The sequence below is a fragment of the Caldanaerobacter sp. genome (genome assembly GCF_049701115.1).
Classification (GTDB): domain Bacteria; phylum Bacillota; class Thermoanaerobacteria; order Thermoanaerobacterales; family Thermoanaerobacteraceae; genus Thermoanaerobacter.
This window is the reverse complement of record NZ_JBNATX010000005.1, coordinates 1-57,671: the sequence shown is the minus strand read 5'-3', so window position 1 is coordinate 57,671 and position 57,671 is coordinate 1. Positions and strand designations below refer to the sequence as shown.

The 57,671-nt window shown below is 37.6% G+C and carries 52 protein-coding genes, 1 tRNA gene and 1 riboswitch; of the genes, 51 read left to right on the top strand and 2 right to left on the bottom strand.

Annotated features, from left to right (window positions below; genetic code table 11):
- Positions 1-370 precede the first annotated feature (370 nt).
- From ACPLVE_RS03365 to ACPLVE_RS03285, 17 genes are all read left to right on the top strand, one after another.
- Positions 371-1,153 carry a short-chain-enoyl-CoA hydratase gene (locus ACPLVE_RS03365; RefSeq protein WP_424609838.1) on the top strand — a complete coding sequence of 261 codons (783 nt, stop codon included), beginning with the start codon at positions 371-373 and terminating at the stop codon, positions 1,151-1,153.
- Between the two features lie 60 nt (positions 1,154-1,213).
- Positions 1,214-2,356 (top strand): acyl-CoA dehydrogenase, encoded by a 1,143-nt coding sequence (locus tag ACPLVE_RS03360; RefSeq protein WP_424609813.1) that lies wholly within the window; start codon positions 1,214-1,216, stop codon positions 2,354-2,356.
- A 13-nt stretch (positions 2,357-2,369) separates the two neighbouring features.
- The gene (locus tag ACPLVE_RS03355) at positions 2,370-3,152 is read left to right on the top strand and encodes an electron transfer flavoprotein subunit beta (protein ID WP_424609811.1); all 783 of its coding nucleotides are present in this window, start codon (positions 2,370-2,372) and stop codon (positions 3,150-3,152) included.
- A gap of 13 nt (positions 3,153-3,165) precedes the next feature.
- Complete coding sequence (locus tag ACPLVE_RS03350; protein WP_424609809.1) at positions 3,166-4,173, top strand: electron transfer flavoprotein subunit alpha/FixB family protein; 1,008 nt, start codon at positions 3,166-3,168, stop codon at positions 4,171-4,173.
- A gap of 124 nt (positions 4,174-4,297) precedes the next feature.
- Positions 4,298-5,143 carry a 3-hydroxybutyryl-CoA dehydrogenase gene (locus ACPLVE_RS03345; RefSeq protein WP_424609808.1) on the top strand — a complete coding sequence of 282 codons (846 nt, stop codon included), beginning with the start codon at positions 4,298-4,300 and terminating at the stop codon, positions 5,141-5,143.
- Positions 5,144-5,164: 21 nt separating this feature from the next.
- A complete protein-coding gene (locus tag ACPLVE_RS03340; RefSeq protein ID WP_424609806.1) occupies positions 5,165-6,349 on the top strand; it encodes an acetyl-CoA C-acetyltransferase in 1,185 nt (394 codons plus the stop codon).
- A 104-nt stretch (positions 6,350-6,453) separates the two neighbouring features.
- Positions 6,454-6,912, top strand: coding sequence for a hypothetical protein (locus tag ACPLVE_RS03335; RefSeq protein ID WP_424609804.1), 459 nt, complete (start codon positions 6,454-6,456; stop codon positions 6,910-6,912).
- Between the two features lie 20 nt (positions 6,913-6,932).
- Positions 6,933-7,643, top strand: a complete 711-nt coding sequence (locus tag ACPLVE_RS03330; RefSeq protein ID WP_424609802.1) for a LytR/AlgR family response regulator transcription factor — start codon at positions 6,933-6,935, stop codon at positions 7,641-7,643.
- A gap of 16 nt (positions 7,644-7,659) precedes the next feature.
- A complete protein-coding gene (locus tag ACPLVE_RS03325) occupies positions 7,660-8,529 on the top strand; it encodes a sensor histidine kinase (protein ID WP_424609801.1) in 870 nt (289 codons plus the stop codon).
- A gap of 25 nt (positions 8,530-8,554) precedes the next feature.
- Positions 8,555-9,088 (top strand): accessory gene regulator AgrB, encoded by a 534-nt coding sequence (locus tag ACPLVE_RS03320; RefSeq protein ID WP_424609799.1) that lies wholly within the window; start codon positions 8,555-8,557, stop codon positions 9,086-9,088.
- Between the two features lie 253 nt (positions 9,089-9,341).
- Positions 9,342-9,473 (top strand): cyclic lactone autoinducer peptide, encoded by a 132-nt coding sequence (locus ACPLVE_RS03315; protein ID WP_022588134.1) that lies wholly within the window; start codon positions 9,342-9,344, stop codon positions 9,471-9,473.
- Between the two features lie 287 nt (positions 9,474-9,760).
- The gene (locus ACPLVE_RS03310) at positions 9,761-10,573 is read left to right on the top strand and encodes an Asp23/Gls24 family envelope stress response protein (protein WP_424609798.1); all 813 of its coding nucleotides are present in this window, start codon (positions 9,761-9,763) and stop codon (positions 10,571-10,573) included.
- 17 nt (positions 10,574-10,590) lie between these two features.
- Positions 10,591-11,442 (top strand): sulfide/dihydroorotate dehydrogenase-like FAD/NAD-binding protein, encoded by an 852-nt coding sequence (locus ACPLVE_RS03305; protein WP_424609796.1) that lies wholly within the window; start codon positions 10,591-10,593, stop codon positions 11,440-11,442.
- Positions 11,432-12,826, top strand: a complete 1,395-nt coding sequence (gltA, locus tag ACPLVE_RS03300) for an NADPH-dependent glutamate synthase (RefSeq protein WP_424609794.1) — start codon at positions 11,432-11,434, stop codon at positions 12,824-12,826. The genes ACPLVE_RS03305 and gltA overlap by 11 nt, the downstream gene beginning before the upstream one ends.
- Positions 12,827-12,968: 142 nt before the next feature.
- Positions 12,969-14,219, top strand: coding sequence for a Glu/Leu/Phe/Val family dehydrogenase (locus ACPLVE_RS03295; RefSeq protein ID WP_424609793.1), 1,251 nt, complete (start codon positions 12,969-12,971; stop codon positions 14,217-14,219).
- Positions 14,220-14,336: 117 nt separating this feature from the next.
- Entirely contained in the window at positions 14,337-15,230 is an 894-nt protein-coding gene (locus ACPLVE_RS03290; protein WP_424609791.1) for a DNA-3-methyladenine glycosylase family protein, read from the top strand.
- Positions 15,231-15,923: a DUF554 domain-containing protein gene (locus ACPLVE_RS03285; RefSeq protein WP_424609790.1), complete on the top strand. Its 693-nt coding sequence runs from the start codon at positions 15,231-15,233 to the stop codon at positions 15,921-15,923.
- Positions 15,924-15,939: 16 nt separating this feature from the next.
- On the opposite strand, the gene ACPLVE_RS03280 is transcribed toward ACPLVE_RS03285, so the two are convergent.
- The gene (locus ACPLVE_RS03280) at positions 15,940-17,157 is read right to left on the bottom strand and encodes a S8 family peptidase (protein WP_424609836.1); all 1,218 of its coding nucleotides are present in this window, start codon (positions 17,155-17,157) and stop codon (positions 15,940-15,942) included.
- A 329-nt stretch (positions 17,158-17,486) separates the two neighbouring features.
- On the opposite strand from ACPLVE_RS03280, the gene ACPLVE_RS03275 reads away from it, so the two are divergent.
- The 6 genes from ACPLVE_RS03275 (at position 17,487) to ACPLVE_RS03250 (ending at position 21,421) form a co-directional block, all read left to right on the top strand.
- Positions 17,487-17,672, top strand: a complete 186-nt coding sequence (locus ACPLVE_RS03275; protein ID WP_424609789.1) for a hypothetical protein — start codon at positions 17,487-17,489, stop codon at positions 17,670-17,672.
- A gap of 60 nt (positions 17,673-17,732) precedes the next feature.
- Entirely contained in the window at positions 17,733-17,909 is a 177-nt protein-coding gene (locus ACPLVE_RS03270) for a hypothetical protein (RefSeq protein WP_424609787.1), read from the top strand.
- Between the two features lie 214 nt (positions 17,910-18,123).
- Complete coding sequence (locus tag ACPLVE_RS03265) at positions 18,124-19,110, top strand: hypothetical protein (protein WP_424609785.1); 987 nt, start codon at positions 18,124-18,126, stop codon at positions 19,108-19,110.
- 232 nt (positions 19,111-19,342) lie between these two features.
- Positions 19,343-19,627, top strand: coding sequence for a co-chaperone GroES (gene groES, locus ACPLVE_RS03260; RefSeq protein WP_424609783.1), 285 nt, complete (start codon positions 19,343-19,345; stop codon positions 19,625-19,627).
- Between the two features lie 13 nt (positions 19,628-19,640).
- Positions 19,641-21,260 carry a chaperonin GroEL gene (groL, locus tag ACPLVE_RS03255; RefSeq protein ID WP_424609781.1) on the top strand — a complete coding sequence of 540 codons (1,620 nt, stop codon included), beginning with the start codon at positions 19,641-19,643 and terminating at the stop codon, positions 21,258-21,260.
- 84 nt (positions 21,261-21,344) lie between these two features.
- A tRNA-Arg gene (locus ACPLVE_RS03250) sits at positions 21,345-21,421 on the top strand.
- A 149-nt stretch (positions 21,422-21,570) separates the two neighbouring features.
- Here ACPLVE_RS03250 and ACPLVE_RS03245 read toward each other — a convergent pair.
- A complete protein-coding gene (locus tag ACPLVE_RS03245; protein WP_424609780.1) occupies positions 21,571-22,173 on the bottom strand; it encodes a GNAT family N-acetyltransferase in 603 nt (200 codons plus the stop codon).
- Positions 22,174-22,528: 355 nt separating this feature from the next.
- Here ACPLVE_RS03245 and guaB point away from each other — a divergent pair, with 355 nt between their 5' ends.
- The 28 genes from guaB (at position 22,529) to ACPLVE_RS03105 (ending at position 57,587) form a co-directional block, all read left to right on the top strand.
- Positions 22,529-23,983 (top strand): IMP dehydrogenase, encoded by a 1,455-nt coding sequence (guaB, locus tag ACPLVE_RS03240; RefSeq protein WP_424609834.1) that lies wholly within the window; start codon positions 22,529-22,531, stop codon positions 23,981-23,983.
- 15 nt (positions 23,984-23,998) lie between these two features.
- Positions 23,999-25,537 (top strand): glutamine-hydrolyzing GMP synthase, encoded by a 1,539-nt coding sequence (gene guaA, locus ACPLVE_RS03235; RefSeq protein ID WP_424609778.1) that lies wholly within the window; start codon positions 23,999-24,001, stop codon positions 25,535-25,537.
- Positions 25,538-25,617: 80 nt separating this feature from the next.
- Positions 25,618-25,719: riboswitch (purine riboswitch) on the top strand.
- A 153-nt stretch (positions 25,720-25,872) separates the two neighbouring features.
- Positions 25,873-27,207, top strand: coding sequence for an NCS2 family permease (locus ACPLVE_RS03230; RefSeq protein ID WP_424609776.1), 1,335 nt, complete (start codon positions 25,873-25,875; stop codon positions 27,205-27,207).
- A gap of 48 nt (positions 27,208-27,255) precedes the next feature.
- Entirely contained in the window at positions 27,256-27,723 is a 468-nt protein-coding gene (gene purE / locus ACPLVE_RS03225; protein WP_424609775.1) for a 5-(carboxyamino)imidazole ribonucleotide mutase, read from the top strand.
- Between the two features lie 72 nt (positions 27,724-27,795).
- A complete protein-coding gene (purC, locus tag ACPLVE_RS03220; RefSeq protein WP_424609773.1) occupies positions 27,796-28,500 on the top strand; it encodes a phosphoribosylaminoimidazolesuccinocarboxamide synthase in 705 nt (234 codons plus the stop codon).
- A gap of 38 nt (positions 28,501-28,538) precedes the next feature.
- Entirely contained in the window at positions 28,539-30,728 is a 2,190-nt protein-coding gene (gene purL / locus ACPLVE_RS03215) for a phosphoribosylformylglycinamidine synthase subunit PurL (protein ID WP_424609771.1), read from the top strand.
- On the top strand, positions 30,707-32,098 hold the full coding sequence (gene purF / locus ACPLVE_RS03210) for an amidophosphoribosyltransferase (protein WP_424609769.1): 1,392 nt from the start codon (positions 30,707-30,709) through the stop codon (positions 32,096-32,098). The genes purL and purF overlap by 22 nt, the downstream gene beginning before the upstream one ends.
- A complete protein-coding gene (gene purM, locus ACPLVE_RS03205; RefSeq protein ID WP_424609767.1) occupies positions 32,088-33,098 on the top strand; it encodes a phosphoribosylformylglycinamidine cyclo-ligase in 1,011 nt (336 codons plus the stop codon). The genes purF and purM overlap by 11 nt, the downstream gene beginning before the upstream one ends.
- The gene (purN, locus tag ACPLVE_RS03200; RefSeq protein ID WP_424609766.1) at positions 33,095-33,721 is read left to right on the top strand and encodes a phosphoribosylglycinamide formyltransferase; all 627 of its coding nucleotides are present in this window, start codon (positions 33,095-33,097) and stop codon (positions 33,719-33,721) included. Before purM ends, purN begins: the two co-directional genes overlap by 4 nt.
- Positions 33,718-35,244: a bifunctional phosphoribosylaminoimidazolecarboxamide formyltransferase/IMP cyclohydrolase gene (gene purH, locus ACPLVE_RS03195; protein ID WP_424609764.1), complete on the top strand. Its 1,527-nt coding sequence runs from the start codon at positions 33,718-33,720 to the stop codon at positions 35,242-35,244. Before purN ends, purH begins: the two co-directional genes overlap by 4 nt.
- 14 nt (positions 35,245-35,258) lie before the next feature.
- Positions 35,259-36,512 carry a phosphoribosylamine--glycine ligase gene (gene purD / locus ACPLVE_RS03190; protein ID WP_424609762.1) on the top strand — a complete coding sequence of 418 codons (1,254 nt, stop codon included), beginning with the start codon at positions 35,259-35,261 and terminating at the stop codon, positions 36,510-36,512.
- Between the two features lie 54 nt (positions 36,513-36,566).
- Positions 36,567-37,175 carry a class I SAM-dependent methyltransferase gene (locus ACPLVE_RS03185; RefSeq protein ID WP_424609760.1) on the top strand — a complete coding sequence of 203 codons (609 nt, stop codon included), beginning with the start codon at positions 36,567-36,569 and terminating at the stop codon, positions 37,173-37,175.
- 11 nt (positions 37,176-37,186) lie between these two features.
- Complete coding sequence (gene murI / locus ACPLVE_RS03180; RefSeq protein WP_424609759.1) at positions 37,187-37,978, top strand: glutamate racemase; 792 nt, start codon at positions 37,187-37,189, stop codon at positions 37,976-37,978.
- Positions 37,979-37,991: 13 nt separating this feature from the next.
- Positions 37,992-39,158: a M20 metallopeptidase family protein gene (locus ACPLVE_RS03175; protein WP_424609757.1), complete on the top strand. Its 1,167-nt coding sequence runs from the start codon at positions 37,992-37,994 to the stop codon at positions 39,156-39,158.
- A 370-nt stretch (positions 39,159-39,528) separates the two neighbouring features.
- Positions 39,529-41,085: a stage V sporulation protein B gene (gene spoVB, locus ACPLVE_RS03170; RefSeq protein WP_424609755.1), complete on the top strand. Its 1,557-nt coding sequence runs from the start codon at positions 39,529-39,531 to the stop codon at positions 41,083-41,085.
- A gap of 455 nt (positions 41,086-41,540) precedes the next feature.
- The gene (locus ACPLVE_RS03165) at positions 41,541-42,296 is read left to right on the top strand and encodes a DeoR/GlpR family DNA-binding transcription regulator (RefSeq protein ID WP_424609753.1); all 756 of its coding nucleotides are present in this window, start codon (positions 41,541-41,543) and stop codon (positions 42,294-42,296) included.
- A gap of 23 nt (positions 42,297-42,319) precedes the next feature.
- Positions 42,320-43,771: a tagaturonate epimerase family protein gene (locus ACPLVE_RS03160; RefSeq protein WP_424609751.1), complete on the top strand. Its 1,452-nt coding sequence runs from the start codon at positions 42,320-42,322 to the stop codon at positions 43,769-43,771.
- A 16-nt stretch (positions 43,772-43,787) separates the two neighbouring features.
- Positions 43,788-44,798 (top strand): D-isomer specific 2-hydroxyacid dehydrogenase family protein, encoded by a 1,011-nt coding sequence (locus ACPLVE_RS03155; protein ID WP_424609749.1) that lies wholly within the window; start codon positions 43,788-43,790, stop codon positions 44,796-44,798.
- Positions 44,783-46,267: a gluconokinase gene (locus tag ACPLVE_RS03150; protein WP_424609747.1), complete on the top strand. Its 1,485-nt coding sequence runs from the start codon at positions 44,783-44,785 to the stop codon at positions 46,265-46,267. The genes ACPLVE_RS03155 and ACPLVE_RS03150 overlap by 16 nt, the downstream gene beginning before the upstream one ends.
- Positions 46,268-46,285: 18 nt before the next feature.
- Entirely contained in the window at positions 46,286-47,695 is a 1,410-nt protein-coding gene (gene gndA, locus ACPLVE_RS03145) for an NADP-dependent phosphogluconate dehydrogenase (protein WP_424609745.1), read from the top strand.
- A gap of 198 nt (positions 47,696-47,893) precedes the next feature.
- A complete protein-coding gene (locus ACPLVE_RS03140) occupies positions 47,894-49,507 on the top strand; it encodes a mannitol dehydrogenase family protein (RefSeq protein ID WP_424609744.1) in 1,614 nt (537 codons plus the stop codon).
- 151 nt (positions 49,508-49,658) lie between these two features.
- Entirely contained in the window at positions 49,659-50,672 is a 1,014-nt protein-coding gene (locus ACPLVE_RS03135) for a sugar ABC transporter substrate-binding protein (RefSeq protein ID WP_170271408.1), read from the top strand.
- A gap of 66 nt (positions 50,673-50,738) precedes the next feature.
- On the top strand, positions 50,739-52,241 hold the full coding sequence (locus tag ACPLVE_RS03130) for a sugar ABC transporter ATP-binding protein (RefSeq protein WP_424609741.1): 1,503 nt from the start codon (positions 50,739-50,741) through the stop codon (positions 52,239-52,241).
- A 17-nt stretch (positions 52,242-52,258) separates the two neighbouring features.
- The gene (locus ACPLVE_RS03125) at positions 52,259-53,254 is read left to right on the top strand and encodes an ABC transporter permease (protein WP_424609832.1); all 996 of its coding nucleotides are present in this window, start codon (positions 52,259-52,261) and stop codon (positions 53,252-53,254) included.
- Positions 53,255-53,305: 51 nt separating this feature from the next.
- Positions 53,306-54,490: a scyllo-inosose 3-dehydrogenase gene (iolM, locus tag ACPLVE_RS03120; RefSeq protein ID WP_424609830.1), complete on the top strand. Its 1,185-nt coding sequence runs from the start codon at positions 53,306-53,308 to the stop codon at positions 54,488-54,490.
- 24 nt (positions 54,491-54,514) lie between these two features.
- Positions 54,515-55,636: a 3-dehydro-scyllo-inosose hydrolase gene (gene iolN, locus ACPLVE_RS03115; protein WP_022588477.1), complete on the top strand. Its 1,122-nt coding sequence runs from the start codon at positions 54,515-54,517 to the stop codon at positions 55,634-55,636.
- A 113-nt stretch (positions 55,637-55,749) separates the two neighbouring features.
- Positions 55,750-56,763, top strand: coding sequence for an inositol 2-dehydrogenase (iolG, locus tag ACPLVE_RS03110; protein WP_022588476.1), 1,014 nt, complete (start codon positions 55,750-55,752; stop codon positions 56,761-56,763).
- Between the two features lie 14 nt (positions 56,764-56,777).
- Positions 56,778-57,587, top strand: a complete 810-nt coding sequence (locus ACPLVE_RS03105; protein ID WP_424609739.1) for a TIM barrel protein — start codon at positions 56,778-56,780, stop codon at positions 57,585-57,587.
- Positions 57,588-57,671: the final 84 nt, after the last annotated feature.

Genomic DNA, 57,671 nt, shown 5'->3' with positions numbered 1-57,671 from the left:
AGATGGATTCTGTCCATCTACTTTCAGACTGTTGACAAAATAAAGAAGTGGCATTTTGTGTGTAAATGCGACTTGTTGTCAAAGCGGTAACTAAACTTGGCGAACTTGAGGAGTGAGGGCGGGGCGAGCAAAGCGAGCGGCCACCTGAGCCCGAAGGGCGAATTGGCCGGTACCCCGCTTGAGCCCGAAAAGTGAGCCTTAGTTTAGTCGCTTTGCAACTCCGGAGCATTAACACAAAATGCCACTTAAATAAGGAGGCCTTCGTCAACAAACTAGAAGTAGATGGATTCTGTCCATCTACTTTTTTATTTTGGCATGATTCTTGCATGATGTAGGGGAAGGAGAATGCATAAAAGGAGGGTGGTTTTTGGTGGAGTATAAAAATATAGATGTGAAAAAAGAAGAAGGGATTGCTACTATTACAATTAGCAGGCCAAAAGCTTTAAATGCATTAAATACCGAAACCCTTAAAGAACTGGAAAAGGCTTTAAAAACTTTGGAAGAAGATGAAGATGCAAAAGTGATTGTGATAACCGGTGCAGGAGAAAAGGCATTTGTGGCAGGAGCGGACATTTCTGAGATGAAAGACATGGACTCGTTGAAAGCGAAAGAATTTGCCGAATTTGGTCAAAGGGTATTTAGAAAGATTGAACTTATGAAGAAGCCAGTAATTGCCGCTATTAATGGATACGCTCTTGGAGGAGGATGTGAACTTGCTCTGGCTTGCGATATAAGGATTGCAAGTCGTAATGCAAAATTTGGTCAGCCAGAAGTAGGACTTGGAATTATACCGGGATTTGGTGGTACTCAGAGGTTACCTCGAATTGTAGGTGTTTCAAAAGCGAAAGAACTCATATATACTGGAGATATGATAGATGCAGAGGAGGCTTTGAGAATAGGCCTTATTTCAAAAGTAGTAGAACAAGATAAACTTTTAGAGGAGGCTTATGGTATTGCAAAAAAGATAATGTCAAAAGGGCTTGTAGCAATATCACTGGCTAAAGAAGCCATAAACAAAGGCCTCGAAGTTGATATTGATTCAGGAATGAAATATGAAGCCAACGCTTTTGCTTTGTGTTTTAGTACAAAAGATCAAAAAGAAGGTATGACTGCTTTTTTAGAAAAAAGAAATCCTAAATTTGAAGGAAAATGAGGGCAATGTCCCTCAATATGCACTTAAATGTTAAAAAAATATCAAATAGGAGGGCTGTATATGGATTTTTCTTTAAGTAAAGAACAAGAAATGGTGAGAAAAGTAGTGAGGGAATTTGCAGAAAAGGAGATCATGCCACGCGCAAAAGAAATTGATAGAAAAGGGGAGTTTCCATGGGATAATGTTAAAAAAATGGCGAATGCCGATATGATGGGGATTCCCTATCCGAAGGAATATGGAGGAGCAGGAGGAGATTACATAAGTTACATCATCACTGTTGAAGAAATATCTCGTGCTTGTGCAGCTACAGGTGTGATACTTTCTGCCCATACATCACTAGCATGTTTTCCTATTTTCCAGTGGGGAACAAAAGAGCAAAAAGAAAAATACCTTGTACCACTTGCAAGAGGGGAGAAATTAGGGGCTTTTGCTTTGACAGAGCCTAACGCTGGAACTGATGCAGCAGGCATTCAAACAACTGCTACGTTAGAAGGGGACCATTATGTCTTAAACGGCTGTAAAATCTTCATTACCAATGGTGGAGCGTCGGATGTATATATAGTTTTTGCTAAGACAGATAAATCTCAAGGAGCTAAAGGGATAAGTGCCTTTATTGTAGAAAAAGGCTTTCCGGGTTTTTCTATAGGTAAAATAGAAGAGAAGATGGGGATAAGAGGTTCAAGGGCGGCAGAACTAGTTTTTGAAGACTGTATAGTGCCAAAAGAAAATTTGCTTGGCAAAGAAGGGGAAGGATTTAAGATAGCTATGGTGACTTTAGATGGTGGGAGAATAGGCATTGGTGCGCAGGCTCTTGGAATTGCACAGGCAGCGCTCGATGAGGTTACAAAATATGTAAAGGAAAGGCAACAGTTTGGGAGGCCTATAGGGAAATTTCAAGGGTTGCAGTGGTATATTGCCGAGATGGCAACAAAGGTGAGTGCAGCCAGACATCTTGTCTATTATGCTGCCTGGAGAAAGGAAAACAGCTTGAGTTACAGCATGGAGGCCGCAATGGCAAAACTTTTTGCCTCAGAGACGGCTATGGAAGTTACTACTAAAGCGGTGCAAATTTTTGGAGGCTACGGCTATACAAAGGATTATCCTGTAGAAAGGCTTATGAGAGATGCGAAGATTACGGAAATATATGAAGGTACATCAGAAGTTCAGAAAATGGTTATTGCTTCGAATATTTTAAAGATGTAAGGAGGGAACTATCATGAACATTATTGTTTGCATAAAACAGGTGCCTGACACAAATGAAGTGAAGATAGATCCTGTCACAAAGACTCTCATAAGAGAAGGAGTGCCAAGCATAATAAATCCGGAGGATAAAAATGCTTTAGAAGAAGCTATAAGAATTAGAGAAAGGTACGGAGGTAAGGTTACAGTCATCTCTATGGGGCCACAACAGGCAGAGGAGGCTTTAAGAGAAGCCCTTGCGATGGGAGCTGATGAGGCTTATCTTCTTTCTGATAAGGTATTTGCAGGTGCCGATACTTGTGCAACTGCCAAGACTTTGGCAGCGATGATTAAAAAACTGGAGTATGATTTAGTATTTTGTGGAAGACAGGCTATAGATGGAGACACAGCTCAAGTGGGACCACAGCTGGCTGAACAGCTTGGTATTCCTCAAGTGACATATGTTAAAGAGGTAAAAATTGAAGGAGATTCCGTTATTGTCAAAAGGACACTTGAAGATGGTTACGAAGTGGTAAAAGTTAGTATGCCTGTGCTTCTCACAGCAACTAAGGAACTTAATACCCCAAGGTACCCTTCAATAAAGGGAATATTTGAAGCTTATAGAGAAAAAGAAGTAAAAATTGTAACTGCTTCAGAATTGGGGATTGACCCTCAGGAAGTGGGGCTTAAGGGTTCACCGACCAGAGTTATAGCTACTACAACCCCCGAGACAGAGAGAGCAGGAGAGATTTTTACAGGTAATGTAAAAGAATGTGTACAAAACCTTGTCCAGAGATTAGTTGAAAAACATGTCATATGAGGAGGTTAGGAAAATGAATGAATACAAAGATATATGGATATTTGCTGAGCAAAGAGAACAGAAACTCATGAATGTTTCTTTAGAGATATTGGGAGAGGCTCGAAGACTTGCAGATAAAAAAGGTGTAAAGGCTTGTGCTGTTTTGGTAGGATATGAAATAAAAGGGCTGGCAGAGGAATTGATAAAATACGGTGCTGATGTAGTGTACGTCATAGACCATCCTCTTCTTAAAAACTACACCACGGATGCCTACACAAAAGTCATATGCGACCTTGCGAATAGCTTAAAGCCAGAGGTCATTTTATACGGCGCTACCTATATAGGAAGGGATTTGGCACCGAGAATTGCAGCGAGAATGAAAACAGGGCTTACGGCAGACTGTACAGCACTTGATATAGATGAAAATGGCCTTCTTTTACAGATAAGGCCTGCATTTGGCGGAAATTTAATCGCTACAATAATTTGTCCCGAAAGAAGACCCCAAATGGCAACAATAAGGCCTGGCGTTATGAAGAAAGCTTTGATGGATGAAGGACGCAGGGGAGAAGTAATTGAAATAAAACCAGTGATAGAAGAAAAAGATATAAGGACTGAGATTATCAGTATAATGAAAGAGGTAAGGCAAAAGGTAAATTTAGAAGAAGCAGATATTATTGTATCTGGAGGAAGGGGAGTAGGGGGACCGGAAGGATTTAAATTGATTGAAGAGCTGGCGGAAGTGCTGGGAGGGGTTGTAGGTGCTTCCCGCGCTGCGGTGGAGGCGGGGTGGATTTCTTCAGACCATCAGGTAGGGCAGACAGGGAAAACTGTAAGGCCCAAGCTTTACATAGCCTGTGGAATTAGCGGAGCTATACAGCATATTGCAGGAATGGGTGGTGCAAAGACCATAGTTGCCATAAATAAAAATCCCGATGCTCCCATCTTTAAGATAGCCGATTACGGCATAGTCGGAGATTTATTTAAGGTAATACCGGCCCTGATAGAAGAAATAAAAGAGGCTAAGGAAAAGGCGATGGCATAAAATTTGCATGTAATAAAGTAGTAGTGACCTATGTATGTTTATCAATGTATGTTTATCAAGAAGGGCGGCTGACCCGTTGGCAGCTGACCCTTTTACAATAAATTTCTGGGAGGGAAATTAAAAAATGCAAAAAATATTTGTAGTTGGTGCAGGAACGATGGGGTCAGGAATTGCACAGGTATTCGCAGAAAATGGTTTTGAAGTTATAATAAGAGATGTAGATGCCAAATTTGTGGAAAGAGGTTTGGGAGTTATTGAGAGTAACCTTAAAAGAAATGTAGAAAAAGGGAAAATTACAGAAGAAAAGAAAAACGAGGTGTTAAGTAGAATAAGAGGTACTGTTGATATTGACGAAGCTAAGGAAGCTGACTTTGTTATTGAAGCAGCTGTAGAAAATATAGAGATAAAAAAAGAAATTTTTAAAGAGCTTGATAACGTATGCAGAAAAGAGGTAATACTTGCTACAAACACTTCTTCTCTTTCAATAACAGAAATAGCAAGTGTGACTAAAAGGCCTGAAAAAGTGATAGGCATGCACTTTTTTAATCCTGTACCTGTGATGAAATTGGTAGAAGTAATAAGAGGGATGAAGACCTCTGATGAGACATTCAATACGGTAAAAGAACTGGCTCAAAAGCTTGGGAAAACCCCAGTTGAAGTCAATGAAGCCCCTGGTTTCGTGGTAAACAGGATTTTGATTCCCATGATAAACGAAGCTATAGGAGTTTTGGCAGATGGAGTAGCTTCTGCAGAGGATATTGATGAAGCCATGAAATTGGGGGCAAACCATCCTATAGGACCCCTTGCCCTTTCTGACCTCATAGGAAATGATGTGGTTCTTGCAATAATGGAAGTATTATATCAAGAATTTGGAGATCCTAAATACAGGCCTCATCCACTTTTAAAGAAAATGGTGAGAGCAGGGCTTTTAGGAAGAAAAACAGGGAAAGGATTTTTTGAATATAAATAAAAATTAAAAAGGGGGATTTATATGAAAGAAGCTGTAATCGTGAGTGCAGTGAGAACTGCAATAGGAAAGTTTGGAGGAAGCCTGGCTGGAATTCCAGTAGTAGACTTGGGAGCAATTGTCATAAAAGAGGCATTAAAAAGAGCAAAAGTAGCTCCAGAACAGGTAGATGAAGTATTCATGGGCATTATATTACAGGCAGGCTTAGGTCAAAATCCTGCGAGGCAGTCTGCTGTAAAAGCGGGAATTCCTGTGGAGGTGCCTGCTACAACGATAAACATGGTATGTGGTTCAGGACTTAGAACTGTGGCTATGGCAGCTCAAGCTGTTATGCTAGGGGATGCTGATATAGTTGTGGCAGGTGGAATGGAGAGCATGTCAAGGGCTCCTTACCTGTTAAGAGATGCCCGCTGGGGTTACAGGATGAACATGCCTTATGGAGAGCTTGTTGATGAGATGGTCTATGACGGGCTGTGGGATGTTTTCAATCAGTACCACATGGGCATAACAGCAGAAAACATTGCAGAAAGGTACAAAATTTCAAGGCAGGAACAGGATGAATTTGCGCTAAGAAGTCAAAACTTAGCTGAGGCTGCCATAAAAGCGGGAAAATTTGAAGAAGAGATTGTTCCTGTGCCCATTCCTCAGAAGAAAGGAGATCCAATTGAATTTAAGGTAGATGAGCATCCTAGATTTGGAACTACTATGGAGGACCTGGCGAAATTAAAACCTGCCTTCAAGCCGGATGGAACAGTCACAGCAGGAAATGCTTCTGGAATAAATGATGGAGCGGCTGCAGTAGTAGTTATGTCAAGAGATAAGGCAAAAGAGCTGGGCATAACTCCTCTTGCGACTATAAAATCTTATGCCTACGCTGGCGTTGATCCGGCTGTAATGGGTCTAGGTCCAATTTACTCAACAAGAAAAGCTCTTGACAAGGCAGGCTTGAAGATGGAGGACATTGACCTTATAGAAGCCAATGAAGCTTTTGCAGCTCAAGCAATAGCAGTAGCTAGAGAGCTTAACTTTGATATGGAGAAAGTGAATGTAAACGGAGGTGCAATAGCTCTAGGTCATCCGATTGGGGCAAGTGGAGCGAGAATTTTAGTGACTCTTCTTCACGAAATGAAAAGAAGAGGTTCCCATTTAGGTCTTGCTACACTTTGCATAGGCGGTGGCATGGGTATATCAATGATTGTGGAGATGTAAAATGGGCGCTCTTTTGAGCGCTTATTTTTTATTTTCATTGACATCTTCTTTAATAAAAATTACAATTATATTTGAAATTATGTAAATTAGAAAGGCGAAAGCGCATGGATAAATTGGCACTTTGGGAAGTTTTCGTATTTTCTGTTCCAGAGGCAGCGGTTATAATAAGCATAGCGCTGGGCTTAGCTGGAGTGAAATTTGACACGGTAAAAGTCACAGCCATGAGCTTAAGTTTAGGACTTATACTGTATTTTATAAGGCCACTGGTTACCAGTTACATAGTAAATGTAATAATTTATGTAATACTGCTGGTGACCTTATTTCTTCTGTTTAAAATAATGGATTTATTCAGAAGCATTATGAGTGTTACTTTGGCAGTTTCCATATACCTTATCATTGAATATCTCAATGTGAATGCAATGCAGTTTTTATTTGATCTAGATCCTACAGTTTTGTTACAAAATTATGCGCTTCGTTTTGCCTGCTTTTTACCACAGCTGGCAGTTGCAATTTTGTTTTCTATTCTCATCTGCAAATACAGACTTTTTCTCTTTGTTGAGTAAATGAAGTGGGGATGAAAGGTATGCTCAGAGTTGTCATCGCGGAGGATGATGAGATTTTCAGGAGGCAGTTAATAGAGTTTCTTAAAAAGATAGATGGGATAAGTGTTGAGTACTTTACTGATGATGGGAAAGAGGCACTAGAAGCTTTAAACAAGATTAAACCGGAAATAGCAATTTTGGACATCGAACTTTTCCGCATGTCAGGAATTGAGGTAGCGAAAAAAGTAAGAGAGACTATGCCTTTTTTGGAGATAATCTTTATTACTTCTTTTGAAGAGTACATAAAAGAAGCAGTAAAGCTTTACGCATCTGATTATATTGAAAAGCCGTTAAAAGAAGAGAGATTAAGAGAAACTATTGAAAGGATAAAGAAAAGGTTTTTAAATATTGAAAATTACCTTCCAGTGCCTGTGAAGGACAATATGAGGCTTATAAATCCCAGAGAGGTTTATTTTGTTCAGGCTAAAAAGAAAAGAAGCGTAATTTACACAGGGGAAGAAAAAATTGAATGTGATTATTCTTTAAAAGAACTGGAAGAAATATTGCCAGGGGATATGTTTTTTAGGACCAATCGCTCTTATCTGGTCAATATTTTAAAAGTAGAGGCTTTGAGGGGAAAAAACAGGACTTCTTTTGAAATTACTTTTAAAGGTTGTGCTTTTAAAGCCTATCTTTCAAAGGATTTATATCAGGAATTTAGGAAAAGGGTGAAAGAGATTTATAGAAATTAAATGGCGGGGAATGTAGATGTTTAAGAATATTTATAAAAGCGCGATGCTGATTTATGTAATTCAAATGGTCTTGATAGTGATTTTGATAAATAATAATTTCATGAGGAGTCTAGATATTTTTCAGCCTAAGAGTCAGGAACTTTTTAGGCTGACAATAGGAATTTTGATATTCGTGCTGAACCTTTTTTCTATTTTTGTTCTCAGAGAGCTTTACAGGCGTTTTAAAGAAGAGAGACAATACTTAATAAACAGTTTAAAATTTAGATACATAGAAGAGCAGAATAGAATATACAGAAAAAATCATCATGACATTAAAAATCACTTGATGGTGATTTCAGCGCTTTTAAAAGAAAAAAAATACGAGGAAGTGGAAGAGTATCTATCTTCCTACCTTGATGAAATTGACAAAAATGTGTTTAATATAAATACCGGTGTAAGTGAAATTGATATTCTGCTCTATTCTAAACTCAGCAATGCGAAAAGTAAAGGAGTAGATGTTAAGTTTAAATGTACAGCAGAAATCAAATGTAGTCAAAGGCATGTTTTAAATTTGGTGTCAATACTGGGGAATTTGCTGGACAATGCGATAGAGGCTTGTGAAGAGATGAAGCACGATAAGTATATTGAAGTAGAGATTAAGGAAGATCCAATAGACTATATTTTCAGGGTTAAAAATAAGTACGATTTTGAACAAAAAATACCTGCAGGGACTTTTTTTGAGGAGGGATTTTCTACAAAAGGAGAAGAGGGAAGAGGAGAGGGGCTTTACATTGTAAAAAATATTACAGATAAATACAATGGCACTATAAATCTTAATACGGATGAGGGATATTTTGATATAACTGTAGAAATCCCTAAATTTTCTCTGGAGGGTGATTGCAATTAGTATTGAAAAGCTATCCCAAAGAATAGTGCAGAAGGTTTTCAAGGGACAGAATTTGTCGGAAATCGAGCTTGCGAAGATAGAATACGGTTTAAGTTTAGTTTTAGGGGTTTTAATTGAATTTATATTAATTTTCTTTGTGGGATTTTTGTTGGGTGTTGGATATTATGTGGCAGTTATAATGATATCTTCCCTCTTTTTGCGAATAGGGACAGGAGGAGCTCATTGTTCTACATATCGCAGGTGTGTAACTTTTACAGGCATTTATTTTTTGCCCTTTAGTTTTGTGGCAAAATTTGTTGATACCCATAATTTACCTTTGTTGGAGCTCGTAATAGGTATAGCATTAATATTTGTGGTTTTGGGGATAATGTTATTGATGAAAAAAATTAAGTTTTTTATGGGAATACTAGTTATAGAGGCTATTGTATTTGTTTTATTTTCTGAGCGAGCCTTTTTTGCGTCTTCTATAGGCTTATTTTTGCAATCCGTGATGACTACTGCTTTTGGAGAGAGATTGGTAAATTTGGCTGACAGTTTAATGGCTAAAATTGGTATATAAATTTTTTTAAAATTTTTATGGATTTTTATGTAATTTGATACATATCAATCAATTAAATACAAAAAAATCAAGGCAATAAATTGAACTTATGTAAGGATATACACTCAAAAAAGTAAATATAAGTAAATATCTGGATAAAATTAGGCGAAAAATGCATTTTCGTTCCCGAAAATGACACTTTCGTTCCGAAATTAACACAAAAAAGTTTATCTATTGTATAATTAAAAGTGAAACGCACTTGGAGGTGAAATGTATGAAAAGATTTCAACCTCTGACAGCAATAGCTACAGTACTCGCTTTCATAGGAAGTCTGGGACTTGTTGCTCCTGCTTGCATTGGATGGTTTTATAAACCTCAAGTTCCAGAAATTTTAAGAAGAAAATAATATTTCTTAAATTTTTCACCCTTCCCTCGTGGATTTCAACATTTCTCCTGAGTTTTTACATAAAGTTAACTTAATTTAGTGCCATATATTGGCACTTTTATTTTTTGGCATGGTATTTGCATGATGAAGGGAAGGGCTGGTATTGACTTTGATTTCAAAGAGGAGATATAATAAACACTGTGGGGATAGGTAAGGGGGGTATGAGAAAGTCATTGTTGAAAAATTTGTGAAACTACGTATAATTGTATTATAAAAGGCATTTCAAATTTTACGGGGGGTTTTTGTAATTGAAAGTTTATTCTTTGGTAGGTGAAAGTGGAACAGGGAAAAGTCATCATGCTTCTTTTATTGCAGGAAAATACGGGATAAGATTCATAATTGACGATGGGCTTTTGATAAAGGGAAATAGCATTGTAGCGGGAATTTCCGCCAAAAAAGAGGCTACAAAGATTGGTGCTATAAAAAGGGCTTTGTTTACAGATCCAAAGCATGCAGAGGAAGTGAAAAAGGCAATTGCAGAATTAAAACCCGATAAGATTTTAATAATAGGGACATCCGACAGAATGGTAGATGCAATTGCTGAAAAACTGTCACTTCCGCCTGTCAGCGTAAGAATGTATATTGAAGATATACTATCTCCAAAACAAATAGAAATTGCTCGTGAAAAGAGACTTTTAGAGGGGAAACATGTTATCCCTGTTCCTACTTTTGAAGTAAAAAAGCAGTTTTCAGGATATCTTCTTGACCCTCTCAGGATTTTCAGGAAAAGGAGAAGTGGATATTACGAAAAGACCATAGTGCGCCCGAATTACAGCTATTTTGGGAAATATTCAGTTTCGGAAGGGGTTATAAATTCTATTGTTTCTCATGAACTTCTTTTATTTGAAGAAGTTTATAAAGTTAACAGGGTAATAACGGAAAAGAGAGAAGAAGGAATAATTTTAAACGTTGAAGTTACTATGAGATACGGTTTTAATCTTGTAGCACCGTTGAAGCAGGCTATAAAGAATATTAAAAGGCAAGTAGAGCATATGACAGCTTTAAATGTCCTTGGGGTAAATATACATGTAAAAAACCTGTACGTCAATAAAAATAAATGAGGAAAAGGGTGTTGAAGATGTACAGAATTGTGAGAAAGGAAGTATTAAATCCTGTTGTTAAGCTCATGGATATTGAGGCGCCTAGAGTTGCGAAAAGTGCAAAGCCCGGGCAGTTTGTGATTTTAAGAGTTTATGAGAAAGGGGAAAGAATTCCTCTTACCATTGCAGATTATGATTCTGAAAAAGGCACGGTGACCATTGTATTTCAGGAAGTTGGTAAAACTACCAAGCTTTTGGGTACGTTGGAGGAAGGAGATTATATAGCCGATTTTGTAGGTCCTTTGGGGAATACAATGGAGGTTCCGAAAAATGCAAAGAAGATTTTGGGGGTTGGAGGAGGCGTTGGAATACCTGCTCTTTACCCGAAGTTAAAAATGCTTCATCAAGAAGGATATAAAGTAGAAGCGATTTTAGGCGGAAGAAGCGAAGAGTATGTGATTTTTAGAAAAGAAATGGAGGCTGTTTGTGATAAAGTCCATTATGCTACTGATGATGGGACTCTTGGCAAAAAAGGTTTTGTAACAGATGTTTTAAAGGATGTTCTGGAAAACGATAAGGAAGTGGATTTTGTCATTACGGTAGGTCCTGTGATAATGATGAAAAATGTCTGCAAGATGACTAAAGAATACAATATACCTACTATAGTGAGTATGAACCCTCTGATGGTAGATGGAACTGGAATGTGTGGGGCCTGCAGAATTGAAGTAGGAGGAGAAACTAAATTTGTCTGCATGGATGGTCCAATTTTTGATGGTCATCTTGTAAATTTTGATTTAGCTATGACAAGATTGAATATGTTTAAAAAACAGGAAAAGATTTCATTAGAGCTATATGAGAAGGAACATGGAGGTGGTCACCATGGCCGTTAAGGATAGAGTACCCATGAGGGAGCAAGATCCGAAGGAGAGAATAAAGAATTTTGATGAGGTGGCTTTGGGCTATAGCGAGGAAGAGGCGGTATTGGAAGCTTCTCGTTGCATACAATGTCCTAAGCCTACTTGTGTGGCCGGGTGCCCCGTCCATGTGAGGATTCCTGAGTTTATAAAAGCTATAACTCAAAGGAAGTTTGAGGAAGCTTATAGGATAATAACTAGCACAAATAGTCTTCCTGCAGTTTGTGGGAGAGTTTGTCCACAGGAAGAACAGTGTGAAAAGAACTGCATCTTAAATAAAATAGGTAAGCCCATTGCCATCGGGAGACTGGAGAGGTTTGTGGCTGATTATGCATTGGAAAAAGGAATTGAAGAAGATGTAAAAGTAGAAAAAAAGAATAAAAAGGTTGCTATAATAGGGAGCGGTCCTGCAGGATTGACTTGTGCTGGAGACCTTTTGAAAATGGGATATGATGTTACTATCTTCGAAGCCTTGCACGCTTTGGGTGGGGTTTTGACCTATGGTATTCCTGAATTCAGATTGCCAAAAAGAATTGTGGAAGCCGAGATAGAAAGGTTAAAGAAACTGGGAGCAAAGGTAGAGACAAACGTAGTGGTAGGAAAGACAGTTACAATAGACGAACTCATGGAAGAAGAGGGATTTGAAGCAGTTTTCATCGGTACAGGAGCCGGTCTCCCAAGGTTTATGGGAATTCCTGGAGAAAACTTAAATGGGGTCTATTCTGCTAATGAGTTTTTAACGAGAATAAATCTTATGAAAGCTTACAAATTTCCTGAGTACGATACTCCCATAGCCGTAGGGAAGAGAGTAGCAGTTATAGGTGGAGGAAATGTTGCAATGGATGCTGCTCGTTCTGCTTTAAGGCTTGAAGGAGTAGAAGAAGTAATAGTTGTTTATAGGCGTTCAAAAGAAGAAATGCCGGCGAGAGCCGAAGAGATAGAACACGCTATTGAGGAAGGAATAAAGTTTGAGTTTTTAGCAAATCCAATACGCATAAACGGAACGGAAGATGGCTGGGTAAAGAGTATGGAAGTGATAAGAATGAAATTAGGAGAGCCCGATAGTTCGGGCAGAAGAAGACCTATAGAGATACCTGGTTCAGAATTTACTATAGAAGTAGATACAGTAATAATGGCTTTAGGTACTAGTCCTAATAGACTTATACCTTCTACTACGAAGGATATTCAGGTTCAAAAATGGGGTGGAATAATAACAGACGAAGAAGGTAGAACCTCCAGACCAGGTGTATTTGCAGGAGGAGATGCTGTAACAGGGGCTGCTACTGTGATTTTAGCTATGGGAGCAGGCAAAAAAGCCGCAAAAGCTATAGATGAATATTTAAGGAGCAAAGGAGAATAAGGGTAAAAATTGCGCCTTAAAAATGGGCGCGATTTTTTTATTAAAAAAATTAGAAAGCTTACAATAAAAAGACTTTAATGTGAAAAAGAATTGTGATAAAATTCATATTAAAATTTAATCTTGCACTTTAGGGGGTATAAATATGCAGGAAAAGACATTGAATCCTTTCGAAATTGCAAAAAGTCAAATTAAAATGGCCTGTGACAAGTTAGGTGCCGACCCATTAGTTTATGAGATTTTAAGTAGACCTCATAAGGTGGTAGAAGTTTCAATACCTGTTAAAATGGACGACGGTAGTGTAAGAGTATTTACAGGCTATAGAGCGCAGCACAATAACGCTATAGGTCCTACAAAAGGAGGTATAAGATTTCATCCTAATGTAACTGCTGACGAGGTAAAAGCTCTGGCTACTTGGATGACTTTTAAGTGTGCTGTAGTTGGGATACCTTATGGAGGGGCTAAGGGAGGAGTTGCAGTAAATCCTAAAGAGCTTTCAAAGGAAGAATTAGAAAGATTGTCAAGGGGCTTTATAGATGCTATATATGAAGAAATAGGTCCTAATAAAGACATCCCCGCTCCGGATGTAAATACAAATAGCCAGATAATGGCATGGATGCTGGATGAGTATAATAAAATATCCAGAGTAGATAGCCCTGCCGTAATAACTGGTAAACCTTTGAGTGTAGGAGGATCCAGAGGAAGGGTAGCTGCTACTGGTTTTGGAGTTGCTGTCACAGTGAGAGAGTTAGCCAAAAAGATTGGTATAGACCTAAAAAGGGCAAAAGTAGCGGTTCAAGGTTTTGGAAATGTAGGAAGCTATACTGCGTTAATTTTGCAGGAGTACGGAGCTAAGGTAGTTGCCGTTTCGAATAGTAGGATTTGCATTTACGATAAAGAGGGGATAGATGTTGCGAAATTGATGGAGTATAAAGAAAGGACAGGCAATATAAAGGGGTTTGAGGGGACAGAAGAACTTCCTAAAGATGAAATATTTTCATTAGATGTAGACATCCTTGTTCCTGCTGCTCTTGAGAATGTAATCACTACGAAAAATGCTAAGGATATAAAAGCTAAGATTGTCGCTGAAGGGGCAAATGGACCTACAACACCAGAGGCAGAAAAGATTCTAGAGGAAAGGGGAACAGTAATAATTCCTGATATTCTTGCTAATGCAGGGGGAGTTACGGTTTCCTATTTTGAATGGGTGCAGAATCTTTACGGTTTATACTGGACAGAAGAAGAAATTTTGAAAAGAGAGGAGCAGATGATGGTAGAAGCTTTCAATAGTGTTTACAATTTGAGTAAAGAATATAATGTAAATTTAAGAACGGCAGCCTATATGCTATCTGTAAAGCGGGTCGCAGATGCTATGAAAGCAAAAGGATGGTATTGAACAAAAAAAGCCGATTTTCGGCTTTTTTTTGTTCAAAAAAAATTATATAATAATAAATAACAGCAGGGCGAAATATGATAGGTAGTGAGTAAATATAAACTCATGTGGGTGAGGAGAATGAGATATAGTGTGGAAGAAAAGGGGACAAAGGTAATTGTAAGGGGGATTGCAGATTTTAACCTTAAGGAAACTTTTGAGAGTGGCCAGTGCTTCAGATGGAATGAAGAGGAAGATGGAAGCTATACAGGAGTCGCTTATGACAGGGTAATAAATGTGAGATTAGAAGGAGATACTCTGGTTATTGACAATACTAATCTAACTGACTTTTACGATATATGGTTTGACTATTTTGATTTAGGAAGAGATTACGGTAAGATAAAAGAAAGTCTTTCTAAGGACCCTATTCTTAAAGAAGCAATAAAATTTGGTGAGGGAATCAGGATATTGCGACAGGACACCTGGGAAACCCTGGTTTCTTTTATAGTTTCCCAGAATAACAGAATCCCTCAAATAAAGAAAGTAGTAGAAAATCTGGCATCTACCTTTGGAAATCCAATAGAATACAAGGGCAAGATCTACTACACTTTTCCTAAGCCTGAGGAGCTTGTGATGTACGATGTAGAAACTATAGCAAAGACAAAATGTGGTTTTAGGGCAAAATATATTTTTGATGCTGCTTCAAAGGTATTCTCTGGTGAAATTAATCTTTTGAAACTTCATGAATACACTACCAGCGAGATAAGGGATATATTGATGACTATAAACGGTGTTGGGCCAAAAGTGGCCGATTGTGTGATTCTTTACTCGATTGGAAGATATGATATATTCCCTACAGATGTCTGGATAAAGAGGATAATGGAACATTTGTATTTAAAGAGGGAAGGAAGTCCTGTAGAAATTCAATTATTTGCAATTGATAAATTTGGGGAGTTATCCGGATTTGCTCAACAGTATTTATTCTACTATGGGAGAGAGATGGGAAAGAAAATATTTGGGGAAAGGAAGGAATAAATGCTAGGAACGATTGTAAATTCGATTGCTATAATTGTTGGAGGTACTATTGGAACCCTTCTTAAGGTAGGAATTCCAGAAAGATTTAAAAATATAGTAATGCAGGGCGTAGCTTTGAGTGTAGCTATCATAGGAATTTCTAGCGGACTTCAATTTAACAATTTAATGGTGGTTATTATAAGCCTTGTGATAGGGGGAGTAATAGGAGAGGCTATTGATATAGATGGTTATCTGAATAGATTAGGAAAGGGACTTGAAAAAAGATTTAGCAAAAATGGGGCTTCTACCATAAGCAAGGGGTTTGTCACCGCAAGCCTTATATACTGTGTGGGAGCAATGGCTATAGTCGGCTCGTTAAAGGAAGGATTATCTGGGGACCATAGCATACTTTTTGCCAAATCCATGTTAGACGGTATATCTTCCATAATTTTTGCTTCTACTTTTGGGATTGGAGTAGTTTTTTCAGCTTTCTCTGTATTTTTATACCAGGGTTCTATAACGATTGGAGCATCTTTTTTACAGGGAGTTTTAGTAAAATCCGTAATCGATGATATGACCTCAATAGGAGGAGTTCTAATATTTGCCATTGCTCTAAACATGTTGGAGATTAAAAATATAAAGGTTGGGAATTTGTTACCTTCCATTTTTATACCAATTTTTTATCAATTCATATTGAATTTTATTAAGCTGTGAGGAGGGGGTTCCCTCCTCACACTTTTTTTAAAGCCTCTTCTACATTTACCATTCCGCTTCCCTGTGTCCAGAGGCCTGCCTCATTAATTTTAACAGCAGTCTTTTTTAAAATATTTTTTATTTCGATGTTTGTAAGACGAGGATTTTTTTCTAACAGAAGAGCTGCAGCTCCGGCTACCATGGGAGTAGCCATTGAAGTACCTGTGGCACTTCTGTAAGGTTTGTTTATCATTATCTCGTCGGCGCCGAAAGGTACATTGCCGGAAGCTGTAGATACTATTTTTACTCCCGGTGCTACTACATCTGGCTTGTAAAGGTAAGGTCCTCCTCTTCCTGAGAAGTTTGCTATTTCATCGTCTTCTATATTCGGTGTTCTTTTGTCATCTACAGCTCCCACTGTTATTACATTTCTGCTTGTTCCAGGAGAAGTAATAGAATTGTAATTAGGGCCTGAATTACCTGCGGCTACCACCACTACTATTCCATTTTTCCACAAATTATCTACTCCTCTTACCAATGGGTCTAAAAAAGTTGGAAGAGCCGGAGTCTCTCCTATTGAAAGAGAGACGATCCTTATATTATATCTGTCTTTATTGTCTAAAACCCATTGCATACCTGCCAAAATATCAGAGGAGCTTCCTCTTCCGTAAGAGTCTAGTACTTTAACCGCTACTATATTTGCTTCAGGAGCGACACCTTTGTATTTTCCGTTAGAAGCATAGCCATTTCCAGCTGCATCTCCTGCTACATGCGTGCCATGGCCGTTGTCGTCATAAGGTTGTTTTTTTCCATTTACTACATCGTAAAAGGCCAATATGCGATTTTTGGGTTTTGTGAAATCTGGATGGGGATATATACCGGTGTCTAAGAATGCTATGGTTACTCCTTTTCCAGTATATCCTAGGTCATTTGCATTTCTTGAAGTTATCTCCTGGGTGGCTATATGAAGCTGTAATTTTACAACGGAATCTTCTGCTATAAAATGGATTCCTTTCAAAGAAGCTAAATGCTTGAGTTTATTGCAGGGGAGATTTACTGACCAGCCTTTTACTATGGGAAGTTCAAATTTTACACTTCCCCCTAATTTTTCTATTCTAGATCTTAATACCTCATAGGAGAGGTTTGAGTAGAGAATTATTGGGACAGTTTCACTTCTTAGGTAAGAAGCCTTGTTTAGAAGTCTTTTATCTATTTTCTTAATATAAGATGCTTCTTTAATGATTTTTGGGACCATGATAAAAGGGATGATATTCACAGCATGAACCTCCTTTCTGCTAATAACACAATATGAGTCTTGTGAAAATTTGATAGTGATTTTTTTAAAAAGTGTCACCTTAGAATGTTTCTTCATATTATGTAGTAGGTCTTGAAAAGACCTTAAACTTAAAAGCAGAACTTGAAAGGAGGAAAATTCATGCCAGTAGATAAAAGCGGAGCAGGATTCGGTTGGTGGTTCTGGATTATAATAATAATTCTCTTGATATTCCTCTTTGTACCAGGAATCATTGTAGAAGAGCCTAAAGCATGAAATTTAGGATAAATTCGAATTGAAGGGGGATTTGTATGGCTGGAACAAGCACGGTTTTTGGCGAAACTAATTTGCTCTTCTTCTTCTTGATATTAGTCTTAGCATTAGGTGGTGGATGGCTCAATGTAACATGGTCATTAGAGACATTGCTGCTTTTCTTCATACTGTTAGTCATAATAATGGATGGAGGATGGGGTTGGTTTTTTAACGAGGTAAAATAAACTGAAGGGCTCTACCCTTCTGGTAGAGCCCCTTACTTAAACCGAACGGAGTGAATTTGAATGAATATATCAGGAGATACTTTGTTGTTTTTCTTTGTCATTCTCACAGTCATTTTAGATGTAAAATTTGAAATAGATAGCCTTCTTTTCTTCTTTGTACTTCTTGTAGTTTTGCAACAGGAGAAACCGAGGAAAAAAGTCAAAAAGTTTCTGTGGTCTTTAGCTGGATTGTCATGAGGAAGGGAGGGAAATAAATGCCGGAAGAAAAAGGTGTAGGATTTGTGGCAGGTTGGTTCTGGATTTTTATAATAATTCTCCTAATCTTCCTCTTTATACCAGGTATAATCGTCTTGGATAAAAATTAGAAGGAAAGGGGTAAGTCTATGATAATATAGACTTGCCCCATTACATATATTTTAATGTAGCAATTAAGATATAGGGGGAATCTACATTGCAAAGGGAAGTCCTGCTTAAAATAATTGCGATAGAACTTCTTATACTGGCTTTTGTAAAATACCAGCTTTTAGAGACAGATGAAGAGCAAAAAGACTTAGAGGAAAAAAAAGAGCTTAAAAAAGAAGAGGATGTTGAAGAGAAAAAAACAGACATTTATGAGATAATAACTAAGGGAAAGGAGTTTATGAAAAGCGTAAAGCCTTATCTTAATAAAAAAGAACAGTACTATGTTGAGATGTTTACAAAAATGGCAGAGATAGTAGAACTCCAGAAAGAGCTTTTTTCTTTATCGGAAAAAGACATAGAGACAGAAGAAGAAAAAGAACCCGACAAGATTGGAATTTTAAATGCCATCAAACCCTACATATCTGAAGATAAACAAGAAATAGTTGATAAGTTTTTGAAATTTCATGAGGCTTTAAAGAATTTGCAAGAAAAAATAGATAAGTTCTCAAAAGAAGGCAAGAAAACCAACCCCTTTGACAGAATAGTAGAAATATATGAGGCTATAAGGCCGCTCATTCCTCAAGAGAAACTGGAGGAAACAGACAAATTAGCAAGGAATATAAAACTTTTGGAAGTTATCAATAAAGCTGAGGGTATTATGAACAATATGAAGGAGATAAAAGGGCAGACAAGAGATGAAAAAAACCATGTAGAAGAAGAGAATCAAAAAGGGAAAAGGACGAAGGAAGAAAGTGAAGTTAAGACTTTGCAGGAAGAAAAAATTACTCATATGTCCGATGCAAAAATAGAAGAGAAAGTGGAAGAAAAAGTAGAAGAAAAAGTAGAAGAAAATGATAATCCGGAAGAAAAGATTCTGGAGGGACTTTCAAAGGAACAGCAGGCTGTCATAGATAATTTAAAATCCATGCTCACAAAAGAACAGCAACAGTATATGTACAATATGATAAATTACTTAAAGCATTATAAATCAGAAGAAGTAGGGAATAATAAAAAAGAAGGTCAATCAGGGGAGTGATCATTCCCTGTATTTTTTTATTAAAAGATACAAAAGAAAGAAATAAAGCCTAAAATGATAAATAACGGCATAAACACGAAATAACGCGGGGAAAACCCTAAATAATCGTCCGAAACAGTCAAAAATGAGCTGTATTCGAGTTTGATATGTTTTACCACTTAAATTAATATAGAGATTGGAATTAGCACTCATAAAGTTTGAGTGCTAATAATGGAAGGAGGGATAGAGAGATATGAGACTAAAGCCACTCGGGGACAGAGTAGTAGTAAAAGTCCTGCAGTCTGAAGAGGTAACAAAAGGCGGAGTTATTTTACCTGGCACAGCTAAGGAAAAGCCACAACAGGGAGAAGTTGTTGCAGTAGGACCAGGTCAATACATAGATGGCAAAAGAGTTGAGCCAGAAGTTAAGGTGGGAGATAGAGTGATTTTCTCCAAGTATGCTGGGACGGAAGTCAAATTAGATGGAGAAGAGTATTTGCTTTTAAGAGAAAGCGATATTCTAGCAATAATCGAATAAGGAGGTAGTGAAAATGGCAAAGCAGATCAAATACGGTGAGGAAGCGCGTAAAGCTCTGGAAAGAGGAGTTAATGCTGTTGCTAACACTGTAAAAGTAACTTTAGGTCCAAGAGGAAGGAATGTAGTTCTTGATAAGAAGTACGGGACTCCCACTGTTACTAATGACGGTGTTACAATTGCAAGAGAAATTGAATTAGAGGATCCTTTTGAGAATCAAGGAGCACAACTTCTGAAAGAAGCTGCTACAAAAACTAACGATGTAGCAGGAGATGGTACAACCACAGCTACATTATTGGCTCAGGTCATGGTACTAGAAGGACTCAAAAACCTTGCAGCTGGCGCTAACCCGATGCTTTTAAGAAGAGGTATGACGAAGGCTGTGGAAGCCGCAGTCGAAGGTTTGAGAAGGATTTCTAAGCCTATCGATAACAAAGAATCAATTGCTCATGTAGCTGCCATTTCAGCCGCCGATGAAGAGATTGGACAGCTTATTGCAGAGGCAATGGAGAAAGTTGGGAAAGATGGAGTAATTACTGTAGAAGAGTCAAAGACCATTGGTACAACCCTTGAAGTCGTGGAAGGTATGCAGTTTGATAGGGGTTACATTTCACCTTACATGGTAACCGACGCAGAAAAGATGGAGGCTATTCTTGAAGAGCCTGTAATACTCATAACGGACAAGAAGCTTTCAAATGTTCAGGATTTACTCCCACTTCTGGAGCAGATAGTACAGCATGGTAAGAAACTTCTCATAATAGCTGACGATGTAGAAGGAGAGGCTTTAGCAACCTTGGTTGTTAACAAATTAAGAGGTACTTTCTCCTGCGTAGCCGTAAAAGCACCTGGATTTGGCGACAGGAGAAAAGAAATGCTCCAGGATATTGCTATTTTAACAGGTGGGCAAGTAATTTCTGAAGAATTGGGTTATGACCTAAAAGATGTTACATTAGATATGTTAGGACGTGCAAGACAAGTTAAAGTCACAAAAGAATATACTACAATTGTAGGTGGAGCAGGCAATCCAGAAGACATCAAGAAGAGAATTAATCAGATAAAGGCTCAAATAGAAGAGACTACTTCAGATTATGACAGAGAGAAATTACAAGAAAGACTTGCAAAACTCGCTGGTGGCGTGGCAGTGATTCAGGTGGGTGCTGCAACAGAAACAGAACTCAAAGAGAAAAAGCACAGAATAGAGGACGCACTTGCAGCTACGAAGGCAGCAGTAGAAGAGGGTATAGTTCCTGGTGGCGGAGTAGCACTTCTTAATGTTATGGAAGATGTACAGAAAGTAGTTGATTCATTAGAAGGAGACTTCAAGACAGGTGCTATGATAGTATTAAAAGCTTTGGAAGCACCCGTAAGACAGATAGCTGAAAATGCAGGAGTAGATGGTTCAATAGTTGTAGAAAAAATTAAAGCCGCTAAAGACCCGAACTTTGGATATGATGCTTATAGAGAAGAATTTACAGACATGATCAAAAGAGGTATTATAGACCCGACAAAGGTTACGAGAACTGCTTTGCAGAATGCTGCTTCAATTGCCTCAATGATCCTAACAACAGAGGCTATAGTAGTGGACATACCAGAAAAAGAAAAGAATATTCCGGGCGCAGGTATGGACATGATGTAAAGGCTGAGGCTTCCTCAGCCTTTTTAATTTTTCTGCCCTTGACAGATTCTATATTGTCTGATAAAATGAATCTGTGAAAACCGTGCGCCCGTAGCTCAGAAGGATAGAGCAGCAGTTTCCTAAACTGCGTGCCGGAGGTTCGAGTCCTCTCGGGCGCACCATTTTAAAACTTGTATATTAAAAATAACAACATAAAAAATAAGGATTCTAACAGCAAAAGTTAGAGTCCTTATTTTTATTGCAAAGCTAAAAATCAGTAATAACCTTGTGATAATAATCACCTGTGATAAGGAAGAAGAAGTGAGAGAATTCACAACTCTTTTTGCATTTTGAAGAATTGAAAGTTTTTATCCCTACTTTTAAAAAGAGGTGATCTCTCTATTATCTTATAACCTAATTTTTCATACAATTTAATCGCCTTTTCATTCTCTATCTCTACATCCAACACTATCCTTTTGCACTTTAGTTTTCTTGCCTCTTGCTCTATTTCCTCTAACAGTTTACTTCCTAATCCAAGACCTCTAAACTCAGAATATATTGCAATATTGCTCAGGTAGTATTCTTCTTTTGTGATTTTCCCTAATATACTCTCAGCTTTAAATAAATAAGGAAGTTTTCTGAGAAAGTCCCTTTTTAAATATTTAGCAAGAAGTATACCAGTATTTAGTTCTTCTTCTATCTTTTGTTCAAAACTATATCCTAAAACCATTCCTGCTATTTTGTTATCTATTTCAACAAAGATTGAATGCTCAAAACTGAAAAAATTTTTAGGTTGTTTAAATAAATTTTCCATTAGCTCTTTTACTTTAGGTCCAAAAAGATAAGGGAAGAAAGAAGGAGCGGAAAGGGAAATAAGTTCAGAAAAATCTTTGGCATATTCGAGTTTTCCTCTTTTTATAAGGATATTGTTCATTTTTTACCCTCCACATGTTCTCAAAGCTTTTTGGATTATACCATAATTTTATCATATCTTTTAGTCTACAAAAGCAATTGTCATTTTTGCGTAAAATTTGGTATTCATACTGCAAGATACTGTAGGATTTCAGCAGATAATGAAGCAGAAAATGTGATTGGAATTAAAAAAGCCCCTATCGAGTACTCCTGTCATTATTGACGAAAAAATTTAAATTTGATATATTGAAAAGTAAAATTGTCGGAATTGGTGAGAAAATAAGTTATAAGGCCACAATTTTTTTAGAGCTTCTAATTATTTGGCAAAGACTTTAAATATGAGGTATGCTATAATAAAATGCAAAGGAGATGGAATAATGGAAGAGAAGTTTGTAATGGAGGGACTGACCTTTGACGACGTCCTTCTGCTTCCAGCAAAATCTGATGTTTTGCCAAAAGATGTAGATTTAAAAACGAAGCTTACAAAAAAGATCAAGTTGAATATTCCATTGATGAGCGCTGGGATGGACACAGTGACAGAAGCGCGTCTGGCTATAGCTATAGCCAGAGAAGGGGGAATAGGAGTAATACATAAAAACATGTCCATTGAAAGACAAGCAATGGAAGTGGACAAGGTCAAAAGGTCAGAGCACGGCGTAATCACAGACCCTTTTTATCTTTCTCCTGACCACACTATAAAAGATGCGGCCGAACTGATGGCCCGTTATAAAATTTCTGGAGTTCCTATCACAGTAGATTCCAAACTGGTCGGTATCATAACAAACAGAGACATAAGATTTGAAGATGATCTTAACAAACCCATAAGAGAAGTTATGACTAAAGAGAATCTGGTAACAGCACCTCCCGGGACCACACTGGAAGAGGCAAAGCAAATTCTCAAAAAACACAAGATAGAAAAACTACCTTTAGTTGACGAAAATAACGTGTTAAAGGGGCTAATAACTATAAAAGATATAGAAAAAGCTGCAGAATTTCCAAATGCTGCAAAAGATGAAAAAGGCAGGCTTCTTGTAGCAGCTGCAGTTGGGGTCGGAAAAGACATGATGGATAGGGTAAAAGCGCTAATTGAAGCGGGTGTGGATGCTATAGTAGTAGATACAGCTCATGGACATTCAGTAAGGGTTTTGGAAGCCGTCGCTAAAATAAAGGAGAAGTATCCTGATGTGCAGCTTATAGCGGGAAATGTTGCTACTGCAGAAGCTACAAGAGATTTAATTGAAAGAGGAGCGGACGCAGTAAAGGTTGGTATTGGACCCGGTTCAATTTGCACCACGAGGGTAGTAGCTGGTGTAGGAGTTCCGCAGATTACTGCTATCTATGAATGTGCTAAAGAGGCGGATAAATACGGGGTTCCTGTTATTGCAGACGGCGGTATAAAGTATTCAGGGGATATTGTAAAAGCTATCGCGGCAGGAGCTTCTGTTGTTATGATAGGGAGTTTGTTTGCTGGTACCGAAGAAAGTCCAGGAGAAATAGAGATATATCAGGGGAGAAGCTACAAGGTATATCGTGGTATGGGTTCATTAGGTGCCATGAAAGAAGGAAGTTCGGACAGGTATTTCCAGGAAGAGACAGGGAAATTGGTGCCGGAGGGGGTAGAAGGAAGAGTACCTTATAGGGGACCGCTTAAAGATACGGTTTACCAGCTGGTTGGGGGATTAAGAGCAGGGATGGGGTACTGTGGCGTAAGAAATATTGAAGAATTAAGGACAAAGACTAAATTTGTAAGGATAACACAGGCAGGATTAATTGAAAGCCATCCACATGATATAATTATTACGAAAGAAGCGCCCAATTATAATTTAAGGTAAGAGGAGGATACTTTGATGGGGATTAAGCGTGAAACCATCTTGATTTTGGACTTTGGAGGCCAATATACCCAGCTTATTGCAAGAAGGATAAGGGAGGCTAATGTGTATTGTGAAATTGTACCCTATGACATTCCTCCGGAGGAAGTAAAGAAAATAGATCCCAAGGGGATTGTGCTTTCAGGAGGGCCGTCAAGCGTATATGTAAAGAATGCTCCCAAGTGTGATAAAGAGATATTTGAGCTTGGATATCCTGTTTTGGGCATATGCTATGGTGCGCAGCTTATGACCGAACTTTTAGGCGGTAGGGTTGCACCAGCTCCTGTGAGGGAGTACGGAAAGACGGAGGTCGTGATAAACAATACAATTCCCCTTTTTAAAGGTATAGAGAGAGATACTATCGTATGGATGAGCCACACAGATCAGATTGAACTTCCTCCTCCAGGTTTTAAGGTTGTAGCTTCTACCGACAACTGTCCGATTGCGGCGATTGCCAATGTAGAAAAAAAACTATATGGTGTTCAGTTTCATCCAGAAGTTTCTCATACCCACAGGGGCACAGAAATAATACGGAATTTCCTTTTTGAGGTTTGCGACTGTTCTGCCGATTGGACGATGGAATCTTTAATAGAGCAGACGGTAAAAGAAGTACGAGCTAGAGTAGGTAATCATAAAGCTGTTTGTGCCCTTTCTGGAGGAGTAGATTCGGCTGTTGCTGCTGTTCTTGTGGATAGAGCCATACATGACCAGCTTGTATGCATATTTGTAGATACAGGGCTTCTTAGAGCTAATGAAGGGGATATGGTTATTGAAACTTTTAGAAAAAATTACGACATGAACATAATACGGGTAGATGCAAAGGATAAATTTTTATCAAGGCTTAAAGGAGTCACTGACCCGGAGGAAAAAAGGAAGATAATTGGAAATGTTTTCATAGAGGTCTTTAAAGAGGAAGCTTTGAAAATCGGCGATGTAAAATTTTTAGTGCAGGGGACATTGTATCCAGATGTAATTGAAAGTGGTCATGGGATTTCATCCACTATAAAAAGCCATCACAATGTGGGAGGACTTCCCGAAAACATTGGATTCGAGCTCATTGAACCTCTAAGAATGTTGTTTAAGGATGAAGTAAGGCAGGTAGGAAAAGAACTGGGGATTCCAGACGAGATACTTTATAGACAGCCTTTCCCGGGACCAGGATTGGCGGTTAGGATTGTAGGAGAGGTTACGGAAGAGAAACTGGAAATTTTAAGGCTCGCTGACAGCATAGTTCAACGGGAGATGAAAAGGTTTGGATGGTATAATAAAGTATGGCAATCTTTTGCTATTTTGCCTGGTATAAAGAGTGTGGGGGTAATGGGGGACGAGAGAACCTACGGGTATGCGATTATACTGAGGGTTGTAGATAGCGTGGATGGTATGACAGCAGATTGGACAAAGCTTCCCTATGAAGTTTTAGAAAGCATATCTACAAGCATTACAAATGAAGTGCCTGGTGTCAACAGGGTACTTTACGATATAACATCAAAACCACCGGCTACGATAGAGTGGGAATAATACGAACGTTAAAATTTAAATTTTATAAAAAATTCGGATTTACTCTTGACTTTTTGTTTGCAGTTTGATAAGATGTAACTAGAAAACTTAATATATGCGCTCATATAATCCCAAGGATATGGCTTGGGAGTCTCTACCGAACAACCGTAAATTGTTCGACTATGAGTGAAAGTGTACCTAGGGTTCCAGCCCTTAAAGGGTGCTTGGTCCGAGCGGTACAGGTATGTGGATTTTCCACATACCACACCTAAGGGATAAAAGCCCGGGAGGATAGGTTTCACTCTATTCTTGCCGGGCTTTAATTTTTCCAAAAATCTACAAAAGGAGGACACTAAATGAAAAACAATCATCCAAAAACAAACGGTCTAATTGAAAGGATATTTAGATTGCAGGAAAGAAGTACAGATGTCAAGACAGAAATTTTAGCAGGTGCTACTACTTTCATTACTTTAGCTTATATAATTTTTGTAAATCCGCAAATTTTAAGCGAAGCGGGAATTCCGAAAGAGGCGGCAATAGCTGCTACTATATGGTCTTCTGCGATTGCTACTACTCTTATGGCACTTCTTGCAAATTATCCTATCGCAGTGGCTCCCGGTATGGGTTTAAATGCTTTCTTTACTTATACAGTGGTTAAACAGTTTGGACTTCACTGGACCGTGGCGTTAGGAGCAGTGTTTTTTTCAGGAGTGGTCTTTTTAATTCTTACTGTCACCAGAATAAGAAGCTGGATAATAGAAGCTGTACCTTCTTCATTGAGGGCAGCCATTCCTGTGGGGATAGGACTTTTCATAGCTTTTATAGGACTTATAAACGCGGGAATAGTTGTAAAATCTGATGCTACACTTGTAGCTTTTGGGCATATTTTAAAGCCAGAGACTTTACTTTCTATTTTTGGACTCATACTGGCAGCCGTTTTGATATCAAGAGGTGTTAGAGGCGCTTTAATAATATCAATTTTAACTACTACAGTAGTAGCCATGATATTTGGCGTTTCACCCCTTCCTAAAAGTTTAAGTGATGTAATAAGCTTTAGTATACCAAGCCTTGCTCCTACATTTGGGAAACTCGACATCATAGGAGCGTTCCATTATGGACTTTTAAACATAATCTTTACTTTTACAATAGTTGAGCTTTTTGACAATATGGGTACCCTGATGGGGCTCCTTAAAAAAGCAGGATTGCTTGAAGAAAAAGGAGAACCTCCTGCTTTGGGAAGAGCTTTTATTTCTGATTCCATTGGGACGATGATTTCTCCAATTTTGGGTACATGTACTGTAACCTCATATATTGAAAGCGCTGCGGGAATTGCAGAAGGAGGAAAAACGGGATTGACAGGTATTACAGTAGCGGTATTTTTCCTGTTAGCCCTTTTCATAGCTCCACTGGTAGGATTGGTTCCAGCATTTGCTACTGCTCCTGCTCTGGTAATAGTGGGAGCTTTGATGATGACGGAAATAGTACACATAAACTTTGATGACTTTACAGAAGCCTTTCCTGCTTTTATCACTATAGTGGGGATGCCCCTTACTTATAGTATAGCGACGGGTTTGGGATTGGGATTTATTTCTTATACGCTGGTTAAACTATTATCAGGGCGGTATAAAGAAATCCACTGGATGATGTATGTGATCGCTTTTGCTTTTGCCATAAACTTTATTTTAAGATGAGAGGGGGGTATCCCCTCTTATTCATCAATTTCAGAGGAGGAGTAAAAAATGCCAAAGGTGGCAGTGGTGGTAGGGAGTAAGTCGGACCTTCCAATTATTAAAAGATGCATAGATATTTTAGAAGAGTTTGAGATTTCTTATGAACTAAAGGTCCTTTCTGCACATCGAACGCCTTTTGAGACGCAGGAATTTGCGGTAGAGGCAGAAAAGTATTATGACCTTATAATAGCAGCAGCGGGAAAAGCTGCTCATCTACCAGGGGTGATTGCGTCTTATACGTTGCTTCCTGTAATTGGTCTGCCAATAAAATCTTCTACTCTTGATGGGCTTGACTCCCTTCTTTCCATAGTTCAAATGCCTAAAGGTATTCCCGTTGCTACGGTTGCCATAGATGGTGCTGAAAATGCCGCTCTTTTAGCATGTCACATCCTTTCTTTAAAATACCCTTATCTTAGAGAAAGACTTGCAGAGTATAGAGAAAGAATGGCTCAGGAAGTATTAAATAGTCAAGAGTAATTTGCCAGTGAAAATTGCCTTGGGAAAGAAAAAGAAGGTAGGATGTCAAATAATTAACGAGGAGGAAGTGAAATGGAGAAAAGAGAGATGGTTTATGAAGGGAAGGCAAAGAGGTTGTACAAAACAGATGAGCAAGGGGTGTACATAATAGAGTACAAAGATGAAGCTACAGCTTTTGATGGCAAAAAAAGAGGAATAATAGAAGGGAAAGGGATGGTAAACAATAAAGTTTCAGCGATACTGTTTGAATTTCTAGAAAAGAACGGAATTGAAACTCACTATATAAAAAGGCTTGGAGATAGAGAAATGCTTGTTAAAATGGTGGATATATTTCCTATTGAAGTAATCATCAGAAATTATGCAGCAGGGAGCATTTGCAAGAGATTAGGGCTTACAGAGGGGATCAAATTTAAAAAGCCTGTGCTTGAATTTTGCTATAAAAGTGATGAATTAGGAGATCCAATGATAAATGAATATCACATTGCTGCTTTAGAGCTGGCTACAGAGCAAGAAGTTTCGAAAATAAAGGAAATGGCATTTACGATAAACGACCTGTTGTCAGAGTATTTTTTGAAAAGAGATATAATACTCGTGGATTTTAAACTGGAGTTTGGGAAAAAAGAAGGAAAAATCTTATTGGCAGATGAAATCTCGCCTGATACCTGCAGGTTGTGGGATAAGGATACCATGAAAAAACTTGATAAAGACAGGTTTAGAAGGGATTTGGGTCAAGTAGAAGAGGCGTATTTCGAAATCTTAAAAAGACTTGAAAAGTAAGAGGTTTAGAAAATTTTAACTTAAAAGGGAGTGTTAAAATGGAAGAAAAAATCTGGATTAAATTGGGACTCACAGATGAGGAGTACAGAAAGATAGTTGAAGACTTGGGGAGAGAACCCAATCTTACAGAACTTGGAATGTACAGCGCTATGTGGTCTGAACATTGCTCTTATAAGAATTCAAAGCCTTTGTTGAAGTATCTTCCTACAAGAGGAGAAAGGGTTATACAAGGGCCGGGAGAAAATGCAGGAATTTTGGACATTGGGGATGGACTTGCCCTTGTGATGAAGATTGAAAGTCATAATCATCCTTCTGCTGTTGATCCATACAATGGTGCTGCCACTGGAGCAGGAGGTATAATAAGGGATATATTTACAATGGGGGCACGTCCTATTGCTCTTCTTTCTTCACTTAGATTTGGAGAACTTAATGATGAAAAAGTAAAGTTCCTTCTTCAAGAAGTAGTGAAAGGCCTGGCTTATTACGGCAACGAGGTAGGAATTCCCACTGTAGGAGGAGAGACGTATTTTGAGGAAAGTTATAGTGGAAACCCGCTGGTAAATGCTATGTGCGCAGGTATAGTAGAGAAAGAGAAGATACAGAAAGGAAGAGCAGAAGGAATAGGAAATTTAGTTGTACTGGTAGGTGCCAGGACAGGAAGAGATGGGGTAGGAGGAGCGAGCTTTGCTTCACAACAGTTAGAAGAGGGAAAGAGGGATTCCTCTGTTCCAAAAGGTGATGCTGGGTTAGAAAAATTGTTGATGGAGGCATGTTTAGAAGCTTTTGAAACAGGAGCTGTTGTGGCAGTACAGGACATGGGGGCAGCGGGTTTGACTTCCTCTTCTAGCGAAATGGCTGCAAGAGGAGGAGTAGGCATGGAGATTAACCTTGACAGTGTACCTCTTGCAGAGGATGGGATGACTCCTTTTGAAATAATGCTTTCCGAGACGCAGGAAAGGATGCTTATGGTCATAGATAAAAATAGAAGAGAAGAAGTAGAGGACATTTTTAAAAAGTGGGGAGTTAATTTTTCAGTTATAGGCAAAGTCACCGAAGATGGAATGATAAGGGTTTTAAAAGAAGGTGAAATAGTAGCGGAAGTGCCAGCGAAGTCTCTGACAGAGGCTCCCCAGTATATAAGGGAGGAAAAAGTCCCTTCATGGCAGAAAGATTTAAACAGTCTTAAAGTGGAAAAACTACCTATGCCAGAGGATTTTAATGAAGTTTTGAAAAAGTTACTGACTTCACTGAATATCTGCAGCAAGGAATGGATTTATGGCCAATTTGAAAGTAATCCTGCTGTAGTAATTGGTCCGGGAATGGATGCAGGAGTGGTGAGAATAGATGGAACGAATAAAGGAATTGCTTTTACAACAGATGGCAATGGTCGTTACTGTTATTTAGACCCTTACATTGGTTCTCAGATAGCAGTGGCAGAGGCAGCAAGAAATCTCACAATGGTAGGGGCTATTCCTATAGGTGTTACAGACGGCTTGAATTTTGGAAATCCTGAAAAAGAAGAGATGTACTGGCAGCTTAAAAATTCTATAATAGGAATTGCAAAAGCCTGTGAAGAACTTGGGCTTCCGGTTGTAAGTGGAAATGTCAGCCTTTATAACGAAACAGAAAAAGGGCCCATATATCCAACCCCTATAATAGGTATGGCTGGCATTGTAGAAGATATATCAAAGATTTGCACAATGGACTTCAAAAGCGAAGGGGACCTTGTTCTCGTTTTAGGAGAAAACAGGGGAGAGATTGGAGGAAGTGAATATCTAAAAGTTAATTTCGGAATTGTAAAAGGTAATCCTCCACAGCTAGATTTTGAAAGAGAAAAGAAGCTTCATGAGTGTATAATCGAGCTTATAAATAAAGGGCTTATTGAGTCTGCTCACGATATTTCAGAAGGGGGATTGGCTGTAACACTTATGGAATGTGCTCTTTCCGGAGGGAAAGGTGCAAGAGTATCTCTCACTACTTCTTTAAGGGAGGATTTAGAATTGTTTTCTGAATCTCAATCTAGGGCAGTAGTGAGTTTAAAACCTGATAAATTAGAGAATGCATTAAAGTTAATAGAGAAGTATGGGATACCCGTTCAAAAAATAGGAATTGTAGGAGGGGACAGGATGATGATCGAGATAAATGGTAAAAAAGTTATAGACCTTCGGTTAGAAGAAATAGAAAAGGCCTGGAGAGGGAGAATAAAATGGGAATTGGAAAAAAGTTAAGGGAAGAATGCGGTGTTTTTGGGGCTTTTAGTTTTTCTTCTTCAGTAGTTTCTTATATTTACTATGGACTTCAAGCGCTTCAGCACAGAGGTCAGGAAAGTGCTGGAATTGCTGTATACAATGGAGAAAAAGTGAATTTCATAAAAGGCCTTGGACTTGTAACAGAAGTATTTGCCAAAGAAAATCTAAAAGCACTTGAGGGCAGACTCGGCATAGGGCATGTAAGGTATTCAACGGCGGGCAGCAAGGGGATTGTCAATGCTCAGCCCCTTGTTGCCAATTTTAGAAGGGAGTATATGGCAATAGCTCACAATGGGAATCTGGTGAATGCAGAGGAGTTAAGAATAAGTCTTGAAGAGGAAGGGCGAATTTTTCAGACCACCAGCGATACAGAAATAATACTCCACCTCATAGCTAAAAATTTTCACAAAGGGTTGATACAAGCCATAAAAGAGTCTATGAGAGAAATTGAAGGTTCGTATTCTTTGGTGATTATGACAGACCGTAAACTAATAGGAGTAAGAGATTTTCATGGTATAAGGCCTTTGTGCATAGGAAAGAAAGAAGATACTTACTTCATTTCATCGGAGTCTTGTGCTTTTGATGTGATTGGAGCAGAACTTATAAGGGATGTGGAGCCAGGAGAAATTGTGGTAATTGATGAAAATGGACTCACTTCCTATAAAGATGAGGTTTCGGAGAAAAAGATGCCCTGTGTATTTGAGTATATCTACTTTGCGAGACCCGACAGCATAATGGAAGGAAGAAATGTTTATTTTGCAAGGCTGGAAATGGGCAAGATGCTGGCAAGAGAATCTCCGCTGGAGGCGGACCTTGTGGTACCCGTTCCGGATTCTGGTGTTGCTGCTGCTAGAGGATACTCTATCGAATCCGGCATACCAATTGGAGATGGCCTTATAAAAAACAAGTACATCGGGAGAACTTTCATTGCTCCAGACCAAAAAGAAAGAGAAATAGGAGTTAAGATAAAATTAAATGTGCTAAAAGAGCTTGTTAAGGGGAAAAGGGTGGTGCTCATAGATGACTCAATAGTGAGGGGAACCACCATGAAAAGGCTAGTATCTTTGCTGAAGGACGGTGGAGCAAAAGAAGTACATGTGAGAATAAGTTCGCCACCAGTTAAATATCCTTGTTATTTTGGGATAGATACTCCTTCGCGAAAAGAACTAATTGGAGCTAAGATGTCAGTAGAAGAAATAAGAAGAGCCATAGGAGCTGACAGCCTCTATTTTTTGAGCATTGAAGGACTCAAGAGGAGTTTGGGATTTAATTCCATATGCACGGGATGTTTTGATGGCAACTATCCTTTAGAAAAAATAAAAGAGCAGGTGTATAATTATGAAGTATAAAGATGCAGGAGTAAATATTGCTGAAGGGAATAAGTTTGTGAAAATGATAAAACCTTTTGCAGAAAAAACCTTAAAAGATGGAGTCTTACAAGGGATTGGTGGATTTGCAGCACTTTATGAGATAAAAAATTACAAAAGCCCGGTGATAGTGTCCAGTACGGACGGGGTTGGGACAAAACTTAAGATAGCCTTTATGATGGACAAACACGATACTATTGGCATAGACCTGGTAGCTATGTGTGTGAATGATGTAATTGTGGTCGGAGCAAAACCCCTCTTTTTCTTAGATTACTTTGCTACTGGCAAACTTAAAAGTGAAAAAGCAATAGAAGTGATAAAAGGGATAACAGAGGGGTGCCAAATAGCTGAATGTAGCTTGATTGGTGGAGAAACAGCCGAACTTCCAGGGTTTTATAAAGAAGGAGAATATGACCTTGCAGGGTTTTGTGTTGGAATAGTGGAAAAAGAGGAAATAATAGATACTTCTTCAATAAAAGAAGGAGATGTCATAATAGGGCTTTCTTCTTCTGGACTTCACAGCAATGGATATTCACTTGTGAGGAAGGTTTTTTTTGAGGAAAATAAACTGTCAGTTGAAACTTATGTACCAGACCTCGGTAAAACATTGGGAGAAGAACTTTTAACTCCTACGAAAATATATGTGAAATCTGTTGCAACCTTAAAAGGGTTGAAAGTTAAAGGAATGGCTCATATAACAGGGGGAGGTTTTATTGAGAATATACCAAGAATTTTAGCGAGGGGTTTGTCTGCAAAAATAAATAAGGAAAGTTGGGAAGTACCTGTCATCTTTAATTTGATAAGAAAGCTTGGAAACATTGAAGAAGAGGAAATGTATCGGACTTTTAACATGGGCATAGGAATGATCATTGTTGTGGACAGACAGGAAGTTAGTTTGGCTTTAAGAAGGCTTGATGAGGCAGGGGAAAAAGCTTTTGTGATAGGGGAGATTGTCAAAGGGGAGGACGGTGTGCTTTTATGAGACTTGTGGTGATGGCATCGGGAAATGGTACAGACCTGCAGTCAATAATCGATGCCATCGAAAAAGGCTACATAAAGGCTGAAATAGTAGGAGTAATAAGCGATAAAAAAGAGGCTTACGCTTTAGAAAGGGCTAAAAAACACGGGATTCCTGCCTATTGTCTTCCCAAAAAAGAATTAAAAGACAGGTTTTTTAAAAAACTTCTATCAATTCTTGAAAAATTAGATCCCGATGGAATAATTCTTGCTGGTTTTTTAACGATTTTAAGTGAAGAGATTGTAGAGAGGTTTCCAAACAAGATAATAAATATACATCCTTCCCTCATACCTGCCTTCTGCGGGAAGGGCTTTTATGGAATGAAGGTGCACCAAGCGGTTTACGATTATGGAGTAAAATATACAGGGTGTACTGTCCATTTTGTGGACAAAGGGGCGGATACAGGGCCGATTATTTTACAAGAAGTTGTGAAAATAGAAGATGAAGACACTCCTGAGACAATAGCAAAAAAAGTTTTAGAGGTGGAACACAGGGTTTTGCCTTATGCAGTTAAGCTCTTTGTTGAAGGGAAACTAAAGGTAGAGGGAAGAAAAGTTAAGATACTCGATAGGGAGGCGATGATGTGAGTAAAAGGGCGCTGATAAGTGTCTGGAAAAAAGATGGAGTAGTGGAATTTGCAAAAAAACTTGAAAATCTTGGCTATGAAATAATTTCAACGGGCGGCACTTATGACCTTCTCAAGCAAAACGAAGTAAAAGTAATAAAGGTTTCCGAAATCACGAATTTCCCAGAAATCATGGAAGGCAGAGTGAAGACACTGCATCCCAAAATTCATGGGGGCATACTTGCTATAAGGGACAAGGAGGGACATAAAAAAGACCTTGAAAATCATGGCATTAAACCTATAGACTTGGTTGTTGTAAATTTGTATCCCTTCAAAGAGACTATTTCCAGGGAAAACTTCGAGCATCAAGAAGCCATTGAAAATATAGACATAGGTGGACCCGCAATGATAAGAGCGGCGGCTAAGAACTATAAATATGTCACTGTAGTGGTGGACCCTTCAGATTACCATAAGGTAATTGAGGAGATAGAAGTTTATGGAGATACAAAAGAAGAAACCAGATTTTACCTGGCAGCTAAAGCATTTGAGCATACGGCTTTTTATGATGCTTTAATATCTGAGTATTTTAGGGGAAGAATCGGAATAGAATTTCCTTCGATTGTCACCCTTGCCTACGAGAAGGTACAGGACCTAAGATATGGAGAGAATCCCCATCAGAAAGCTGCCTTTTACAGACATCCTATCAAAGCTTACGGTATTTCAGAATGTATTAAACTGAATGGAAAGGAGCTTTCTTTCAACAACATAAACGATGCAAATGCAGCAATAGAGCTTTTGAGGGAATTTGATGAACCGGCAGCAGTAGCCATAAAGCACACAAATCCTTGTGGAGTAGCTATTGGTAAGAATTCATACGAAGCTTATCTTAAAGTCTATGAAGCGGACCCTGTGTCGATTTTTGGGGGAATTGTAGCTTTTAATAGGAAAGTCGATGTAAATACTGCAAAGGAGCTTGTAAAAATCTTTTTGGAGATTGTTATAGCTCCAGACTATGAGGAAGAAGCCTTAGATATATTAAAAAGCAAGAAAAATTTGAGGGTACTTAAGTTGAAAGAGGGTTATTATAGAGAGTTTGATATTAAGAAGGTGGAAGGTGGAATTTTAATTCAAGAAAAAGACGAACTACTTTTTAATGAAAATGACTTAAAAGTGGTAACGAAGAGGTCTCCGACAGAAGAGGAAATGAAAGATCTGATATTTGGCTTTAAGGTGGTAAAGCATGTAAAGTCAAATGCTATAGTGATTGCTAAGAAAGGAGTAACAGTAGGTATAGGGGTAGGACAGACAAACAGGATTTGGCCTACCGAGCAGTCGATAAGCCAGGCAGGAGAAAAGGCTAAAGGAAGTGTTCTGGCGTCCGATGCTTTCTTTCCTTTTCCTGACGTGGTAGAAACAGCTGCTAAAGCAGGCATTACTGCAATAATTCAGCCGGGAGGTTCTTTAAATGATGAACTTTCTATTGAAGCTGCAAACAGAGCAGGAATTGCCATGGTATTTAGTGGTATAAGGCATTTTAAACATTGAGGGGGGTGAGACGCTTGAAGATATTAGTAGTTGGTGGAGGTGGAAGGGAACACGCTATTGTTCATAAGCTTTCAAATAGTAGAAGAGTGGAAAAGATCTACTGTGCTCCTGGCAATGCAGGAATTGCTCAGATGGCAGAATGTATCGACATAGGTGTGAACGAGATAGAAAAGCTCAAAGAATTTGCATTGGCAAACAAGATAGACTTAACGGTGGTAGGGCCAGAGCTACCTTTAGTAGAGGGAATTGTGGATGAGTTTGAAAAAGTTGGACTCAGGATCTTTGGGCCTAATAAAAAAGCAGCAATGATTGAAGGAAGTAAGTATTTTGCAAAAAAATTGATGGAAAAATATAATATACCCATAGCAAGATTCAAGGCATTTTGCAAATACAAAGAGGCTTTAGAATTTTTAGAAAAGACATGGTATCCTGTTGTGATGAAGGCGGATGGGTTGGCCCAGGGAAAAGGAGTTTTTATAGTAAGAGATTTTATAGAAGCAAAAGAAGTGCTGGACCTCATGATGAAAAAGAAGATTTTTGGGACGTCAGGAGATACAGTGATCATAGAAGAAATGCTATTTGGCAAGGAGGCTTCTTTCTTTGCGATTGTAGATGGTGAGAATATTTTAACAATGATGACTGCTATGGATTATAAGAAAGTGTATGATAAAGATGAGGGGCCAAACACTGGAGGGATGGGGAGTATTGCTCCGAATCCTCATATAGACGAGAAAACCTTCAAGGAAGTTGAAGAAAAGATCTTAAAGCCAGTAGTATCTGGCATGAAGGAAGAAGGAATTGTATATAAAGGTGTTTTATATGCTGGTTTAATGCTTACCAAAGAAGGGCCAAAGGTTTTAGAATTTAACGCGAGATTTGGAGATCCCGAGACGCAGGTAGTGCTCCCTCTTTTAAAGACAGATCTTTTAGAGGTGATAGAAGCTACGCTGGACGGTAAGCTTAACGAGCTAAAGCTTGAGTGGGAGGATAAAAAAGCAGTATGTGTTATAATTTCTTCTCAAGGATATCCATTAGAATATAAAAAAGGCTTTGAAATAAGTGGGTTAGAAAAAATTAGAGAAGCTTTTGTGTATCATTCCGGAACTGCTTTAAAGGGAGATAAAATTGTGACTTCTGGAGGAAGAGTTTTGGGAATTACGGCACTGGGGAACTCGTATGAAGAGGCGAGAAAAATAGTGTATAGGGAAATCGAAAAAATACATTTTGAAGGGATGCATTACAGAAAGGATATAGGAGCCGGGTACTAGCCCGGCAATTTTTATGGTATAATAGGTGTTAAGTGGATTAAGGCGGTGATAAAAATGTCTAATAGCCATGTCAAGCTTTTTGATACTATTTCTCCGGTATATGCATGGTTTTTCAATTCTCAAGTTGCTTATTACAGAAAAGTGCTGGAAATTCTCAAAAAACACCTGCCCCTTAAAGATTATAGAAGAGTTTTAGATGTAGGCTGTGGCACAGGCCCTTTATGTTATGTCTTGAAGGAGGCCGGTTTTGAAACTTATGGGATTGAAGTCTCGAAAGGAATGCTTGAGCAGGCTTTAAAGCGGTTAAGGGGCATGGATATAAAAGCCTACAAAATAGAACCGGGAGAGAAGTTCCCTTTTGAAGATGATTTTTTTGATATTTCTATAGCTTCCTATGTGGCTCATGGTATTAAGAAGGAGGAAAGAGAAATATTATATAAAGAGATGTCAAGAGTAACGAAAAATTACGTGATACTTCACGATTATCATAAAAACAAAGACTTTTTAACTGCTTTCGTAGAGTGGCTTGAAGGAGGAGATTATTTCAATTTTGTAGAAGAAGTAGAAAGAGAATTGAAAGAGAACTTCAAGGATGTGAAAGTGGTAGAGTTGAGTAAGAGAGTTTCTCTTTACATACTAAAACCTTACAAAACATTGGGTTAGGATGTGGTTAGATGGATTCACGGCCTATAGGAATTTTTGATTCAGGGGTTGGAGGTTTAACCGTATTAAAAAGGCTTATAGAAGTTTTGCCAAAGGAAAATTACATTTATTTTGGAGATACAAAAAGAGTCCCATACGGAGATAAAAGCAGAGAAGAAATAGAACTTTTTGCAGGTCAAATCATAAATTTTATGATAGAAAAAAATGTAAAGGCTATCGTAATAGCCTGTAATACCACTTGTGCGGTTATTAATAAAGAAAAATATAAGATTAAGCTTTTTGACGTGTTAAAAGCTGGAGCAAGAAGCGGTATCTTAGCTACAAGGAATAAAAAGGTAGGAGTGATTGCTACAGCAAGAACGGTGGAAAGCAAGAGTTATGAATATGCTATAAAGGCTTTAGATCCCGTGATTGAAGTTTATCAAAAAGCTTGTCCTCAATTTGTACCGCTAATCGAAGAGGGGCTTTATAATTCTATTTTGGCCTATGAAGCTGCTAAAGAGTGCCTTAGAGACTTTAATGAATATGGGATAGATACATTGATACTTGGTTGCACTCACTATCCCCTTATGATAGAAGTGATAAACAGAGTAATAGGAGTTGGAATAAAGCTGGTAGACCCTGCGATTGGATTATCCCAGGAGATATTGGAGTACGTAAAAGAGAGAGGGATGGAGAATCCGACGGGAGGCAAAATAGAGTTTTTTGTAAGTGGCGATGAGAAAAATTTCAAAACGATTGCTAAGAGGCTCCTTGGTAGAGAAATTGATGAGGTATTTACTGTGGATATCGAGAAATACTGAAAGGTGATGAAACATGGAAATTTTAGAGGAAATTGAAAAAATTGAAAAAGAGGCAATAGATTTAAGACGAAAAATACATATGCATCCTGAATTGGGTTTTGAAGAAATTAAAACTTCGGAAATGGTCTATAACTATCTCAAAGAGTTGGGCATAGAAGTAAAGAGGATTGCGAAAACTGGGGTTGTCGGTCTTTTAAGAGGGGATGGTAAAAAGACAATAGCCATTAGGGCAGACATGGATGCTCTTCCTATACAGGAAGAAAATGAGGTAGAATATGCATCAAAAATTCCCGGCAAGATGCATGCCTGTGGACATGATGTTCATACCGCCATTCTCATGGCTACTGCAAAAGTCTTATCGCGAGTTAATCTTAAAGGAAATGTGAAATTCATTTTTCAGCCAGCAGAAGAAACAACAGGTGGGGCTCTTCCTATGATTGAAGAGGGGGTTCTTGAAGACCCTAAGGTAGATGCAATAATAGGGCTTCATGTGGACCCTGACGTAGAGGTTGGGCAAATAGGGATTACCTACGGAAAAGCTTATGCAGCTTCTGATATGTTTGATATAGTAGTGAAAGGTAAATCTTCTCACGGAGCACAACCTCACAAAGGAGTAGATGCCCTTGTGATATCAGCGAATATAATAAACGCAATTCAGACCATCGTAAGTCGTAATACAAATCCTCTTACTCCTTTGGTTATCACGGTTGGGACTATAAATGGAGGCTATGCAAGAAATATAATAGCAGATAGAGTCAATATGTCGGGAATTATAAGGATTCTGGAAGAAAATATGAAAGAAGAGGTAGTAAAATCAGTTGAAAAGATATGCAGAGACATTGCAAACTCTTACGGGGGAGAAGTCGAGTTTAAAAGGATGAAAGGATATCCTCTTCTTATAAATGATGTGAAATTTACAGACCTTGTTAAAGAAAGTGCTCGCATGATTTTAGGAGAAAAAGGTGTTGTAGAAGTTCCACCTTCTATGGGGGTAGAAGATTTTGCTTATTTCCTGCAAAGAGTTCCTGGAACTTTTTATAAATTAGGGTGTGGGAACAGGGGAAAAGGCATAAACAATCCCTTACACAGCAGTAAATTTGATGTAGATGAAAGATGTATAAAAGTAGGAATAGCTGTGCATGTGATGACGGTAATGAAGTATTTTGAAAAAGAAAATTAAAAAATTTTTTGATGGGATAAAATTTTTTTGGAAAAGATTTAACCTTTTCATTTATAAATATTCTTTTTTTGTCTTAAAAAATGTTTACTTTGCATGTTTTATTAGCTTTTAATTATAATATTACAAAATTGCAGGGAAAAATTCATGTAAATTAAAACTTGACATTTTTCATCAAATGTTGCATAATATTTGTCGGAAAACGCCTCTGCCGTTTTGGTAAGAGGAAGCCATAAGGTGTAAGTCTTAACCCCCCTCAAGTGTATTAAAAATTTCTCCCCCTAATCCCCCTTTACTGCCGGCAGAAGCCGGCATTTTTTGTTTTTTCATATAATGTAGGTGCCGCGAATAAACTATTATGAGGTGTTTATTTATGCCCGGAAGGTCTTTTATTCGCGGCGCCTTTATCTTAACAGTTGCTCATGTAATAGATAGGAGTATAGGTTTTGTTTTTAGAATAATTTTATCCAACATATTAGGTCCTGAAGGTACAGGACTTTATCAATTAGTTCTACCCATTTATTTTGTTTCAATTACTTTTTTAACTTCTGGCACTATGTCAGTCATTTCCCGTTTTATTTCGGAAGAAAGAGCAAGAGGGAACAAAAAAAATATATTTAAAATTTTGAGGCTCTCTTTTTTCTTAGTCCTTATAGTGGCTTTTTCGGTCTTTGCCATTATATTCTTAAATGCTAAATTCATAGCGGAAAAGCTTCTTCATGAACCGAGGACTCATCTTTCAATTCTTATTTTTGCACCTGTTCTTGTAATTGTCACTTCTTCTTCTGTGTTTAAAGGTTTTTTTCAGGGTGTAATAAATATGATACCGGCTTCTATTTCAGAGATCGTAGAGCAGATTGTAAGAGTTTGTCTAACTTTATATCTTCTGAGGCTATTTAGCAGAGCAAAACTTGAGTATCTTGTGGCTATAGCTATTTTTGGGATTTCTGTTGGAGAAATTGTAAGCTTTTTGATGTACATTTTTTTCTATAAAAGAGAGGTAAAAATTATAGAAAGAGAGATGCCTAATGATGGGAAAGAATGGAGTAGTTTTTACATTGTAAAGCTGTTGGTACTGACTTCAATACCAATAACTCTTTCAAAATTGATTGTGAATGCTCTAGATCTAGTAGAATCTTTGTTGATTCCTTCCCGGCTTGTAGCTTCTGGAATTTCTCACAGAGAAGCAATGGCTGAATTTGGGAAATTATTTGGCATGGCGATTCCTCTTGCTTATATGCCTGCTGTAATAACTTCAAGCCTTTCCACAACAGTGCTTCCTGCAGTTTCAGAAGCTGCAGCTTTAAAAAAATGGGAAGCAGTGCGTCTGAGAATTAATCAGGCTATAGGGTACACTACTTTAGTGGCATTCCCCGCTATTACCTTGTTTCTAATTATTCCAGATGAAATATCCAGACTTTTATATCCATCTTCCCCCGGGGTAGGAGATTTTGTAAGGGTGGTTTCGTATGGCAGTATTTTCGCGTTTTTAGAAACTGTAGTTGCTAGTATTTTACATGGTTTAGGGAGACAGCAAGTAGTCTTACGAAATTCTCTGATATGGCTTATCGTGTGCATTACTGGCATGTACTATCTGACTTCTATACCTTCTCTTAGGCTTTTTGGATATGTTTATACTTTTATCTTTGCAGATGCTCTCATTTTGGTTTTAAATTTCCTAGATTTAAGAAAGCTTACACGGGTGCAAATAGATCTTTCTAATTGGATTGTAAAACCTCTTTTTGCTTCTCTAGCTATGGGAGTAGCTGTGTTAGTTATCCACAGTAAATTGTTGGTAATTAATGTTAATATGTGGATAAATCTATCTTTATCAATTTTAATAGGTATTATTGTGTATTTTTCAGTAGCTCAATTTTTGAGATTGCCCTATATCGAAGATTTGAGAAAAATGATTTTGAGGAAAAATTAGCTAATGTAGACTACTCGCATAAGCGAGTGACCCGTTTGTTGACAAAATAAAGAAGTGGCATTTTGTGTGTAAATGCGACTTGTTGTCAAAGCGGTAACTAAACTTGGCAAACTTGAGGAGCGAAGGCGGGGCGAGCGAAGCGAGCGGATTCTTAGCCTTTTGGCGAATTGGCCGGTACCCCGCCTGAGCCTGAAAAGTGAGCCTTAGTTTAGTCGCTTTGCAACTCCGGAGCATTAACACAAAATGCCACTTAAATAAGAAGCACTTTGTCAACAGTCTGTAGGGATCCCTTTTGGGATTCCTTTTTTAACTCCAAAAATTCCATAAAAGCCAATAAAAAATTTAGAAATAAAGGAGGATTTTTTGGATTTGTGTAGAACTAATATAATAAAAGCAATAAAAATCCACAAATAATGTTAGGATTTTAACATCTTATAACATAGGAGAGGGTGTAAATGCTTGTTTCAACGAGAAGGGAAAAGATTAAGGAAATCATCTTAAAGAAAAAAGCTGTCAAGGTATCAGAGCTCTGCGAAATATTCAATGTATCGGATGAAACAATAAGAAGAGATTTAGAAGAACTTGAGAGACAGGGGCTTATAGAGAGAAATTACGGTGGTGCGGTATTAAAAGAAAACATAGTGGTTCCTCCCCTTGTCAAAAGGTTTAAAGAGCACATAGAAGAAAAACAAAGGATTGCTGCGAAAGCTGTTGCAGAAATAAAAGAGGGAAATGTCGTATTTTTAGATGCAGGCTCCACCACTTACCACATAGCTAAAGCCATAAAGAGCTTAAAAGGCATCACAGTTATCACCAATGCTTTAAATGTTGCTACGGAGCTTTCTACCAATCCAGAAATTAACCTTTTTATCACTGGCGGCAAGCTAAAACATGACAATCAGTCCATGGTAGGTTTTGAAACTGTAAACTGCATAGGGAAGTACAACATAGATATATTGTTTTTAGGAACTGGAGGCATATCTGTAGAGAAAGGACTAACCACTTCGGACATTTTTGAGGCTGAAGCTAAAAAGGCAATGATAAGGTCCGCCAGCAGAGTGATTGTGGTTGCAGACAGCAGTAAATTTGGTAAAGTTGCCATGGTATCTTTTGCTACTTTTAACGACGTTGAAAAGATAATAACTGCAGGGGAGGAAAACAGAGAAATAGTGGAGCAGCTAACAGAGTATGTGAAGATTGAAATAGTGTAATTATATTTGAAAGGAAGATGGAGATGATTAACAAAATAGCTGAGTATCTTTCAGGGGAAGGTTTTTATTTTTACGAAAAATCATTTAGAAAGCTTTCAGAAGACATTTATATTTTTGTTGTAAAAAAGGCAAATGAAAAGAGCGTTGGCCTTTTAACACAAGGGGATTTTACACTTTCTTCTCCCCATTTCACCGAAAGGAAATATTTAAAAGAGATAGGCTATTATTTAAATCTCTACCCGCTGACTTATGAAAATTTTGTAATTTTAAAAGACAAGTTTAGTATTGCGCCATCTCCATGTAATAAAAAAGTCTCCTTTGGAATGGGCGATAGGTTAGGGCTTGTGACTGCTGCTCATATTAGAGCAATAGAGAATTACGATGTCTTTCCTGTTTTAGCTCAGCAATCTCCCAGAGAGCTTATGAAAACCCATCGGAGTTTCAAAGAGGCTATTTTAAAAGCGATTTTGGGTGTGCTGGAAGAAGGATATACAGGGAAATTTGGCGCAGACGGTGACCACATAAAAGATGAAAATTATTTGATGGAGGCAATTGATGCCGGTTATACCATGTATACCCTTGATTTAAGCGATATGCTGGTGAAACTCTCGGACTATACAGAATCCCAGTTAAAAGAAGAAGCAAAGAAGCTGAATACTACAAGTAAGAGGATAATTGAAAAATTTAGAGACAAAAGTTTTGTCATGCCCACTGGAGAAGCTTTTACAGTTTCAGAAGAGGAATTGTACAAATCTGCTCTTACCTATGAAAAAACAATGGATTTTGTAGAAAAAGTCTATGGTATTTTGAAAGATAAAGTGAAAAATTTTGACCTAGAGATTTCAATTGACGAAGGAGACAAAGATACAACAGTGGAAGATCACATATTTGTTGCTGAATATCTGCATGAGAAGGGGATAGATTTCTGGAGTTTGGCTCCTAAATTTCCCGGGGAATTTCAAAAAGCCATTGATTATATAGGCGATGTGAATAAATTTGCAAGGGAGTTGGAAAAACATCACTACCTCACTAAAGTATTCGGAGGTTATAAATTAAGTCTTCATTCTGGAAGTGATAAATTTAGTATTTACAGAGTGTTTAGCGAGGTCACTGAAAGAGAATTTCATATAAAAACTTCTGGCACGAGCTGGCTTCAGGCAATTAATTTGATTTTTGAAAAAGACAAAGAACTTTTTAAAGAGCTTTACCAGATTGCCCTTTATAACCTTGAAGAAAGTAAGAAGGCTTATAAAGTGTTGATTGACAAAAAGGACTTTGCTGAAGATATAAATTTAGAAGACCCTGGTATTGTTTTAAAACCCGAGATTAAGCAGCTTTTCCACATTTCTTATGGAGTTTTGCTGGAAGAAAGGAAAAAACAAATTTTTGAAGTTTTAGATAAATACGAAGAGGAACATTACGAGTTTGTCAGAAAAAATGTTGAAAATCACCTTAAAGAGATATTCAGTAAATAAAGAAAGGGCGGTTGAAATGGGTGTAAAAATTGCAATTGTGAATTCTAGCAGTTTTGGCAAGCACTTTCCTGAACATATTGAAAGATTAAAAGCATTAGGGCAGGTAGACAGGTTTGACCTTCCTCATGACATGAGGGGAAAGGCTTTAGCAGAAAAATTAATGGGCTATTCTATAATAATTGCCAGTGTAAAGCCTTATTATGACAGGGAATTTTTTGAGTATAAGGACGAAACTCTTTTAATTGCTCGCCATGGCATAGGCTATGATGCTATAGATATAGAAAGTGCGACAAAAAAAGGCACTATAGTCACTATAGTTGGGGGAATAGTTGAAAGAGAAGCTGTGGCAGAAAATGCAGTTGCACTCCTTTTAGATGTGATGAGGAAAGTGAGAGAAGCTTCAATAAAAGTAAAAGAAGGGAAATGGCATGATAGAGCTAATTTCATAGGATACGAGATAAAGGGCAAAACTGCAGGAATAATCGGCATCGGAAATATTGGAAGTAGGGTTGCTGAAATATTAAAATATGGCTTTGGGGCGGAAGTTATTGCGTATGACCCTAACCTTTCAGAAGAGGAAATAATAAAAAGAGGAGCTCGTCCTGTGTCTTTAGAGGAGTTATTAAGGTCATCAGACATAATATCTCTTAATGCTTCATTAAATGAGAGAAATTACCACATGCTGTCTTATAAAGAATTTTCTATGATGAAAAATAATGTATTTATTGTTAACACTGCAAGAGGTGAACTTATAGATACAGAGGCTCTTATAAAAGCCTTAAAAGAAGGAAAAGTTGCTGGAGTTGGACTTGACGTAGTAGAAGGAGAACCTATTGATGAAAATCATCCGCTCCTTAAATTTGATAATGTCGTGATAACCCCTCACACTTCCGCCTACACATACGAGTGTTTAAAAGGCATGGGAGATAAAGTTGTTTCAGATGCAGAAAAAGTCCTGCGAGGCGAAATACCCGAGGGGGTTGTAAATAAAGAGGTGCTGGAGGGGGAGAAATGGAAAAAGATTTGATTCTTTCTGTTGACATAGGGACGACAAACTTAAAAGCAGGCGTGGTGAATGAAAAGGGAGATATTTTAAGCCTCTACAGGAAGGAGATGTCTATTGAAAGAGACAACAAAGGGAAAGCAGAGCACGACCCAGATACTCTTTTTAACGCTTTTGTAGAAGCAGCAAGGGAGGCGGCAAAAGGCTTTGAGGATAGGATTTCCTTAATCGTTCCTTCTTCTTATATGTTTGGCTTAATTCCCGTAGATGATAAATTAAATCCTTTGATGGGCATTATGACACTTCTGGATTTGAGGGCGAGAGAAACCTATGAGGAACTTTTAGAAAAAATTGATGTAAAGGAGGTTTACAGAAGGACAGGCTTTACTCCAACTTTTCATGCGCCTTTGTTTAAAATTTACTGGTTAAAAAAGAAAAGAAGTGATATATTTAATAAAACAAGGTTTTTTTTAAGCTCCAAAGATTTTATACTTTTAAAACTTTTGGGGCAGCCTTTTACAGAGCCAAGCATATCTTCTGCAACTGGTTATATGAATGTAAATACACTTGAATGGGATGACTATGTACTTGATATTTTAGGGGTTTCTAAAGAAAAACTTCCTCCCATCATGCCTTCAGATAAAATTTTGGCCGATTTGCCCGAACAATCTAAAAAGCTTTTGGGACTGACAAAAGATGTGAAAGTACTTACAGGAGTTTACGATGGAGGAGCGGTGGGAATAGGAATTGGGGCTTTTGAGGAAGAAGTTGGTGCGATAAACATAGGGACTACTGGAATGTTCAGAGTTGCCTATCCTGAACCTGTTTTTGACAAAGAAGAGGCTATGAGGCTTCAAACCTATTATTTATCTTCGGGTAAATGGTTCATTGGGGCTGCTATAAACAATGCAGGAGTTGTACTAAAATGGCTTAGAGACAATATTTTTAACATGCCCTATGAAGAATTAACTCATGAGGCTTCAAAAGAAGATTCTTCAAATCTCTTTTTCCTGCCCTACTTGACAGGTGAAAGGGACAAAGAAATAGGAAATATTGCATCAGGAGTGTTTTTTGGGTTAAAGAATATTCACACAAAGGGTCATATGATAAGAGCAGCTATGGAAGGAGTAGCTTTTTCCTTGCGCATGATTTATGAGGCGTTGAAGGACAATAATATAAAAGTGAAAGAAATTAGGGCAGGAGGAGGAGCGACAAATTCACCATTATGGATGGAAATTTTTGCATCGACACTGGGGCTGCCCATTAAAGTCTCTAAAGTAGAAGAGCCTGCTTTAGTTGGTTCTGCTATTTTGGGCTATTATGCCCTTGGAAGGTATGAGAATCTTTCTGAAGCTACGAAGGAAATGGTTAGTGTAGAAAATGTTTATATGCCAGACGAAAAAGAGGTCAATTATTATGAAGAGAAATTTCAATTTTTCAAAAAATTATCTCGAGAGCTCAAAAGCCTATTTGAAGCTCACAGCAAATTATAAAACAGGAGGTATTAAAAAATGAATGAAATAGGGCTGATTGGCTTAGCAGTTATGGGTCAAAATTTATCTTTAAACATCGCCAGGAAAGGTTATTCCGTATCTGTATTTAACAGAACCTCAGAAAAGACAAAAGAATTCTTAGAAGAAAGAGTAAAAAATGAAAAAATAGAGGGGTATTACGATATAAAATCTTTTGTCGAATCTTTAAAAAAACCTAGAAAAATTATACTTATGGTAAAGGCGGGAAAGCCTGTAGATGATGTTATACAGGAGCTTTTGCCTTATCTTGAAAAAGGAGACCTAGTTATTGATGGGGGCAATTCTTATTTTAAAGATACTTCAAGGCGTATAAAAGAATTAAAAGAAAAAGGCATACTCTATTTAGGAATGGGAGTATCAGGGGGAGAGGCAGGAGCATTGCACGGTCCTTCATTAATGCCTGGAGGAAGTGTTGAAGCTTATGAAATGGTAAAAGATGTACTTTTAAAGATTGCAGCACAGACGGAATCAGGTCCTTGCTGTACATATGTAGGAAATGACTCGGCAGGACATTTTGTCAAAATGGTCCACAATGGAATAGAATATGCCATAATGCAGGCAATATCTGAAGTTTACGATATAATGAGAAAAATTTTAAAGCTTTCTCCTGAAGAGATAGGAGATGTATTTGAGAAGTGGAACAATGGGGAATTAAACTCTTTCTTAATGGAGATATCCTTCAAGATTATGAGGTATAAGGATGAAGAGACAGGGAAGCACCTTGTGGATTTAATATTGGATGAAGCAGAACAAAAAGGTACAGGAAAATGGACTTCTCAGACTGCACTGGATTTAGGAATACCAACTCCATCACTAAACCTTGCAGTAGAGGCAAGGAGTTTGTCATTCTTTAAAGACGAGAGGGTAAAGCTTTCTGAAAAAGTTAAAAAAACATATCCTGATGTAAAATTGGATAAAGAAAAAGTGATAAAAGACTTAGAAAATGCCCTTTTGTTTAGCGTATTCACTTCCTTTTCGCAGGGATTGTGGCTTATACATGAGGCCTCAAAAGCTTTTGAGTACAATATTGACCTTTCAGAAGTATTGCGCATATGGAAGGGCGGCTGTATTATAAGGGCAAAGATTTTGGACTTTTTGAGAGAAATATTAAATGAAAACAAAGAGAATGTGAACTTGTTGGATAGCGATAAAGCCATTTCATTCCTCATGGATAAATTGGATTCAATAAGATACGTGACTAACTTAGCAAAAGAATTTTACATCCCAACTCTAGTACTTAATTCTTCACTTGACTATTTCTTAAGCATGGTTGAAGGTAACCTACCTGCAAACCTGATACAGGCGCAAAGAGATTTCTTTGGAGCCCACACCTATAGAAGGATAGATAAAGAAGGAATTTTTCATACAGAGTGGGAGCCAATCGATTAAATGTTGAATTGATGGGAGTTTTTTGCCCTCCCATTTTCTTTCAACAAAAATTCAATAAAAAAATTTAAAAATCAAGAAGGATTTTTTGGATTTATGTAGAATATATATTATTAAACACAAGATAATCCACAAAGTTAAGTAGGGTATGTAATGCAAAAATGCAATATTATAAAGCAAGTTTAGAAAGGGAGAAGGGATATGCTACTGACAAGAGAAGGTATAAAAGATGTTGAAAAATGGCGGAGTCGAGGCATAAAACTTCCTAACTACAATGTTGAGGAGATTTCAAGAAAAACCAAAGAAAATCCAATTTGGCTACACTTTGGTGCAGGTAACATTTTTAGAGGATTTATAGCACTTCTACCACAGAATCTTTTAAATAAAGGACTTATCGATAAAGGGATTATTGCGGTGGAGTCATATGATTATGAGATAATTGATAGAATTTATGAGCCTTATGATAATTTGAGTATGTTGGTAGTATTAAATATAGATGGATCACTTGAAATAGAAGTTATAGGCAGTATAAGCGATAAAATAATAGCCGATCCATCCCATAATGATTGGGAAAGATTGAAAAACATCTTCTCTAATCCATCACTGCAGATAGCAAGTTTTACAATAACAGAAAAAGCTTACAACTTAAAAGATTTTTCTGGTGAGTATATAAAAGATGTACAAGAAGACATAGAGGAAGGGTTGGATAAACCTAGGCATATAATTTCAAAAGTAACTTCTTTGCTGTATGAAAGGTACAAAGCAGGGGAACACCCGATTGCACTTCTGAGTTTGGACAATTTTTCTGGTAATGGAGAAAGACTAAAAAGTGCAGTAAAAACTATTGCAGAAGAATGGGAAAAGAAAGGCTTTGTGGAAGAAGGATTTTTGAATTACTTAACGGATTCAACAAAAGTATCTTTCCCGCTTAGTATGATAGATAAAATAGTGCCAAGGCCTTCAGAAGATGTAAAGAAAAAGTTAGAGGACCTTGGCATAGAAAAGATGGACATAATTAAAACCAGTAAAAATACAGTCATTGCGCCTTTTGTAAATGCTGAAAAAATACATTACCTTGTCGTAGAAGACAAATTTCCTAACGGCAGGCCTCCATTAGAAGAGGCAGGAGTGATTTTTACAGATAAAGAAACAGTAGAAAAAGTAGAGAGGATGAAAGTAACAACCTGTCTAAATCCTCTCCATACTACATTAGCGATTTTCGGTTGTTTACTAAATTATAACACAATAGCAGACGAAATGAAAGATCCATGTCTTAAAAAGCTTGTTGAAAAAGTTGGATATGACGAAGGGCTACCTGTAGTTGTTCATCCAGGTGTGTTAGACCCAGAAGAATTCTTAAGGGAAGTAATCGAAGTGAGATTTCCTAATCCATACATGCCAGATACACCGCAGAGGATTGCAACAGACACATCACAGAAAATGGCAATAAGATTTGGAGAGACAATAAAGTCCTACAGAGAAAGACCAGATTTAAAGGTTACAGACCTTAAATACATTCCACTTGTAATAGCAGGATGGTTAAGATATTTGATGGCTTTGGATGATGAAGGCAATCCAATGACATTAAGCCCAGACCCGTTACTTGAAGATTTAAGGTCACACATTTCAAATATAAGGTTAGGAGATGTAAACTCTGTACAGGATAATTTAAAACCTATTCTTTCAAATGTAAACATTTTTGGCGTTGACCTTTATGAAGTAGGACTGGGAGAAAGAATAGAAAGCTATTTCAAAGAGTTTATAGAAGGACCAGGTGCAGTGAGAAGGGTATTGAAAAAATATGTGGAGTGCTAATTAATTTTAACAGCAAACAGTAAGTTTTTCATAAATAACTTTTTTAGATTTAAATTAGAAAGGGGGAGGATAAAGTAACTTAATAGTACCTAGTAAGGTGCTTTAAGAAAAATCTATGCAATTAAAGAAAAAATGGAGGGGGATTAGGAAAATGAAGCCCGGTTTGAAAAAGTTTTTAACACTTTTTGTGGTGGTAATATTTGTATTAAGCATCTTTACAGCATGTAGTACTAAATCTTCTCAACAACCAGCTCAATCATCTCAAGAAACTAAAACGTCTCAGACAGGCGAGCAATCAAAGCCAATAAAGATAGCAGTTATTGTAAAGGCACTGAATAGTGACTATTGGAAAATTGTAGAAGCAGGTGCAAAGGCAGCAGGAAAGGATTTAGGTGTTGAAGTAACAGTATTGGGACCTTCTGCAGAAACAGATGTTTCTGGGCAGTTGGCTTTAATTGAAGACCAAATAACTAAAAAAGTTTCCGCTCTTGCAGTGGCACCTTCGCAGCCACCATCTGCTATTCCATTCTTTGAGAAAGCTAAAGCTGCTGGAATTCCAGTTGTGCTGATAGATACCGATGCAAATTGGGATGGTAAAGTAAGCTTTGTAGGAACAGGAAACTATAATGGTGGGAAATTAGCAGGAGAATTTCTTGCGAAAGAACTTGGGCCAGGCGGTAAAGTTGTAATCATAAGAGGAGCAATGGGAGATCCAACACATGATGAAAGAACCAACGGAGCTGTGGATGTTTTAAAGGAGAAAGGCCTAAAAATTTTAGATATTCAACCGGCTAACAGTGAGAGAGGAATGGGCATGAGCGTTATGGAAAATATACTTCAGGCTCACCCAGATGTTCAGGGAGTATTTGCTACTAACGACGAGATGGCTCTTGGAGCGTTAAGAGCGATTCAAGCTGCAAACAAGAAAATTATTGTAGTAGGATTTGATGGTTCACCAGATGCATTGAAATCTATTGCCGCAGGAGAGCTTACTGCTTCAGTTGCTCAGAGCCCATATAACATTGGGTACAAAGGTGTAGAAGCTGCAGTAAAAGCTGTTAAAGGAGAACCAGTAGAAAAAAGGATAGATACAGGTACCTACCTCATTACTAAAGACAATGTACAAGAAGAACAACAAAAACTCAACCAGATACTAGGCAAATGAATTTAAAAATTTCTTCCCCCAATAAAGCGAAAGGGCTTTATTGGGGGAAGATGGAGGTAAAAGGCAATGGATGAAAAAACAATATTGTTAATGAAAGGAATTAGTAAAAGTTTTCCAGGAGTACAAGCGCTGAAAAATGTGGATTTTGATTTGATGAAGGGTGAAGTACATGGTTTATTGGGGGAAAATGGTGCAGGTAAATCTACGCTCATTAAGATTTTGACAGGAGTATATCAAAAAGACGAAGGTGAAATTTTTTTAGAAGGTAAACCCGTTGTTATTAATAATCCTAGAGATGCTTTGAATTTGGGAATTGCTGCTATTTATCAGGAACTAGCATTACAACCCTATTTGTCTGTTGCAGAGAATATCTTTTTGGGACATGAAATAACAAAACAATCCAAGCTTGTAAGATTTATTAATTGGAAGAAAACACATGAAGATGCCAGAAAAATTCTGAAGGAATTGGAGTTAGATTTAGATTTAAATACTCCTATTAAGGAGTTAGGAATAGGGCAACAACAGATGGTAGAAATCGCTAAAGTTTTGTCTAAAAATGCAAAAATTGTAATTATGGATGAACCAACATCTTCTCTAAGTGAAAAAGAAACAGAAGAATTATTTAAAGTTATTTTTCGCCTAAAAGAAAAGGGTATATCTGTGATCTATATTTCTCATCGTTTAGAAGAAATCTTTAAAATTTGTGATAGAGTTACTGTTATGAGAGATGGAGAGAAAATTGTAACTTTAAATCCAAAAACTACAACAAAAGATGAACTTATAAGATACATGGTAGGTAGGACATTAGAGCAACACTATCCCAAAATTGAGACTAAAAAAGGTGAAGAAGCTTTACGTGTTGAGAATTTAACCAGAAAAGGGCTTTTTGAAAATATTTCTTTTACAGCGTATACAGGAGAAATATTAGGCATAGCAGGATTAGTTGGAGCAGGTAGAACAGAGATAGTAAGGGCTATTTTTGGAGCTGATCCTGTTGATAGTGGGAAAATCTATATATTCGGTAAAGAACGAAAAATAACTTCCCCTCAGGATGCTATAAGAGAAGGTTTAGTATTAATCCCAGAAGATAGAAAGACACAGGGGTTGGTTCTTATACAAAGCGTGCTAGATAACATAGTTTTAAGTTCATTACCTAAATATAAAAGAGGGTTATTATTGAGCTATCGCGAGATGACTGAAGAGAGTTTTGATCTAATTAAAAGATTAAATATAAAAACCCCTAATGTTAAAAAGATAGTTAAAGAGTTAAGTGGCGGTAACCAACAAAAAGTAGTGATAGCAAAATGGCTAACTCAAAAAGCTAGGATATTTATTTTTGACGAACCTACGAGAGGGATTGATGTAGGTGCAAAGGTAGAGATTTACAATATAATGAACGAATTAGTTAAAAATGGAGCTAGTGTGATTATAATTTCATCAGAATTACCAGAAATATTAGGGATGAGTGATAGGATAATTGTCATCCATGAAGGAAGGGTGACTGCTGAATTTAGTCGTGAAGATGCTGACCAAGAAAAAATAATGAAAGCTGCCACAGCTGCAGGGTAAAGGAGGAGCCAAAGGTGCTGGAAAAGGCGAAAAATACGCAAGAAGCATCCAAAATTAATTGGGGTAAGGTGAAAAGTATTTTATCTTCAGCAGGCGTGTTAATAGCATTAATTGTTTTAAGTGCGATTTTAGCAATATTATCACCCTATTTTCTCGAAGTAGAAAATTTAATGAATATAGCCAGACAGTCTGCGATCAATAGTCTAATTGCAGTAGGAATGCTCCTTACTATTTTAACGGCAGGTATAGATCTTTCTGTAGGTTCCGTTTTGGCGCTATCTTCAGTGGTAATGGCAATATTGATAAAGAATATGGGGATAAATCCACTTTTAGGAATATTAGTAGGACTTGGAGTGGGAGCTTTCCTTGGATTTTTGAACGGAATTATGTTGACAAAACTTCATCTTCCACATCCATTTATATCTACATTAGGTATGATGAATATAGCTAGAGGACTTGCGTTGATTCTTACAAAAGCTACTCCTATTTCAGGATTTCCTCCTGTTGTCCAATTTATTGGGGCGGGTAGCATAGGAATGGTGCCTATAAGTTTCTTGGTAGTGATAGGTGTTTATATAATTTATCATATATTTCTGACTAGGACCCCTACAGGAAGGTATATCTATGCTATTGGAGGGAATATAGAAGCGGCAAGACTTTCAGGAATTAACGTAGAGAAAGTATTGGTGATAGTATATACCTTGAGTGGATTAATGGCTGCAGTGGGTGGATTAGTACTGATAGGAAGAGTTAATGCAGCTTATCCTTTAGCTGGTTTAGGATATGAATTAGATGCTATAGCAGCTGTTATTATAGGAGGAGCAAGTTTCATGGGAGGTGTTGGAACAGTTTGGGGAACTCTTGTTGGTGCAATAATCATGGCAGTTATAAGAAACGGACTTAACCTCCTAAGTGTTTCGCCAGAGTGGCAAACAGTGATTATTGGTTCTGTAATAATTGGTGCGGTTTATTTAGATGTGTTAAGAAGAAGAATGGAAACAAAAACAAAATGATAATATTTAAAAATTTATAATAAATTTGAAGGAGGAGTTTTTATGGCAAAAATGAAAGGAGTTACTTTAGTTGCAGATTGGGATCCAAGACCAGGTTTTGAACTTGGGCCCAAAGACATTGAAGGGAAGCAGACGTATCTAGGAAGCAAAGTATGGAGGAATCCTAGATTAGAAATCAGGGAATATGATGTTCCTAAACCTGGTCCAGGAGAAGTTTTAATTGAAGTAAAAGCGTGTGGTATTTGTGGAAGTGACGTTCATATGGCTCAAACTGATGAAGAAGGATATATACTTTACCCAGGATTGACAGGTTTTCCAGTTATTTTAGGACATGAATTTTCTGGAGTTGTTGTAGAAGCAGGACCAGGAGCAATAGATAGAAAAACGAATAAACCTTTTAAAGGTGGAGAACCAGTATGTGCTGAAGAGATGTTATGGTGTGGCGAGTGCTATGCCTGTGCTATTGGATATCCTAACCAATGTGAGAGGCTAAACGAAATAGGATTTAATGTAAATGGAGCTTTTGCTAAATATATTGTTCTTCCAGCTAAGTATGTATGGAACATAGAAGCTTTGAGAGAACGTTATGGAGAAGAAAAAATGTTTCTTGCAGGTAGTCTAGTAGAACCTACTTCTGTGGCTTATCATGCAGTCATGGAAATAGGAGGTGGAGTAAGGCCAGGTGACAGTGTAGTTATATGCGGTGGGGGTCCTATAGGTCTTGCAGCAGTAGCTATAATGAAAAGAAATGGTGCAGCAAAAGTAATTCTTTCTGAACCCTCTCCTGCAAGAGCTGAACTTGGGAAGAAATTAGGTGCAGATTATGTGATTGATCCTACAAAGGTAGATTTTACTGAAGAAGTGTTGAAACTTACTAATGGGTATGGTGCTAACCTATACTTAGAAGCAACAGGACTCCCACATATTGTATATCCACAGATTGAAAAAACTATATGGGAAGGTAGGACAATAGGAGCTACGGTAGTAATAGTTGCAAGAGCTGATGCAAAGATTCCAGTAACAGGAGAAGTTTTGCAGGTGAAACGAGCTAAGATAATTGGTTCACAAGGACATTCTGGACATGGTACTTTCCCAAGAGTAATCGAAAGCATGGCTGCTGGAATGGATATGACACCGATAATCACAAGGACAATTAAATTAGAAGAGGTTCCTGAGTATATTATTAGATTACAAACAGATAAAACAGATGCAAAGGTTACTTGTGTAATGGACTAAAAATAAAAGAAAGGAGAAAAGAAAATGGAAAAGCCAAAGGACAAAAAATGGTTGTTGACTGATAACCCTGCGATAATTTTTGAAGATAATGAAGTTGGCAGACTGAAAAAACAAATTTGGGATGCATCAGAGGAAGAGATAGATCAAATTTTAAAGGAATATGAAATTCCTTCACCTTCTGAATTGGGCAAGCCAGGGTGTTATATACAAACTACCCCGCGCGTAAAAGTAATTGAGAAAAGAAAGAAAAATGATATTGTGCTTGTGCCAATAGGTTGTACGGAAAACCATGGTATGCATGCAAATAGCGGATTAGATACGTTTATGGTTACTCAGATTTTAGAAGGTGTACGCCGTTATACCGCTAAACAAGGAAGAGAAGTAAGTCTTGCTTTACCGCCTCTTAACTATGGAGGCCATCCATATCATCACCTGGGAATGCCAGGAACTATAGTAATGCCTAAAGAAGTTGTAGAAGAAACTATTATTTACACAATGTTAGGGTTATGGAATGACGGGTTTAGGAAAATTATCTTAGTAAATAATCATGGTCATTTATGGATGTTGGAATCAGCCATACAAGAGTTTATGAAAAGATTCCAGTTGCCAGGTATTTACAGAGTAATAGATTGGCATAGAGCTGTAAGAGAATTCTTCTATCCAACAGATAGGCCAGATAGTTTGGAAACACATTTTGTACATGCTGATGAAGCTGAAACGTCTGTAGCGCTATTACTCTTCCCAGAAATGATAGATATGAGTGTTGTTGAAGATGCAGAAGGAGAAAGCTTTTTACCAGATGGGCATTTTGATAAATCAGTAGATCCTTTCCGTAGGCCGAGCCGATGGTCTGAAGGAGAAGGACACATGGCTATAGAAAGGGCAGCTACTCCTCAAGGAGTGGTTGGAAAACCTAGTTTAGCTGATCCAAGGAAAGCTAAAAGGCCTATTGCTGCAATATTGAAATATTTAACTCTTGTAATTGATCAGATTTTAGAAGCATTTCCACCTGGTACTGTACCACCAGTAGAAAAGGTGACATTAAGGACAGAAAAAGAAATGGAGCCTTTCTTGAAGGAACCTTTGAGCCCGGGATGGAAGTCAGTTTATGAATTGCCCATGATTGGCGTGTTCCATAAACTATGATAAGTATTAACAAATAGGTAGTATCTGCTCCTCCTGGTATCTGGTATACAGAAAGATAAACTGCCAGGAGGAGCAGATTTTGGAATACAAATTTGCGTTAGGAGGCAAATTTTATGAAAAGCAAATTAAAGGTTGGAATAATAGGTGCAGGACGAATAGGCAAAATGCATGCGGAAAACATAAAAAGATATTTTAGTGAAGAAGTAGAAATTATTTCTATTGCCGATATTTTTGCTGATAAAATTTTGGATTGGGCAAACAGTATTGGAGTAAGTAGGGTGTATAAAGACCATAGAGCAGTTTTAGAAAATAAAGAAATAGACGCTGTTTTGATATGTTCTTCTACTGATACTCATAGTCAATTTATTATTGAAGCAGCACAAGAAGGAAAGCATATATTTTGTGAAAAACCTATTGATTTTAATGTGGAGAAAATAAAGCAAGCCTTATCTGAGGTAGAAAAAGCTGGAGTAAAGTTACAGATAGGTTTTCAGAGAAGATTTGATCCTCATTTTAGGAAAATGAAACAAATGATATTAGAAGGGAAAATTGGCGAAATGCATATACTTAAAATAACTTCTCGAGATCCTGAACCTCCACCTATTGATTATATAAAAGTTTCAGGCGGAATTTTTCTCGATATGACAATACACGATTTTGACATGGCGAGATATCTAACAGGATCTGAAGTGGAAGAAGTATTTGCAGTAGCTAATGTACTTGTTGATCCAAAAATTGGTGAAGTGGGAGATGTAGATACAGCTATAGTAACTCTAAAATTCAAAAATGGAGTATTAGGGGTAATAGATAATAGCAGAAAATCAGTATACGGATATGATCAGAGAATAGAAGTCTTTGGATCTAAAGGTAGTCTTTCCGTGGGCAATGAACTGAATACAAATGTGGTTTATAGCGGTGATGGTGGAATTTTAAGTGATAAGCCTAAATACTTTTTCATAGAAAGATATAAGGAAGCTTACATAGAAGAAATTAAAGCTTTTATAGATGCTATCATTAATGATAAAGAAACACCTGTAACTGGTATAGATGGTCTGGAACCTGTTCTTATAGGTCTTGCGGCAAAGAAATCTTTAGAAGAAAAAAGAGCAGTGAAGGTAGAGAGATAGGCGGTGTTTTTTAAATGAAAATTAGTATTGCTATTGGTAAAGAAGTGCCAGAGAAATTTCCGGCAGTTTTGAGAGGGGATATAGAAGGAAATATAAAAAAGGCAAAAGAGATAGGATACGATGCAGTTGAAATCCATGTAGAAAATCCCAAATTACTCGATGTAGGAAGTGTTTTAGAGATACTCAAAAGAGAAAAAATATCAATTTCTACTTTTGGTACAGGGCTTGCGTTTGTAAAGGAAGGACTAAGTTTTACTCATTCTGATGAGTGTGTAAGGGAAAAAGCTATAGAACGTGTGAAAGAATTCATGGATATAGCTAAAATTTTTAACGCAAAAGTTATAATAGGTTCAATAAGAGGGAAACTGCCAGAAGGGGAAAAAGAACGGTACGAAAATTATGCTCTTGAATGTTTTGCTAAAGTACTAGAAAAAGCCGAAAAAGAAGAAGTGGAGTTACTTATTGAACCAATTAACAGATATGAAACCAATTTTATCAATACCACAAAAGAAGCACTCGAATTGATAGAAAAACTTTCATCCAAGTATTTAAAAATACATCTGGATACTTTTCATATGAACATTGAAGAAGAAAATTTTCACAAAGCAGTCATGTTAGCCGGAGATAAATTGGGACATATTCATTTTGCAGATAGCAATAGGAAATATCCGGGAAGTGGACATATAAATTTTGTAGAAGTAAAAAATGCACTGGAATGTATTAATTACAATGGTGTAATAGCTTTTGAGTATCTTCCACTGCCAGATAGTGAAACTGCAGCAGTAAAAGGATTGGAGTTTGTAAAGAACTTATTTAAAAATTAAAAGCTTGTCCTTACCTCATTCTTCATTAAGGTTCTATAATAAATGTTGGGGTGGGGAAAAAGAAATCTATAAAAAAGAGAGCAC

What these genes read in the sequence shown, in the direction of transcription:
- ACPLVE_RS03360 (WP_424609813.1), top strand. Translation starts at nt 1,214, where the DNA reads ATGGATTTTTCTTTAAGTAAAGAACAAGAAATGGTGAGAAAAGTAGTG.
- ACPLVE_RS03355 (WP_424609811.1), top strand. Translation starts at nt 2,370, where the DNA reads ATGAACATTATTGTTTGCATAAAACAGGTGCCTGACACAAATGAAGTG.
- ACPLVE_RS03350 (WP_424609809.1), top strand. Translation starts at nt 3,166, where the DNA reads ATGAATGAATACAAAGATATATGGATATTTGCTGAGCAAAGAGAACAG.
- ACPLVE_RS03345 (WP_424609808.1), top strand. Translation starts at nt 4,298, where the DNA reads ATGCAAAAAATATTTGTAGTTGGTGCAGGAACGATGGGGTCAGGAATT.
- ACPLVE_RS03340 (WP_424609806.1), top strand. Translation starts at nt 5,165, where the DNA reads ATGAAAGAAGCTGTAATCGTGAGTGCAGTGAGAACTGCAATAGGAAAG.
- ACPLVE_RS03335 (WP_424609804.1), top strand. Translation starts at nt 6,454, where the DNA reads ATGGATAAATTGGCACTTTGGGAAGTTTTCGTATTTTCTGTTCCAGAG.
- ACPLVE_RS03330 (WP_424609802.1), top strand. Translation starts at nt 6,933, where the DNA reads ATGCTCAGAGTTGTCATCGCGGAGGATGATGAGATTTTCAGGAGGCAG.
- ACPLVE_RS03325 (WP_424609801.1), top strand. Translation starts at nt 7,660, where the DNA reads ATGTTTAAGAATATTTATAAAAGCGCGATGCTGATTTATGTAATTCAA.
- ACPLVE_RS03315 (WP_022588134.1), top strand. Translation starts at nt 9,342, where the DNA reads ATGAAAAGATTTCAACCTCTGACAGCAATAGCTACAGTACTCGCTTTC.
- ACPLVE_RS03305 (WP_424609796.1), top strand. Translation starts at nt 10,591, where the DNA reads ATGTACAGAATTGTGAGAAAGGAAGTATTAAATCCTGTTGTTAAGCTC.
- gltA (WP_424609794.1), top strand. Translation starts at nt 11,432, where the DNA reads ATGGCCGTTAAGGATAGAGTACCCATGAGGGAGCAAGATCCGAAGGAG.
- ACPLVE_RS03295 (WP_424609793.1), top strand. Translation starts at nt 12,969, where the DNA reads ATGCAGGAAAAGACATTGAATCCTTTCGAAATTGCAAAAAGTCAAATT.
- ACPLVE_RS03290 (WP_424609791.1), top strand. Translation starts at nt 14,337, where the DNA reads ATGAGATATAGTGTGGAAGAAAAGGGGACAAAGGTAATTGTAAGGGGG.
- ACPLVE_RS03285 (WP_424609790.1), top strand. Translation starts at nt 15,231, where the DNA reads ATGCTAGGAACGATTGTAAATTCGATTGCTATAATTGTTGGAGGTACT.
- ACPLVE_RS03280 (WP_424609836.1), bottom strand. Translation starts at nt 17,157, where the DNA reads ATGGTCCCAAAAATCATTAAAGAAGCATCTTATATTAAGAAAATAGAT.
- ACPLVE_RS03275 (WP_424609789.1), top strand. Translation starts at nt 17,487, where the DNA reads ATGGCTGGAACAAGCACGGTTTTTGGCGAAACTAATTTGCTCTTCTTC.
- ACPLVE_RS03270 (WP_424609787.1), top strand. Translation starts at nt 17,733, where the DNA reads ATGAATATATCAGGAGATACTTTGTTGTTTTTCTTTGTCATTCTCACA.
- groES (WP_424609783.1), top strand. Translation starts at nt 19,343, where the DNA reads ATGAGACTAAAGCCACTCGGGGACAGAGTAGTAGTAAAAGTCCTGCAG.
- groL (WP_424609781.1), top strand. Translation starts at nt 19,641, where the DNA reads ATGGCAAAGCAGATCAAATACGGTGAGGAAGCGCGTAAAGCTCTGGAA.
- ACPLVE_RS03245 (WP_424609780.1), bottom strand. Translation starts at nt 22,173, where the DNA reads ATGAACAATATCCTTATAAAAAGAGGAAAACTCGAATATGCCAAAGAT.
- guaB (WP_424609834.1), top strand. Translation starts at nt 22,529, where the DNA reads ATGGAAGAGAAGTTTGTAATGGAGGGACTGACCTTTGACGACGTCCTT.
- guaA (WP_424609778.1), top strand. Translation starts at nt 23,999, where the DNA reads ATGGGGATTAAGCGTGAAACCATCTTGATTTTGGACTTTGGAGGCCAA.
- ACPLVE_RS03230 (WP_424609776.1), top strand. Translation starts at nt 25,873, where the DNA reads ATGAAAAACAATCATCCAAAAACAAACGGTCTAATTGAAAGGATATTT.
- purE (WP_424609775.1), top strand. Translation starts at nt 27,256, where the DNA reads ATGCCAAAGGTGGCAGTGGTGGTAGGGAGTAAGTCGGACCTTCCAATT.
- purC (WP_424609773.1), top strand. Translation starts at nt 27,796, where the DNA reads ATGGAGAAAAGAGAGATGGTTTATGAAGGGAAGGCAAAGAGGTTGTAC.
- purL (WP_424609771.1), top strand. Translation starts at nt 28,539, where the DNA reads ATGGAAGAAAAAATCTGGATTAAATTGGGACTCACAGATGAGGAGTAC.
- purF (WP_424609769.1), top strand. Translation starts at nt 30,707, where the DNA reads ATGGGAATTGGAAAAAAGTTAAGGGAAGAATGCGGTGTTTTTGGGGCT.
- purM (WP_424609767.1), top strand. Translation starts at nt 32,088, where the DNA reads ATGAAGTATAAAGATGCAGGAGTAAATATTGCTGAAGGGAATAAGTTT.
- purN (WP_424609766.1), top strand. Translation starts at nt 33,095, where the DNA reads ATGAGACTTGTGGTGATGGCATCGGGAAATGGTACAGACCTGCAGTCA.
- ACPLVE_RS03185 (WP_424609760.1), top strand. Translation starts at nt 36,567, where the DNA reads ATGTCTAATAGCCATGTCAAGCTTTTTGATACTATTTCTCCGGTATAT.
- murI (WP_424609759.1), top strand. Translation starts at nt 37,187, where the DNA reads ATGGATTCACGGCCTATAGGAATTTTTGATTCAGGGGTTGGAGGTTTA.
- ACPLVE_RS03175 (WP_424609757.1), top strand. Translation starts at nt 37,992, where the DNA reads ATGGAAATTTTAGAGGAAATTGAAAAAATTGAAAAAGAGGCAATAGAT.
- spoVB (WP_424609755.1), top strand. Translation starts at nt 39,529, where the DNA reads ATGCCCGGAAGGTCTTTTATTCGCGGCGCCTTTATCTTAACAGTTGCT.
- ACPLVE_RS03165 (WP_424609753.1), top strand. Translation starts at nt 41,541, where the DNA reads ATGCTTGTTTCAACGAGAAGGGAAAAGATTAAGGAAATCATCTTAAAG.
- ACPLVE_RS03160 (WP_424609751.1), top strand. Translation starts at nt 42,320, where the DNA reads ATGATTAACAAAATAGCTGAGTATCTTTCAGGGGAAGGTTTTTATTTT.
- ACPLVE_RS03155 (WP_424609749.1), top strand. Translation starts at nt 43,788, where the DNA reads ATGGGTGTAAAAATTGCAATTGTGAATTCTAGCAGTTTTGGCAAGCAC.
- ACPLVE_RS03150 (WP_424609747.1), top strand. Translation starts at nt 44,783, where the DNA reads ATGGAAAAAGATTTGATTCTTTCTGTTGACATAGGGACGACAAACTTA.
- gndA (WP_424609745.1), top strand. Translation starts at nt 46,286, where the DNA reads ATGAATGAAATAGGGCTGATTGGCTTAGCAGTTATGGGTCAAAATTTA.
- ACPLVE_RS03140 (WP_424609744.1), top strand. Translation starts at nt 47,894, where the DNA reads ATGCTACTGACAAGAGAAGGTATAAAAGATGTTGAAAAATGGCGGAGT.
- ACPLVE_RS03135 (WP_170271408.1), top strand. Translation starts at nt 49,659, where the DNA reads ATGAAGCCCGGTTTGAAAAAGTTTTTAACACTTTTTGTGGTGGTAATA.
- ACPLVE_RS03130 (WP_424609741.1), top strand. Translation starts at nt 50,739, where the DNA reads ATGGATGAAAAAACAATATTGTTAATGAAAGGAATTAGTAAAAGTTTT.
- iolM (WP_424609830.1), top strand. Translation starts at nt 53,306, where the DNA reads ATGAAAGGAGTTACTTTAGTTGCAGATTGGGATCCAAGACCAGGTTTT.
- iolN (WP_022588477.1), top strand. Translation starts at nt 54,515, where the DNA reads ATGGAAAAGCCAAAGGACAAAAAATGGTTGTTGACTGATAACCCTGCG.
- iolG (WP_022588476.1), top strand. Translation starts at nt 55,750, where the DNA reads ATGAAAAGCAAATTAAAGGTTGGAATAATAGGTGCAGGACGAATAGGC.
- ACPLVE_RS03105 (WP_424609739.1), top strand. Translation starts at nt 56,778, where the DNA reads ATGAAAATTAGTATTGCTATTGGTAAAGAAGTGCCAGAGAAATTTCCG.